Consider the following 55,942-nt stretch of genomic DNA (forward strand, 5'->3'; position numbering starts at 1 on the left):
GATCGATGTCTCGAACCAGTGATAGCAGGCCGGTTTGATGATCAACCAGCAGAACAGCTGCGTTGTCTTTATCCAGACGAATATAGGGCTTGCTCATGATGTTCTCCTTTAGTTTGTAGTTGTAGTGTGCCGGCAGTGGGTTATTAGCATGTATGGAACAATTCAAGTCTAAATAAAGAATAAAAGTGCGCTAGACTGCAAAAATGTATTGCAGCGTTTCATATCTGGAACGATGGAGGGATGATGCAGGATTTAAATGATCTTTATTACTTTGTGCAGGTGGTTGAGCATCAGGGGTTTGCACCTGCAGGACGCGCTCTGGGCATTGCCAAGTCCAAGCTCAGTCGTCGTGTTGCACTTCTGGAAGAGCGCTTGGGTGTGCGGCTATTACAGCGCTCCAGTAGGCGTTTTCAAGTTACAGATGTAGGCCTGCATTATCTGGAGCATTGTCGAGCCATGATGGTTGAGGCTGAGGCTGCTCAACTGGCAATTGATCAGGCCAGAGCTGAACCCTGTGGCAATATTCGGTTAACGTGTCCGGTTGGATTGCTGCACTTTCATGTGGCCGATATGTTGGCTGAGTTTATGTTGCTATACCCCAAAGTGACCGTACATCTGGAGGCGACGAATCGCCGTGTTGACTTGCTTGCCGAAGGTGTGGATTTAGCACTCAGGGTGAGGCCGTTACCATTAGAAAGTAGTGATTTGGTATTGAGGGTATTGTCGGACCGGGGACAGTGTCTGGTTGTGAGCCCTGAACTGCTTGAGCGACAGGGAGGGTTTCCGGTAAAGCCAGATGATCTGTGTATATGGCCCAGTATGAGTCGAGCAAATGCCGAAGAGCAGCATCAGTGGTATTTACAGCATAGTGATGGAAGGCTGTTAAAATTACCTTTCAGGCCACGTTATACCACTACGGATATGCTGGCGCTCAAGACCGCTGCTATGGCGGGTGTTGGTGTGGTTCAGCTGCCGTTATTGATGGTGCAGAAAGAGTTTGATGCTAAGCGCCTGATCCACTTGCTGCCTGAGTGGGAGCCTCGACGTGAAGTTATTCATCTGGTTTTTCCTTCTCGCCGGGGAATGTTGCCAGCAATCCGGGCACTGATCGACTTTCTGGTCGAGCGTTATGCTCGAATAATGGAACAGTAGCGCTGCAGATATATTATTCTATTTAATAGATCGTTTTGATTCTAAATATCCAATTTTTTGATTCATAGAGACGCTCTAAGCTTACCCTATCGATCACTGACTGAGGCTTGCTCAAGCAGGACGACATCATCCAAATAGATAGAGGGTAAAACCATGGCTAATGCAATGACATTGTTGAATAAAGTGACAGCTACCAATGCAGGTTGGGGAGCTTTGATGCTGCGGGTTCCGATCGGAATTATTTTTGCTGCGCATGGGGCGCAAAAACTGTTCGGCTGGTTTGGGGGTTACGGCTTGGCGGGAACGGGCGGCTGGATGGAAAGCATTGGGCTGGCTCCAGGGGTATTGATGGCCTTTTTAGCCGGAGCGGCAGAGTTTTTTGGTGGTATTGCACTGATTCTGGGAGTATTGACGCGTCCGGCCGCAGCGGTGTTGGCGATCACAATGCTGGTGGCAATTTTTGCGGTACATTTTGAGAACGGCCTTTTCATGAGTAACAATGGTTATGAGTTTGGTTTGGCACTGATGGCTGCCAGTGTGTCTCTGGCATTCAGTGGTGCCGGCAGGGCGTCTGTTGATGCGGTGCTGGCCCGGATGCATTAAACCGACTTGTGTATCGACCCGGCTCAGGCCGGGTTTTATTCTGTGTTGAGTTCAGGAGAAAAGCATGGCGCGTTCAACGCTGGAGCAGTGGCGAATGTTTAAGGCCGTAGCCGAGCATGGTGGTTTTCATCAGGCCGCTGAGGCTGTTTTCAAGAGTCAGTCCAGTATTCATCATGCTGTGCATAAGCTTGAAGATGTGTTGGGCGTTCAGTTGTTTCAGGTCGAAGGACGTAAAACCCATTTGAGTGCCGCCGGTCAGCAACTGCTGAGGCGTATCAATTTCTTGCTGGCAGAAGCTGAGCGAATGGAGCAGGTGGCTCTGAATCTGCAGGCAGGAGTGGAGTCAACACTGAGCATTGCTGTAGATGATGCATTTCCTCGGGATATTTTGTATCAGACGCTGAGCGCTGTATCGCATGAGTATCCGTTGATTCGGATTGACCTGATGGAGACGGTACTCTCCGGTGCAAATGAATTGTTGGCGCAGGGAAAGGTTGAAATTGCGGTTTCGCCTTTTACCTTGGCAGATAATCTCAGTGAGGATATTTGCCAGGTTGAGTTTATCGCTGTGGCAGGGAGTGAGCATCCGTTGAATCAATTGGGGCGTGAGCTGACGCTGGAGGATTTGAAAAGCTGCCGTCAGATTGTGTTGCGCGATTCAGGAAAAGCACGTGATAAAGAGCATGGCTGGCTGGGATCTGAACAGCGTTGGACTGTGAGTCATGTGGGGACTTCTATCGAGTTGTTGTTGAAGCAGCTTGGTTTTGCCTGGTTGCCACACCATGCCGTGAAACCCTATCTGGACAAGGGACAGCTAAAAGCGCTGGTGTTGCCACGGGGGAATTGTCGCAGCTCGACTTTTTATCTGAATTTTAATGATGCGGATACTCTGGGACCGGTAGCCCGTACATTCCTCGGGCATTTGCGTTATTTAACGCAGGATTAGGTGATTGGGAATGCTTTTTCGATTTGGCTGTTCCCGGTCCATTTGCCATACAGACAGAACGTGACGATACTGCTGATTGATAACTTTCAGGCCACCGGTTTAAGTTAACTGAGCAGGAAGAGCGAATTTGAACAGCTCAAGCAGACTGTTTAGCTATATGCGTCGACAATTCACAACCACGCAAAGTATGTTTATGCGTGGTGCGAGTGTAGCCTGCTTTCTCCTGTTGGTTCAGTTAGGCGGATTGGGTGAACGCCTTGGCTTTAGTGAATATGACGTTTTGAGTGTTTTGACTGCAGTACCGCCACCTTCACAAGGCGTGGTCATCATTGGCATTGATGATCCCTCTTTTCTCGAGCTCGATCTGTCTCCTCCTTTACCTCGCCGTTTGTATGCTCAACTGATTGAGGCGGTAGTAGAGGCTGATGCAAAGAGCCTGGGGATCGATCTGCTGTTTTCCGAGCCTCAAGGTCCGGATGACGACCTCCGGATGGAGCAGGCGTTATTTGCTGCAGATAAACAAGGGATAGCGGTTGTATTGGCTGGTGCCAGGGTTGAGGTGACTTCAACACAGGTGCAGTCTTACACACAGCACCTTTTGCCCATTTATGCAGATGTTCCGGTTGGTTATGTGAATCACCTGGCGGATGTGGACAGGGTGGTGCGGCGTATTTCCACTGATACACACAGCTTTTGGCATCAGGTCACTGAGTTATCCGGAGTGGAGTATTGGCCACCGCCACCCGGAGCTCGGCTTCGCTATTATGCTCCAGAGGTTGACCTGGACTATGTGCAGTTTACCCAGGCATTGTTCCCTGATAAAAATCTGCCGCCGAATGCCTTCCGGGACAGGCTGCTGTTACTGGGTGTTAATACTCCGGTTTCAGGAGTAGACCGTTTTCCAACCCCCTTTGGTGACCATGAAATTGCCGGTGTGGCGCTACATGCGACAGCCATAAACAATGCGTTATTCAATGACTGGATTGCAACACAACCACTTTGGGTGACGCTGGTCTCCACCACTCTTGTGTTGCTGGCCCTGATGATCGCTACCCGGCAGTGGAAGCCGGGACATGCTGCATGGGTGTTGCTCTGTAGTCTTGTTCTGCTCTGTGCTGGTGTCATTTGGCAGTTTTATCTGGGCTGGTGGTGGTTGCTTTGGCCATCCGTATTGGGAGCCATTTTTCTGTATAACTATGATGCAGCCACAAATTACTGGGTTGAGTGGCGGCGTAAGGAGCAGCTGCGCGAGCTTTTTTCAAGCTATGTTCCCTCTGCAATTGTAGACCAGTTGACTCAGCAACACATGGCACCGGTTACCAGTGGAGAGAAACGCGAGTTGACTATTTTGTTTGCAGATTTGGCTGGGTTCACCGCTGCGAATGAAGTCATGAGTCCAGATGAAGTGGCGACTGCATTGAATGAATATTTTTCAGTGATGACACAGGTAATACATGGGCAGGGTGGAACGCTGGACAAATTTATTGGTGATGCTGTGATGGCGTTCTGGAACGCGCCTTTGGATCAGCCGGATCATGCTAACAGGGCTTTGGCGAGTGCTTGCGACATGCAGCGTGCCATGGATGAGTTAAGAAAGCATTGGTATGGTACGCCTTTTGAAAACATTAAGTTACGTGTTGGTTTGCATACAGGAGAAGCCTCTGTCGGCAATATGGGCTCCAAGGCACGCTTCACCTATACGGCTGTAGGGGATAGTGTGAATACCGCTGCGCGGCTGGAAGGGGCCAATAAGGTGATGGGCAGTGATATTTTGCTGTCGAAATCCACTGTAGAGCAGCTGAGAGGTGATAATCTGCCACCCCTTGCCTGGTTAGACCGCTTGCGGGTTGCAGGGAAACATGACGCTATCGATGTGTTTACGCCTGTTCAAGATCCACTTCTGGCAGAGACTTCCAGGGCAGTATTAGACTATTTGATACGGGGTGAACTAGATCCCGCACTAAAAGCCTGCCAATTCTTGTGTATACTCATGGAACAGCAACAATCAGCTTTACTACCTCAAACTGAACGAATATTTGCACGTCTTCAGGGATTACAGGGGAGTATAAATACCGGCAGGGGTGCCTCCAGGCAGACGATTGACTTTAGTTTTAGCATCGGTAAATGAGCAGTAACACCGATAAGTCCTTCGGAGGTGTTCTATGCAGTTTAAACCAGTGGCTTCAGCACTGTCCTTCTATAGTTTACTGCTGTTGTTTAGCCCATCTCTGAGTGCTGACCCTGCTGCTGAAATTATCAGCCTGTCTGGTCAGGGCGAAACACGCTCATCAGAGTCACTCGCTTGGTCTGCTGCCGTTATTTCACAGCAGCTAAATGCAGGTGCTGATGTGCGTACACTCAGTTATTCGTCTGCGGCACTACTTCTGGCAGATCAGACACAGCTACGTATGAATGCTAATGCTCAGATCCGACTGCAGGAAACAGGCACGGAAAAAACCCGGCTACAACTGGTTGTTGGTCGATTATGGTCACGAACCAAAAGGGCTTCTGGAGCTCTGGAGCTGGAAACACCTGCAGCTTTGGCTGTGGTGCGTGGTACGGATTGGGATGTTCAGGTGGATGCTGAAGGGCGCACGACCCTCTCGGTACTCACAGGCCTGATAGAGGTGTCTAATGATTATGGTCGTGTTGAGGTAGGACCCTCTGAAGAAGCCTATGTGGAGCCGGGCCAGGCCCCGGTAAAACGTTTGCTTATCAATCCCCAGGAACGTGTGCAGTGGGTGATGGCTAATCCCATTGATCCCGAGAGATACCGGGAGTTTTCGGTATCATCCAGTGATCAGCCTTTGCTGCAGATACGTGAGCTGATTGGTGATCATGCGCTTGAGCAGGCTCATGTGCTCCTGGAGGGCTTGGCCGAGCAGGAGATGTATAGTGTGCCTGTTGGGTTGATGCTGGCTGATTTTGAGCTCTATTCAGGTGAGTTCGAACAGGCCCAGAATCGTCTGTATCACCTGTGGAATACCTATCAGGACCCCCGCGTGGCAGCTCGACGGGCTGATGTCTTGATCGCTCAGGATCGTATGGTTGTGGCACGTGACTTTCTGGATCAGGCTTTATCCGTGATGCCTGACTCAGCCGAGTTACGCTTGGCCAGTGCCAACTGGTGGCGGTTGCAGGGAGATGTAGCTCAGGCACTGGCCGGTTATCGATCGGCCATTGAGTTGGCCGTCTCGCCCTCTACACAAGCGGCTGCATATCATGGTCTGGGGCGCGCTGAGATGGAGCGAGGCGATTTGAGACAGGCGCGTGAAGCGCTGGCTACCTCAGTTGAGCTTGCTCCGGAAAATGCGGAATATATCGGGGAGTTGGCATTAGAGTCCACCTTGTCTTACCGGCTGTCGGAAGCAGACCGTCACTATGCATCTGCTTTGACACTGGCGGAGGATGATTATGTCAGCCTTGCGGGTAGTGGTTTGCTGGCATTGCAGCGTGGCGATACAGGCGTTGCTCAGGCGCAATTATTAAAAGCGGTCACTATTGAGCCACGTTTTGCACGCGGGCAAGTCTGGCTCGCCGTAGCCGAGTTTCAGTTAGGTAATCGGGCGGCTGCACTGGATTCTCTGAACCGGGCGATTCAGGCGGACCCCAATGACCCGCTTCCCTGGCAAATCCGTTCAGTAATAGAGAATGATATGGGAAGACCGGTGGATGCCATCAACTCTGCCAGAGAGTCCCTGATCCGCTTGCCTTACCTTAAATCACTCAATCAACTGGCCAACGATAGTCAGGGCTCTGCCAACCTGGGAAAGGCATTTGGTGATTTTGGTCTGGAACATTGGGCAAGAGCCTATGCAGAGGCGTCGAGTCATCCCTTGTGGGCGGGCAGTCATTTTTTTATGGCAAACCGTCTCGACAGTGACTTTGGCCGGCGTTCAGAGCTTTTTAAGGGTTATCTGGCAGATCCTATGGTGTTTGGTGCAGGCTCAGCAACGCCTACGCTCTTTGCTCGCCCCGGGCGTCATGTTGAGCTTGAATCGTTGTTCTGGCGCTCGGAGGCACGTGATGATGTGAGTGTTAGCGGAACTGTTCGCGGTTTAAACGCAGAACCTTTCAGGTCGGCCTGGTTGCTTCAGGCCCAAGGGCTGTATATGGACCCCAGGGAAAGCGATACCCTTGACGGGTATGAGTTACGTGAAGGTGGACTGGTCGCAGCGCTCGGGTTGAAGCCGACGGAAGAGCTGGGCGTGTTCTTGTTGCACAATGAAAGTAAATCGCGCCTGCGCTTTCCTGAACCGGTTTATCTGGGTGGTTTTTCGTTCTTTTATAAGCCGGAATATTACCATTTGCGCAGAACTGATGCGGGCGCTAGTTACCGTTGGAGCCCCGATTCTCAGACATCGCTGAAAATCAGCCATGCTGACTTTGATGTGGATACAGAGTTGTTTGATTTTCTATATGGTCCGCAGGATCGGCGCTACCAGGCGACTGAAACAGGTGCGCATGTGCAACATACCCATTTAATCAATGAGCATCGTTTAAATCTGGGTATCGAAAGTATCACCGCGAAAGGAGATGCCTCACTGGGTGACAGCCTGTTCCGCAATGATCAGCTGGCACGACAAGAGTATCGTATGGCGTGGCTGGCGGGTGAGTGGCGTTATGATGACTGGAGTGTGTATACCGAAGGTTACTGGCCCCGGTTTAAATTTGAGTTTTCCGATCGTGCCGTTGATCCCACCACGGGTAATCAGTTTGCGCCAGCTATCGAGTTTGATGACCGCTCATCGCCGGACTTTCTGCCACGCGTGGGAGTGACCCGGCGCTTTGGTGCAGGGAATGCATTGCATCTCGGTTACCTGGAAACGCTACAGGCTCCCGGAAACCATACGTTATCACCGGTCATGATGGGTGGAATACCCATAGATCATCAGTTTTTGTTACCGGGTAGTCATGCACGTAAAACGGCGGTTCGGCTGAATATGGAGTTGAATCCCCGTATGTTTCTGTCACTGGAAGCACAGCAACAGAAAATTTCCAATCCAAGGGATGCTACAGGTCGACTGTTTGCGCAGCGCCTGAATCCGATCCCGGATACGATCACCCGTATCGGGCCCAGAGAGTTTGTGGGTGGTGCACGCATACTCAGTTACGATACCCGTCCACTTTTCGGAAGAGGAGAGATACAGCGCATCAGTATGGGGTTAGATACTATTCTGACCGATAACCTGGCATTAATGACCCACTATGCGCATACCGAAAGTAAAAATGAGGAGGCTGCTTTTTACGGTAATCGCCTGCCCGGTTTTGCCCGGCATGATGTGGCGACGCTGGCGACGTATCATCATGGTGAGCGTAACTACACGATCGTGGGCGCGCGCTATCTGGGTGGGCATTTTCTGGATGAAGCCAATCAGTCCTGGCGAAAGGGGAGTGGCTCTTTCTCCATTGGACACAGTCGTGAAAACTTTCACAGAGACTGGCGTTTTGATATTGGTGCTGTGGGTCTGGCTCAGCGTGATCAGGACCCTGAGTATTTTGTCAAACTCTTTAAACGCTGGTAACGCGGTATAACTTGTCGTGGTATCCAGCAGTCTGAATCATGCGTTTGACATGACTCAGACTGCTTGGGCAGGAATGGCTCAGCAGAGCTGGTCCAGCTTCTGCTTCAAGAGACCCTGGACCTGGCCTGGGTTGGCTTTGCCCTGTGTCAGTTTCATCACCTGGCCCATAAAGAAGCCCAGCATTTTGCCACGTTTATCAGGCTCTGCCGCGATATACTGGTCAACCTGAGGCGTGCATTGGGCAATCACTTGATCAATTGCCGCTTCGATGGCGCCTGAGTCATTGACCTGTTTGAGGCCTTTGGCTTCTATGATGCTGTCGGCTGTGCCGCCTTCGTTCCAGAGCAGTTCAAAGACATTTTTACCGATTTTGCCGGTAATGGTGTCATCCTGGATTCGTTGAATCAGCCCTGCAAGCTGTTGAGCACTGACGGGTGATGCACTGATACTGAGGTCTGCCTGATTGAGGAAGCGTGCCAGTTCGCCGGTAATCCAGTTGGCCGACAGTTTGGCATCTCCTGTCAGGGTGACAACCTCTTCAAAGTAATCCGCCTGAGCGCGCTCGGATGCCAGTACGCCTGCATCGTAGTCAGACAGGCTGTATTGGTCGATAAAGCGCTGGCGGCGTGCATCTGGCAGCTCGGGCAGCTGTTCACGGATCGTTTCAATATAGGCATCATCAATGATTACCGGCAGAAGGTCCGGGCAAGGGAAGTAGCGGTAGTCATTGGCTTCTTCCTTGGACCGCATGCTGCGGGTTTCATTACGGTCCGGATCATAGAGGCGGGTTTCCTGTACCACTCTGCCACCGTCTTCGATCAAGTCGATCTGGCGGGCTACTTCAGTCTCAATCGCCCGTTCGATAAAGCGGAAAGAGTTGATGTTTTTCAGTTCAGTACGGGTGCCCAGTGCCTCCTGGCCTTTGGGGCGAATCGAGACGTTACAGTCGCAGCGCATGGAGCCTTCGGCCATATTGCCATCACAAATGCCCAGCGTGGTGACTATGGCGTGAATTTTCCGGGCATAGGCCGCGGCTTCCTTGGCGCTGCGCATATCCGGTTCAGACACGATTTCGACCAGTGGTGTGCCAGCGCGGTTCAGGTCGATACCGCTCATGCCATGAAAGTCTTCATGCAGGGACTTGCCTGCATCTTCTTCCAGGTGGGCATGATGGATGCGTACCCGTCGGCTGCTGCCATCTTCCAGTTGGATATCCACATGGCCCGTTCCAACTATGGGTTCAGCCAGCTGTGTGGTTTGATAGCCTTTGGGCAGGTCGGGGTAAAAATAGTTTTTGCGTTCAAAAACAGAGCGTTTACCTATCTCTGCATCAATCGCCAGGCCAAACATGATGGCCATGCGCAGGGCGTTCTCATTGAAAACCGGCAGCGTGCCCGGCAGTGCCAGATCGACAGCGCAGGCCTGGGTGTTGGGTTCAGCGCCAAAGGCGGTGCTGGCACCAGAGAAAATTTTTGTCTGGGTGGCGAGCTGGACATGGATTTCCAGCCCGATAACAACTTCCCATTCCATCTTGATTAGTCCTCGCTCAGGTTGGCTGGGGTGTGTTGATGCCAGTCCGTGACCTGCTGGTATTGGTGTGCAATGTTCAGTAACCGGGCTTCATCAAAGTAGTTGCCGATCAACTGCAGGCCAACGGGCAAGTGGCCCGAGAAGCCGCAGGGGATCGACATGCCAGGCAGTCCTGCCAGGTTGAGTGACAGGGTAAAGACGTCTTCCATGTACATGGACACCGGGTCGCTGTTTTTCTCGCCCAGGGGGAAGGCTGCGCAAGGAGTGACGGGTGCCATAATGACATCGACATCCTGCAATACTCGTACAAAGTCCTGCTGAATCAGGCGACGGATCTGCTGTGCTTTGCGATAGTAGGCATCGTAAAAGCCTTCAGACAGGGCATAGGTACCGACCATGATGCGGCGTTTGACTTCAGTACCAAAGCCTTCTTCGCGGGTGCGCTTGTAGAGGTCTTCAAGGTCCTTCGGTGCAGCGCAGCGATGGCCGTAGCGCACACCATCAAAGCGTGACAGGTTGGATGAGGCCTCAGCCGGTGCCAGAATGTAGTAGGCCGGGATGCTTAGCTGGGTATTGGGTAGGCTGACTTCTTTGACCTGGGCACCCATTTTTTCAAATTCGGCAACAGCTTCACGTACGCGTTGCAGAATTTCCGGGTCGGTGCCTTCAGCGAAGTACTCTTTTGGCAAGCCGATACGCAAGCCCGAAAGGCTGTTGTTCAGGCTGGCACGGTAGTCAGGTACTGGGTGCACTGCGCAGGTTGAATCCAGCGGGTCTTCGCCCGCCATGGCTTGCAGCAGCAGTGCTGCATCCTCAGCGCTGCGTGTCATGGGACCTGCCTGATCGAAGGAAGAGGCGTAGGCGATCATGCCATAGCGTGAAATGCGGCCATAGGTGGGTTTGAGCCCGGTAATGCCACACAGTGCGGCAGGCTGGCGGATTGAGCCACCGGTATCTGAGCCTGTGGCTGCAGGTACCAGTCGTGCGGCAACAGCAGCGGCAGAGCCACCGGATGAGCCGCCGGGCACACGCTGTGAATCCCAGGGATTGCGCGCCGGGCCATAGTAACTGGATTCATTGGATGAGCCCATGGCGAACTCGTCCATATTGGTCTTGCCCAGCGTTACCATGCCTGCCTGATTCAGACGTTCAACCAGAGTGGCGTTGTAGGGTGATACAAAGTTGTCCAGCATGCGGGAACCACAGCTGGTACGAATGCCTTGGGTACAAAACAGATCTTTATGTGCAACAGGCAGACCGGTTAAGGGCGTTGCATGTCCCGCGGCACGGCTGGCATCTGCGGCTTTTGCCTGCAGCAGGGCCTGCTCCTCTGACAGGGTAATAAAACTGTTGTACTGGCTATCCAGGCGCTTGATGCGCTCAAGGAGCGCTTGTGTCAGCTCCAGGCTGCTGAATTGGCCTTGGCTCAGAGCCTGTGATAGCTCGCTGAGAGTCAGGTTAAACATCAGTGGTTTCCTTGGGGTAGAGGGGCATCAATCATTCAATGACTTTGGGGACCAGAAACAGTCCATCTTCGACAGCGGGCGCACAGGCCTGCAAGCTGTCACGCTGATTGGCTTCGGTCACGACATCGCTGCGCAGGCGTTGTACCGCATCCAGCGGATGGGCCAGCGGTTCGATTCCGTCCGTTGGGGTGGCCTGCATCTGGTCAATCAGACTGAGAATGCTGTTCAGACTCTCGGTATACTCCGGAATTTCCGGTTCATGAATGGCCAGGCGGGCCAGATGTGCGATGCGTTCCACATCAGATCGGTCCAGAGACATAAAGCAATTTCTCACATTCGGCTTGAAAAAATAGTCTATCCTGCATAAGTTAACACATTTGTTCCTTGCTCAAAATCCCTGCCATTGTTAGAGTTACAGCCTTTCAGGATTATCGGCCAAACGGGCAAATCTCAGGTACTCATTCACATGTTTAAGAAATTCAGAGGGCTTTTTTCAAGCGACCTTTCCATCGACCTCGGTACGGCGAATACACTGATTTACGTCCGGGATCGCGATATTGTTCTTAATGAACCATCGGTCGTAGCCATCCGAACGGTAGGGAACCAGAAAACAGTGGCGGCTGTTGGTACCGAAGCCAAGCGTATGCTGGGACGTACACCAGGTAATATTACTGCGATCCGTCCGATGAAGGACGGTGTGATCGCAGATTTTCACGTTACTGAAAAAATGTTGCAGTATTTTATCAGCAAGGTACACGACAACAGCTTTATGACGCCCAGTCCCCGTGTGCTGGTCTGCGTACCCTGTAAATCCACCCAGGTTGAGCGGCGTGCGATTCGTGAGTCGGCTATCGGTGCCGGTGCGCGTGAGGTGTATCTGATCGAAGAGCCGATGGCCGCGGCGATTGGTGCCGGACTGCCTGTGGATGAAGCGACAGGCTCCATGGTGGTGGATATTGGTGGTGGTACAACTGAAATTGCGGTTATCTCGCTGAACGGTATTGTCTACGCAGAATCTGTTCGGGTTGGTGGCGATCGCTTTGATGAATCCATCGTGACCTATGTACGCCGTAACTACGGTAGCTTGATTGGTGATGCTACGGCTGAACGTATCAAGCAGGAAGTCGGAACAGCCTATCCCAGTAATGAAGTGCTGGAAATCGATGTGCGTGGTCGTAACCTGGCTGAGGGGATTCCACGTAGCTTTACCCTCAACTCGAATGAAATTCTGGAAGCCCTGCAAGAACCTTTGTCTGCGATTATTCAGGCAGTCAAAAGTGCTCTGGAAGGCTGTCCGCCGGAGTTGGCATCTGATATTGCCGAGCATGGCATCGTACTGACCGGTGGTGGTGCATTGCTGCGTAATATTGATCGCCTGATCAGTGAAGAGACTGGCCTGCCAGTGATTATGGCAGAAGATCCGTTGACCTGTGTGGCGCGTGGCGGTGGTCGGGCACTGGAAATGCTGGACAAGCATTCCTTCGAGATTCTGACAAACGAGTAATTCATGCCCAGCTGGCCCTTGCTGTTATTGAATCGGATGTCTCTGCTATTGCAGCAGCGGGAGGTGTCCGATTAATCCTATTTTTAAGGGGCGTAATCCCCGGTTTCTGTTTGTTTTCCTGTTGGTGCTGACCCTGGGGCTGATCACGGCTGATTTGAATTGGCCGAAGATGAAAGAAGGGCGGATGTATCTGTCGTTGCTGGTAACACCGTTGCAATGGCTGGTGGATATTCCCTCGCGTGCCGCTGATAGCCTGTCTGATCTGTTTGTCGATCGTGCTGCCTTGATTCGTGATAATGAACAGCTGCGCGCAGAGGCGCTGGAGCTGCACCGCAAGTCTTTGCGTATGGAGTCGCTGGCAGAGGAAAACCGACAGCTGCGCGAGCTGTTGAATGCCCAGCAGCGTCTGGAACCTGAGGTCAGAGCGGTCGAGTTGATTGGTATCAACCCGGATCCGTTTTTACATGAAGTGATTCTGAATCGGGGTTCAGAGGATGGCTTGAAAATAGGCCAGCCTGTCATTGATGCCGGCGGTATTATGGGGCAAGTGCTTTCACTGGCCCATTATACCAGTCGTGTGATGCTGATTACGGACGCCCGTACCGCTATTCCGGTTGAGGTCAATCGCAGCGGTTTTCGTAGTATTGCGCTGGGTAAGGGGGTGTTGAATGAGCTGGAACTCAGTCATGTGCCCAGTACCGCCGATATTGAAGAAGGTGACCTGCTGGTGACGTCCGGATTGGGTGGCCGCTTCCCACGAGGCTATCCAGTGGCAGTGGTTGAAGAGATTATTCGTGATCCGGGCCGTCCTTTCCTGTTGGTAAAAGCACGTCCCTCGGCACGACTGGATCGCAGTCGACAACTGTTGCTGATTGACTACTCGGAGGCTCATACGACTCAGTCCATGGCATCTGAAACAGATGCTGTAGTTGAGGAGCCTTAAGCAGCATGCGGCATGATGCAACTCAGGGTGGCTCCCTGATCATCTTTGCGACCTTTTTGCTGGGACTGGTACTTAGCCAGATACCACTGCCTGATTTTTTGCTTTGGTATCGTCCCGAGTGGGTGGCGCTGGTGTTAATCTACTGGGTATTGATGTTGCCGCATCGTGTGGGCCTGGTGAGCGCTTTCTCGATTGGCATCCTGCTGGATATTATCCGTGGCAGTGTGCTGGGATTGAATGCGCTTTCACTGACGCTAATCGCTTATCTGGTGTTGTTGCTGTACAAGCGCCTGCGCATGTTCCCTCTATGGCAACAGTCGATGATGGTGATGGTACTGGTGGGCGTGAATCAGCTGCTGTTCTTCTGGATGCAGGGCATTACCGGTACAACGGCAGGTGGGTTGCAATTTATGTTGCCTTCATTGATCAGTGCGTTACTCTGGCCCTGGGTCTATGTTGTCTTGCATGGTGTACGCAGAACCTTCCGAATAGAGTGAACCAACTATGAGCGAACTGATTCTGGCTTCAGCCTCCCCGCGGCGACGTGCGTTGCTGGAGCAGATCGGTGTGCCGCACCGTGTCGTGCCTGCCGATATATGCGAGGCAGTTATTCCCGGGGAGTCTCCCGAAGCCTATACACAGCGTCTGGCGCTGGAGAAGGCCAGGCAGGCGGCGGCTGGTCTGGCGGCTGATTCTGTTATTCTGGCTGCAGATACCACAGTGACCTTGGATGGCCTGCTGTTGGGCAAGCCTGACAATGAAGCCGAGGCAGTGGCTATGCTGATGGCACTCTCTGGACGTACCCATCAGGTGATGACTGGTGTTGCAGTCATCTCTTCTCAGGGAGAAGATGTGATCTGTGTTGCCAGCGATGTCAGTTTTGCGCCATTGGATGTTGCTCAGTGCCATACCTACTGGCAGACAGGCGAGCCCCGGGATAAAGCTGGCGCCTATGCCATTCAGGGGTTGGGTTCGGTGTTTGTAACGCGCCTGAATGGTAGCTATTCCAATGTCGTCGGCTTGCCGTTGCATGAGACGGCGGCCCTGCTGCAACGCCATGGTGTGCGGGTGTGGCAACTGGATGAGACAGAAAAGGAGCATTCCTGTGGCTGAAGAAATTCTGATTAACTTTACCCCGATGGAAACCCGTGTGGCGGTGGTCGAGAACGGCATGCCTCAGGAAATCTACGTCGAGCGTGCCAGTCGGCGTGGTATTGTCGGTAATATTTACAAAGGCAAGGTGGTGCGGGTATTGCCCGGTATGCAGGCTGCTTTTGTGGATATTGGCCTGGAGCGTGCAGCGTTTATCCCCGTTGATGAGCTGGTCGGCGCTGAAGCCCAGACTGCTCAGGGAAACCGAACCAGTGTGCCGATTGCCCAGGTGATTCGGGAAGGTGAAACCCTGCTGGTGCAGGTTACCAAGGACCCGATTGGCAGTAAGGGTGCGCGTTTAACCACGCATCTGTCGATCCCTTCACGTTACCTGGTACTGATGCCACACAATGATCATATCGGCGTGTCTCAGCGAATTGATGATGCGGATGAGCGCGAACGGCTGAAAACCTTAATGGAACAGCTGATGTCTGAGTCTGCATTGGCCGAGGGCAGTGGTGGTTTTATTCTGCGTACAGTGGCTGAGGGCGCCAGTGAGCTGGAGTTGCGCACCGATATCGATTTCTTGCGGCGCTTGTGGAAAAACCTGCAGCAGAAAATCACGACCGCCAGTGTGCCCTCCATTGTCTATGAAGATTTGCCGTTACATATGCGTGCGTTGCGCGATATGGCGCATGCGGATGTGGAGCGTATTCGTATTGATTCGCGTGAAACCTATCAGAGTGCGGTTGAGTTTGCTCAGATACTGGTCCCTGAGATCATTGAGAAAATCGAATATTATCCCGGTGAACGTCCCTTGTTTGACATGTTTAATGTCGAAGAAGAGATGCAGAAGGCTTTAGGGCGCAAGGTGGAACTCAAATCCGGTGGCTATCTGATTTTTGATCAGACCGAAGCCATGACCACGGTGGATATCAATACCGGTGGCTTTGTTGGGCACCGTAATCTGGAAGAAACCATTTTCAAGACCAATCTGGAAGCAGCGACTGCCATAGGTCGTCAATTGCGTCTGCGTAACCTGGGCGGCATTATCATTATCGATTTTATTGATATGACCGATCCTGATCATCAGCGTCAGGTACAGCGTACTCTGGACCGGGTGCTGGAAAAAGATCATGCCAAATGCAAGGTCACCGGCGTGTCCGAGCTGGGTCTGATCGAGATGACCCGAAAACGCACACGCGAGAGCCTGGAGCATGTTTTGTGCGAGCCCTGTCCTGTCTGTCAGGGTCGTGGCAGTGTTAAAACCCCGGAAACGGTTTCCTATGAAATTTTCAGGGAGATACTGCGTCAGCATCGGGCTTATGATACCGAGAGCTATCTGGTTCTGGCAGCCGTGAGTGTGGTGAATTACCTGCTCGACGAAGCATCTGACCATGTGGCAGAGCTGGAAGCCTTTATCGGCAAAACCATTCGTTTCCAGGCCGAGACGCTGTATTCCCCGGAACAGTTTGACGTTGTGTTGCGCTGAGTAGCCACCGATGAAACGCAAGCTTGCCAAGCTGTATCGGGTGTTGTTGGTGCTGGCACTGATTCCGGCACTGCTGATCCTGTCATTACGTCTGGGGTTGCCCCAGCTATCCCGTTTTTCGGATGAAATATCGGCCTATCTCAGTTCTACGCTGGGTGTTCAGCTGCGTATAGGGGCCTTGCATGCGTCTCTGGAGCAATTACAGATACGCCTGCACCTGGAGGATCTGACCCTGTTAAGTCAGGATGCATCTGCACCGATGGTTTCGGTAAAGGCAGAACGTCTGGATCTGACCCTGGATCTGCTGCGCAGTCTGCAATATCGGGTTCCCGTGTTTCGTATGGCGGAATTACAGCAGGCGGATGTGTTGTGGCAACAGCAGCAGGGGCGCTGGTTGCCCGATATGGGGGCGTCGTCGGGAGAGGGTGCACCGTCTCTGCTGGCGCTGCTGTCCTACCAGCCATCTCTGGTGTTGCGTAACGTTCACTTGGGGCTACAGCCCGAAGGCGGTGAGCTGCAGTTGATTTCACCGATCAACGCCATGTTTGAGGCGGCAGCAGGAGAGTATCAGATCAGTGGTTCTGCGCGTATGCCCAGAATAGGTGAGGATGCCTATGCTGTTTTCGCGTTGCATGCTTTGAGTCTGGATTTTGATGACCTGTTGGCTGGTCATTATCGTTTCTTCTTGCAGAGTGATGCGCTGGGTCCCGAGGTCTTGAATCTGGGGGTGTTGCCGCTGGAAATGGATGCTCTGAACCTGTCTGCCCATGTCTGGGGAGAGTGGCAGGCCTCCCGATTGACCGAGCTGCAGGGGGATTTTTCGATAACGCCTCTGGCATTATCCGGCGATCGCTGGCCTGAGATTGATCATCTGCGCAGTCGTTTTGTGCTGTTACCTGTGACCGATGGTCAGTATCAGTTGCAGTTGCGGGGAATTCAGGCTGCGACTCAAGGTGTGCTGCTGAGCTTGCCGGAATTAATCACCGAGTTTCATCTGGCTACCGGGCAGCAGTGGGTGATGCCTGAGTTTGTGCGTTTGTCTGAACTGGATCTGGCGGGTGTACACCACTGGGTTGATCAGCTGGATATTCTGCCTGAAGCGGCTGAATCTGTGTTGGCCCGTTTGGCTCCTGCCGGGCAGGTCAGTGATCTGTTGATCGCCTGGCAGCAGCCGGAAGACTGGTTAAGCTTCATACTTGAGGCACGACTGGATGAGGTGGCTGTATCTGCCTGGGAGGATGCACCTGAAGCATCCGGTATCAGTGGACAGCTGCAAGCGACCCTGACCGAGGGGACCATCCTGCTGGAAAGCGCAGCCTTTACCCTGAATTTCCCTGAGTTGTTTGGCAGTGGCTGGCAGTATTCAGAGGCCAGTGGTCAGGTCAGTTGGCAGGTGACCGGGGAGGCTTTACGACTGAACAGTGGTTTGCTGAGTCTGAGCAATGAAGCGATTCATGCCAAAGGCCGTTTTGGCCTTTACCGTCCTTTCGATCCGGAAGAGCAGATTGAATTCAGTCTGTTAATCGGGATTACCGACACTGATGCGTTGCAAACCGAGTTTTACACGCCGCCGCGTGAGCTGGGTGAAACGCTTTATGATTGGCTGAAGTCCGCCATCCGTGCCGGGCAGGTCAATCAGGCTGGATTGATGATTCATGCTGGTCTGCGCCCTCAAGCACACCATTTACCTGTGAGTGTGCAACTGTTTCTGGATGCTGAACAGGCTGAGTTTGCGTTCCATCCTGACTGGCCAGTGGTTCAGGATGGTCAGATTTTCCTGCACTTGAGAGATACCGAGCTGCGCATCGATATTGCTTCAGGCAGTATTCTGAATTCTGACATCAATAGTGGTTGGGTATATCTGCCGAGAGATAGCCAGCAGTTACATGTAGCGGCTGTGTTACAGGGAGATGCGTCGGACTTCAGCCTGTTGCTGCAGGAATCGGCATTAGGCGGTTATCTTGGCAGCGGTTTTGATGACTGGCAGTTACGGGGTGATACGCAGACCCGCCTGGGGCTGAGGGTGCCGGTGGATAATCCGGATGCCATCGATGTACAGGTATCCAGTCGTTTGCAAGGCAGTCAGTTGCATTTGCAGGATCGAGATCTGCGTTTTAATGATATCAGTGGGCAGGTGGTGTACACCACTCAGGCCGGGTTGCGATCCACCGGATTGCGTGGACGCCTGTATGGTGAAGCAATAGAGGCTGACATATCGACACAGGGTGAGCGCACCCGTGTGGCTCTTCAGGGGATGATTGCAACAGAGCATCTGGATCATTTGACCGGGTTGTCGCTGGGTGATCGCTTTGATGGCAAAAGTCAGGTGGATCTGGCATTGACGCTCTGCGCCGAGCAAGGCAGCTGTCCGCGTCTGGAGCTGAGCTCCAATCTGCTGGGAACTGCCATCGATTTACCTGCCGGATTGGGCAAATCGGCGGATCAGCAGCGCTTGCTCAATGTAGACCTGTATCCGGAGCAGCAGCGTCTGCATTTCAGTTATGACACCTTACTCCAGGGGGTGATGGATCTGTCACAGCCTCTGCGCGGGCAGCTGCTGTTTGGTTCAGGGGTTGCAGTTCTGCCGCAGTCCTCACATTTGGAGTTGCGAGGCAGTGTGCCGCAATTCAGTGTACAGGGCAGGGTGCTGCGTTTTGCAGATGACAGCTGGCAGGCGCATCTGGATCACCTGCATTGGCGTTCCAGTGAGGCTGAGGCATCCACTGTGCCGACACCGCCGGTCACAGAGTCTCCTGTCGATGTCAGTGGTTATCCACAGCTCAGCCTGAAAATAGATGATTTAAGAGTAGGAGAGCGGGCGCTGGGTCAGTGGTCGCTGGATATGAAGCCTCAACGCCAGCATGTCAGCTATGAGTCCATCAGTGGGCAGTTGCAGGGCTTCACGGTGACAGGGCATGCACATTGGCAGGCAGGACAGCACCCTAGCACCGACTTGACGTTAAACCTGAATGGCGCTGACTTGGCTGAAGTGCTGGAGCACTGGGGGCAGGGACGTCCGATAGAAACCCAGGCACTGAGTGCAACAGCACAGTTGACCTGGCGGGGAGCACCCTGGCAGTTTGGTGTGTCGTCACTGGACGGTGTATTCAGTTTTCAGGCGGATCAGGGGCGAATTATTGAGTCAGGCAGTGGTGCCAATCTGTTACGTGTGTTTGGTTTGCTTAATCTGAACACACTGTCACGCCGCTTGCGTCTGGATTTCAGTGATTTGCTGAAACGAGGGCTGGTTTTTGATCAGCTGAAAGCTGATTATGAATTGAATAAAGGAGTTGCCACCACACGTGATGCACTGATCATGACCGGGCCTTCTGCCAATATGGAGATTACCGGGCAGGTGGATCTGAATACACAACAGCTGGACAAAACCATTCAGGTCAGTGTGCCTTTGGGCAGTAACCTGACGTTAGGGGCTGTGTTGTTGGGCGCACCTCAAGTGGCGGGTGCCTTGTTTATTTTTGATCGGATTATGGGCGACCGGATCGAAAAAATGACCCGTATCGCCTACACCCTGAAAGGGGACTGGGACGACCCGCAGCTTAACCTGCTGAATCCTGCCGGGGGGCGTTAAATCAGTCCAGCTCAGCGGTTTCGCGCAGGAAGCGGAAAAGCTTGCGGAACTGTGTGGGTGGTTGTTGTTTCTCTTGCTCGCGACGTGTGTTGCGGATCAATTGACGCAGCTGCTGGATGTCGGTTTGGGGATATTCCTGAATAAAGGCTTCCAGTGCAGTTGTACCCGCCTCGCCCGGCTGCAGCAGACGCTCGCGCCACTGTTCCAGTGCGTGAAACTTCTGGTTGTGTGCCTGGCTGGCGGTATCAAAGGTGTCCAGTGCCGCTCGAATGGCTTCGATGTCTGCATGGCGCATCAATTTGCCGATATACTGCATGTGCCGCTTCAATGCGCCATTAGAGGTGATACGGCGTGTTTCCGCGATAGCTGCGCGCAGTGTCGCATCCATAGGGACCTTTTCCTGCTGATCGGCTCGCAGCTCTGTAATGCGTTTGCCCAGTTGTTTGAGGGCTTCCATCTGCCGTTTGATTTCTGAGCGGCTGATGATTTCATCATCCTCAAACACCTGTTTATCTGAATTCATATCGCTGTTATTCCGGTTCGTCGAAACGGTTGTTGATCAGTGTGGTGAGAGCGCTGTGCGCTTCAGTTTCATCATCACCTTCTATGTGCAGTATCAGTTCTGTGCCCTTGCTGGCAGCGAGCATCATGACGGCCATAATACTTTTGCAGTCCACACAACGGCCATTTTTCTCAACCTGAATCTGACTGGCGTAGTTTCCGGCCAGGGTGCTGAGTTTGGCCGCTGCTCTGGCATGCAGTCCGAGTTTGTTGATGATGGTAATAGGAGCTTTAATCATGCGGACTCTATCAGTTCAGTTCACGGTGACGGACGTGCACATTATCCATAGACTGGCGGAAATGACCAGCCAGGTTTTCAGCCAGGTAAACAGAGCGATGCTGTCCACCCGTGCAGCCAATGGCTACTGTCAGATAACTACGGTTATCCTGACGAATACGGGGTAACCAGCGTTCCAGGAACCGGGTGATATCCTGCTGCATTTCTGCTACATCAGGAGACTGTTGCAGAAAGGCCTGTACTGGTTGATCCAGGCCTGTTAATGGGCGTAACTCAGGAATCCAGTGTGGATTCGGCAGACTGCGAACATCAAATGTAAAATCTGTATCCAGTGGTGTGCCGTGCTTGAAACCAAATGACTCAAACAGCAGCGACAGGGATTGTTCGCGGCTTTGGGTAATACGCAGTTTTACCCGGTCACGCAGTTCGTAAAGTGTCATGCGTGTGGTATCGATACGCATGTCCGCCAGCGAGGCAATAGGCTCCAGCAAGACACGCTCCTGATCAATGGCGTCCCTGAGACCGGAGTACAGATCAGTTAACGGGTGCTTGCGACGCGTGGCACTGAAACGTTTAAGCAGTGTGGCTTCTGAGGCATCCAGATAGATGACTTCACAGACCAGGTCTGTGTATTGCTTCAGTTGCTCCAGTAATGTTGGAAAGCGCTCCAGATTACTGGTCAGGTTGCGTGCATCGATACTGACCGCAATTCGAGAGGGGCCCCCCTGGGTATCGGTCATTTGCCGGATCAGTTCCGGCAGCAGCATGGCCGGCAGGTTGTCGATGCAATAAAAGCCGGCATCCTCCAGTGCTTGCAGGGCCGTGGTTTTGCCTGAACCTGAGCGACCGCTCAACACGACCAGTTTCATGGGTCAGCCTTGCGAGCCTGAAAGTTCGACAAAGCGCTGGTAGAGAGCCTGGTCGTCAGTGCATTGGCGCAGTGACTCACGGATATCTGATTGACTGAACATCTCCGCCAGACCGGCCAGGGTTTGCAGATGTGCGGTAGCCGCATCCTCCGGTACCAGCAGGCAGCACAGCAGGTCGACCGGACGATTGTCTATGGCATCGAAGTCAACCGGCTCTTTCAGGGTAATCAGAAGTGCCAGTGCCCGGTCACAGCCAGCAAGGCGACAGTGGGGGATTGCCACACCGTCGCCAATGCCCGTGCTACCGAGACGTTCACGATTCAACAAGGCGCTGAAAACATCTTCTGCTTCCAGTGATTCGTTGTCAGAGGCCAGTAGTTCACTGGCCAGTTCCAAAACGCGTTTTTTGCTGACGGCATCCAGATGACAGCGTGTCATGGATGGTGTCAGCAGCTCGGATATAGGCATGAGAAAGTCTGTTTCCAGGGTTATTTATGAGACTTCATTTTTTCCTTGTGCTTAATGACCTGACGATCCAGTTTGTCGATCATGGCATCAATAGCTGCATACATATCTTCATGCTCAGACTGAGCGAAAATCTCACCTCCAGCAACATGCAGGTCTGCTTCGGCTTTCTGGCGTTGCTTCTCAACACTGAGGGTCACCTGTACATTGGTAATATTGTCGAAATGACGCTCCAGACGCTCGAACTTGCTACGAACATAGTCGTTGAGGGAATCAGTCAGTTCTACGTGATGACCTGTGATATTGATCTGCATGGTATATCTCCTTAGTGCCGGTACGATGAACGTCGTACTCTATATTAATTAAAGCAGACGCTTGCGCTCATTAGAAGGCGGAATCGCGAGAGCTTCACGATATTTCGCTACAGTGCGTCTGGCTACATTGATTCCCTGCTCTTTCAGCAGTTGGGCAATCTTGTTGTCACTGAGTGGCTTGGCAGTATTTTCTGCAGACACCAGTTTTTTGATCAGTGCACGTATGGCTGTTGATGATGCGCCTTCGCCATCTGCGGTATTCACCTGGCTTGAGAAGAAGTATTTCAGCTCATAAATGCCACGAGGGGTGTGAATATATTTTTGTGTGGTGACTCGGGAAATGGTGGATTCGTGCATGGATACCGCTTCGGCAATATCATGCAGCACCATGGGCTTCATGGCCTCATCACCTATCTCCAGAAAGTCACGCTGGCGCTCGACGATTTCGGTGGCCACTTTTAACAGCGTATCATTCCTACTGAGCAGGCTCTTCAGAAACCAGCGCGCTTCCTGCAGATGATTTTTCAGGTAGGTATTGTCTGCACTGCTATCAGCCCGGCGAATCAGGTCGGCATATTGTGTATTAATGCGCAGTTTTGGCGCTATATCCGGATTCAGAGAGACAACCCACTCATCCTGAATCTTGCGCACCATGACATCAGGAATCACATATTCAGACTGGGTTGAACTGATCATTGCGCCGGGTTTGGGATTCAGGGAACGAATCAGGTTAATGACACAATCCAGTTCGGTTTCTGACAGGCGCATTTTACGCATCAGCGTTTTGTAGTCATGGCTGCCCAGCAGTGGCAGAAACTCGCGACACAGGCGGATAGCTTCCTGACGCCAGTCCAGTTCTTCAGGCAGTTGCTGAATCTGAATGCAGAGGCATTCGCTCAGATCCCGTGCGGCGACACCCGGAGGATCAAACTGTTGTATGCGATGCAGTACGGCCAGAATTTCGGCTTCATCGGCATCGGCAAACAGTTCGGCTTCCTGTGTCTGAAACTGCTCCAGCAGCTCTGGCAAGTCACTACGCAGATAACCATCTGCATCAATGGCATCAATAATGGACTCGGCAACCAGTCGATCCTGTTCACTCATCGGTGTCAGGTTGAGCTGCCAGATCAGGTGGTCCTGCAGAGTGTCTTCGCGAGTATCATTTTCATTATCAGGCCAGTCACTATCACCAGCGCTACCGCTGCTCTGATGCTGAAAGGTATCTTCCCACTGGCTGTCGGTCGGCAGGTCGTCCGGTATGGACTCGTTCCATTCCTGATCAGCTGCCGGTTCGTCGGCAAAGCTATCGCTACTTTCAGTCTCATTGCTGCTAAGAGATGCAGCTTCCTTGACCTCGTAGGTATCCGCCATACGTTCATCGGGAAGATCGGCATCATCATCACTGATTTCCAGTAACGGATTGCTATCGAGTGCCTGCTGGATCTCCTGTTGCAGATCCAGAGTAGATAGTTGCAGCAGGCGTATGGCTTGCTGCAGTTGTGGCGTCATCGTGAGATGTTGGCCGATCTTTAGATGTAACGCTTGCTTCATATGCCGTTCAGATCACTTATTCAGAGGCAGGGATGGTGACTTAGAGTCGGAACTGATCACCCAGATAGGCGTTCCGGACCTGCTCGTTGTCCATTATGTCAGATGGGCTGCCATCTGCAAGGATTGTGCCTTCACTGACAATATAGGCTCGCTCACAAATGTCCAGTGTTTCCCTGACATTATGGTCGGTGATCAGAATACCGATATTGCGTGCTTGCAAGTGTCGAATGGTTTGCTTGATATCATTCACTGATATCGGATCAACACCGGCAAAGGGTTCGTCCAGCAAAATAAAGCGTGGTTCAGTTGCCAATGCACGTGCGATTTCCACGCGGCGCCTTTCACCGCCAGAGAGTGCCATGCCTGGGCTGTTGCGCAGGTGGGTGATATGAAATTCCTGCAGCAGTTCTTCTAAAGCGGTCTGACGTTGTGCCTTGGACAGGTCTGCCCGTGTTTCCAGAATGGCCATCAGGTTGTCGCTGACGCTCAATTTGCGAAATACCGAGGCTTCCTGTGGCAGATAGCCAATGCCTTGTTTGGCACGGCTGTGCATTGGCAGACGAGTGATGTCCTGTTGAGCCAGACGAATAGTACCCTTGTCTGCGGCAACCAGGCCAACGATCATGTAAAAACATGTCGTTTTACCTGCACCATTGGGGCCCAGCAGGCCGACAATTTCACCCTGTTCGATATGCAGTGACACATCACGTACTACATCGCGGCCCTTGTAAGATTTAGCCAGGTGCAAGGCTTCCAGTCGCGTTGTCATATCAGGGGTTAGCCTTAGGTTGAATCACCATTTGAACACGCTGACCGCCCTGGGCTTCGCTGCGGAAAGCATCGACTATGGAATTATCCATATCATATACGATGCGTTCGCCGGTAAATTCGTCAGCATCCTGTACCACGCGGGCATTTTCAGTGATGGTGACTGTTTGCGTGGGTACCTGGTAGTCCATGCGTAAACCATAGGCCTTGGTGACCGGCTGGTTTGGGCTGGCCTGCTGCTGAAACTCTGCCGGTGAGCCTGTGGTGATGATGCGCGAGATGCTCCCTTGACCATCACGGTGCATCTCGACACGAGAGCCTTGCAGGATCATGCTGCCCTGACGTATTTCGACGGCACCGGTATAGACGGCAACGCCGGTACGCTCATTCAGGGACGCCTGGTCGGCACTGACATAGATCGGCTGATCCTGGTCATCCGGCAAGGCAAATGTGTGCATGCTAAACAGCAGCAGGGAGGCCAGACTGATCAGGCGTATTTTAACGTGTAACATAATAACCTCTTACCTCAGACAGCAGGTCGACGCGATGTTCTTTAAGCCATGCGTGCATGCCAATGGCATCGGTGCGGTTCACGCCCTGTTGGATCTGAACCGGTGCATGGGTTTCGGCGTAGTGTTCCGGTGGCAATAACGTCAGAACTGATGTCGTCAGTACCCAGGGTGTTTCAGAAGCCGAATTATCAATAACCCTGACGTTTCCTGCAAGTTCAATCTGGCTTTCATCGTCAGGTATAGTGCCATAGTCGGATGAAATCTGCGTATCACCTGTATCACCCGGTAGCGTAACCAGTGGTGATTCCAGTCGAGTCATCTCAGTTGCCGGATAATGTTGCAGGCGTGGTGAAACCAGCAGGTACGCCAGTTCGCCCTGTTCATTAAAGCGGGTAATAAACGCATCCTGGATGAAAAAGTCCACCCGATCCGGATCATCCGGGTCGCCACTGAGAGTGTCAGTCGGGCTGCCAAAAAAGCCCCAGTAGAGTAACGTCACTGCCAGCAGTGTAACGCCTGTCAGCAGCCGCACCCGGGTCGAGCTGAACATTAGCGGAACGCTCCTATCAGATCATTCAGCTTGCCTTGCGAGGCCAGCAGCAACTCACAAAATTCACGTGCAGCGCCTTCACCCCCGCGCCGTGTGGTACACCAGTCAGCTTCTTTGCAGACCAGCGGGTGGCCATTGGGTACTGTGACACCAAAAGCGACCGTGGTGATGGCTGACAGGTCGGGTAAGTCGTCACCGATATAAGCGGTTGTGGCGGCGCTTTCACCACTTTCCTGCCAGATTTCTTCCAGTGCAACCAGTTTGTCTTCACGCCCCTGAATGCACCAGTGAATACCCAGCGCCTTGGCCCGCATGCTGACCTGCGATGAGCTGCGTCCGGTAATAATGGCTGTGCGAATACCCGCCTGATGCAACAGTTTAATGCCCAGTCCATCGAGGGTATGAAAGGTTTTAACTTCCTGCCCGTCAGGTAAAAAATTCAAGGCGCCAGTGGTGAGTACGCCGTCAACATCAAACACGGCCAGGCGTATGGCGTGCAAGCGTTGTTTGAGTGCGTCGGATAGGGCGTGTTCGGTCATGTCAGATGACTCCTGCTTTCAATAAGTCATGCATGTTCAGCGCGCCGGCAAGTTTACCGTCTGCGTCTGTAATCAGCAGTGCATTGATCTTGCGCTCCTGCATGATCTTCAGTGCTTCTGCTGCCAATGAACCGGTTTTTAGGGTCGTGCCACCGGGGGTCATAACCTCGGCTATCGGCGTGTTTTTCAGGTCAATCGACAGATCCAGGGTGCGTCGCAGGTCGCCATCAGTAAAGATCCCCAGTAGCTCTCCCTGATCATTGGTGACGGCAGTCATGCCCAGGCGCTTTTGAGTGACTTCCAGCAGTGCCTCATGGATGGGCGTATGCAGCGATACCTGTGGAATATCCTCGCCTGAGTGCATGATATCATCGACGCGTAACAGCAACTGGCGCCCGAGGCTGCCACCTGGGTGGGAAAACGCAAAGTCCTCCGGGCTGAAGCCGCGGGCTTCCAGCAGTGCAATCGCCAGCGCGTCCCCCATGACCAGTTGAGCGGTAGTGCTGGATGTTGGAGCCAGATTATGTGGGCACGCCTCGCGCTCTACAGGCAGATGCAGGTTGATATCGGCAAAGCGTGACAGGGTCGACTCCGGGTTGGACGTCATGCTGATCAGCGGAGCACCCATGCGTTTGATCAGAGGCAGAATGGTAATGACTTCAGCGGTTTCACCTGAGTTGGACAACGCCAGTACCACATCTTTGCCAGTAAACATGCCCAGATCACCGTGGCTGGCTTCGCCTGGATGGACAAAAAATGCGGGTGTTCCGGTGCTGGCCAGGGTAGCGGCAATCTTGTTGCCGATATGGCCAGACTTCCCCATGCCAGTGACAATGACACGACCCTCGCAGCTGAGCAGCAGTTGGCAGGCTTCACTGAAGCTGCTATTCAACTGGTTCAGTAAGGCGCTCAGGGTCGCTTGTTCAATTTCAATGGTACGTAAACCTGCGGCAAGGAAGTTAAAAGTGCTCATGCGAATTGGGATCAACCAGCTGTAGAGAATAAAAAATTCGTTCATTAATCAGCTAAGTTTAGCGCAGAATCTGCCGAGATCGTATCTCCTTTTGCAGCCGGATGATCTTATCCGTATCTGAGTACGTTTAAAGTCTGTGGCGGTAATGGTATATTTGCCGGTCTTGTCTGTTGTTACAGGGTAAAGGGATGGGTCTCGAGAAAACGGTTGTCGAGGGTGAAACACTGCCTTTGGACGATATTATCGTTGAAATACGCAATATGACTTTTTCGCGTGGGTCGCGACTGATTTTTGATGATGTCAGTCTGAAAATACCGCGTGGCAAAGTGACGGCGATCATGGGTCCATCGGGCACAGGTAAAACCACTCTGCTGAAATTGATAGGTGGGCAGTTGCTGCCGGACTCAGGCCAGATTTTACTGGAAGGGCAGAATATCCCCACGCTGAGTCGTCGTGATCTGTTTATCGTGCGTGAACGCATGGGCATGCTGTTTCAGAGCGGTGCGCTGTTTACGGATATGAATGTATTTGACAATGTGGCGTTTCCGATACGGGTGCATACTGAGCTGCCTGAAGAGATGATTCGCGACATCGTGTTGATGAAACTGCAGGCTGTGGGCTTGCGTGGTGCGGTATCTCTGATGCCCAGCGAACTGTCAGGTGGTATGGCCCGACGTGTAGCTCTGGCTCGCGCCATTTCCCTGGACCCGGATATTGTCATGTATGATGAACCCTTTACCGGGCAGGATCCGATAGCGATGGGCGTGCTGGTTAACTTGATTAAACGCCTGAATGAGGCGCTGGGGCATACCTCAATTATTGTGTCGCATGATATTCAGGAAACGCTGTCGATTGCGGATTACATCTATGTCCTGTCCGATGGAAAAATTATTGCACAGGGAACACCTGCTGCACTGAAACAGCAGGATTCGGCACAAGTCCGGCAGTTTGTTGAAGGGCTGCCGGATGGACCGGTACCGTTTCATTATCCGGCACCGGATCTGCACGAACAATTGATGGCAGGAGGGGTTTTCAGGTGATGCTGGACCGTATACAGCGACTGGGCCATAAAACACTGTCCAAATGTGCGGCAGTAGGGCGTTCCGGGCAAATTTTATTTCATTCCGTGGTTGCGCGACCTGCACCGGTGATGATGCTGCCACTGCTGGTGCGGCAGATTTATTTTATCGGTGTTCTGTCGCTGGTGATCATAGTGGTTTCGGGTGCGTTTATCGGCATGGTGCTGGGCCTGCAAGGCTATACCATTCTGGTGGACTATGGTTCCGAGCAGGCCGTGGGCCAGATGGTGGCATTAAGCCTGTTGCGTGAGTTAGCGCCAGTTGTGACGGCACTGTTGTTTGCAGGCCGGGCCGGTTCTGCCTTGACGGCTGAAATCGGACTGATGAAAGCGACTGAGCAGCTTGCAAGTCTTGAGATGATCGGGGTAGACCCCTATCGTCGCATTATTGCACCACGCCTCTATGCCGGATTTATCTGTATGCCGCTACTGTCAATGATCTTTGCAGTTGTCGGTATCTGGGGTGCTGCACTGGTCGCTGTTGACTGGCTGGGCATCTACAGTGGCGCCTATTGGGCCAATATGCAGCAGGCTGTGGACTTTCAGGGTGACGTCATGAATGGACTGATCAAGGCAGTCGTATTCGGGTTTGTTGTCACCTGGATAGCCGTGTATCAGGGATATGATTGTATTCCCACTTCCGAAGGGATCAGTCAGGCCACCACGCGCACCGTTGTGTATGCGTCTTTGGCTGTGCTGGGACTTGACTTTGTGCTTACCGCTTTGATGTTTGGAGACTTGTAAAATGCGTATCCGTACCGTTGAAATCAGCGTCGGTTTGTTCATGTTGTTGGGATTTGCGGCGTTGATCGTTCTGGCATTGAATGTCAGTGGCTTAAACCTGACGCCTAAATCGGGTGGTTATAAACTCTATGCCAGTTTCGAGAATATTGGTGGATTAACTCCCCGTGCCAAAGTGTCCATGTCAGGTGTACAGATTGGAGAAGTCCGCAGTATTCGCCTGGATCCACAAATGCTGATGGCTGAAGTCGAAATGGAAATTTTTGCCGATGTCGATTTTATCAGCACTGACAGCTCAGCGATGATTTTGACATCCGGGCTGTTGGGGCAGCAGTATATTGGTATCATCCCGGGCGGTGATATGGACGTACTCTCGGACGGCGATTTTATTTTTAATACCCAGTCAGCGCTTGTTCTAGAGGATCTGGTGGGTAAATTCCTTATGAATCAGGTTAGTGAGTAAATACGATGAAGAAGTTGCATACAGCCGGTTGGGTGTTCCTGCTTTCAATGCTGATGTCATTGAAAGCCTTGGCCGTTGAGCCTGAATGGGAAGCAGCCCGAAAAGTTGTGGAGGAAACCACGGAAAAAGTGATTGAGCTGATGGAAGATCGCTCTTTGCTTCAGGATGAGAACCGTGCAAGGCTGCAAGCTGAGGTGGAATCGCTGGTGTCTCCGGTCATCGATTTTTATGGTTTTGGTCGTGGTGTTATGGGACGCTTTGCCCGCTCTGCAACAGAAGAAGAGCTGCAACGCTTTGCTGATGTGCTGAAAACCACCTTGATTCGCACTTATTCTCTCGCCGTGAGTGAATTTGCTGTGCGCGAATACAACATTACTCCTCCACGGGCTCCTAGCCCTCAGCCGGATATGCAGGTTGTGAATGTTCAGCTGACCTCAACGGCAGGTAAAACCTATAATATTTTGTATTACATGCGCAATATCGATGGAAACTGGATGTTGGTGAACGTTGCGGTAGAAGGGATTAACCTGCGTCTGACGTTCCAGAACCAGTTTGCCGATATGTATCAGCGTTCGCGCAGTGTTTCAGCCGTTATTGATAACTGGGAAGAGCGCGTTGCCAGCACGATTGCTGAGGTAGTTGAAGATGTCGAAGGCTGAGGCCCCTGTGACTGAAATTGCAGTTGAAGGCGATCTGCTGTTCTCAACCGTAGTCGCGAAGCGCGATGCTTTGTTGAAGCAGCTTCAGTCACTCCAGGGTATCTGTCGATTGAATTTCGCAGCAGTGGATCGAGTGGATAGCTCAGCCCTGTCTTTGTGGTTGTGTTGCCTGCGCTACGCACAGAAGCGGGGGTTAACGCTCGAAATCATTAACCCGCCCGATGATCTGCGTTCCATTGCACAGTTGGTCGGCGTAGACGAACAACTGCACTGAATTTCCTGCACGAGCCTGCCTGAGAACATCCGGCAGGCTTGTTTCTGTAAATAGTCATGTTTTCCGGAGAACGTATGCAAGCTGAAGAAGTCAAACAGGTGATCGAGAAACAGCTCGAAGGCAGCCAGGTCATTACAGCTGGAGAGGGCTGCAACTTTGAAATTACTGTGATCAGCGATGCGTTTGCAGGTCTGATGCCGGTGAAAAAACAGCAGCTGGTATATGCCTGTCTGAATGAGCATATTGCCAGTGGTGCGATTCATGCTGTGACTTTGAAAACCTACACCCCGGAACAATGGGCCGCCCTGAACTGATAGCCCCCTCCTGATGGACAGATGAATGGATAAATTACTGATACAAGGTGGCGCTTGCCTGAATGGTGACGTGTGGATTTCCGGCGCCAAGAATGCAGCCCTGCCAATACTGGCCTCAACGCTGCTGGCTTCTGAGCCAGTGACCATCTCCAATTTGCCGCATTTGCATGATATTACCACCATGCTGGAGCTGATGCGCCGCCTGGGGGTTGAGCTGACATTGCATGAGTCCCTCTGTGTCGAGATCGACGCTACACAGATCAATTCGGTGGTGGCACCTTATGATCTGGTCAAGACCATGAGAGCGTCTATTCTGGTATTGGGGCCACTGCTGGCACGCTTTGGCAAGGCAGAAGTGTCGCTGCCAGGCGGTTGTGCAATTGGCAGTCGGCCCGTGGATCTGCACCTCAAAGGGTTAGAGGCGATGGGTGCGACGATCGAAGTGGATCAGGGTTATATCCGTGCAACCTGTGATGGGCGCCTGAAAGGGGGAACGGTGTTTTTTGATACCGTCACCGTGACGGGTACTGAAAACATCATGATGGCTGCAGCCCTGGCTGAGGGGGAAACCCTGATTGAGAATGCGGCGCGTGAGCCTGAAGTGGTGGATTTGGCTAACTGCCTGAACGCCATGGGAGCCGATATTCGTGGAGCCGGTACCGATATGATTACGGTTCGGGGAGTAGAGCGGTTACATGGCTGTCGTTATCCAGTGATGGCGGACCGTATTGAGACAGGTACGTTTCTGGTTGCTGCGGCAGCTACAGGTGGACGGGTCAGAACCCGCAATACCCGACCCGATACACTTGATTCCGTATTGAAAAAGCTGCGCGAAGCAGGTGCCGATATCACCACTGGTGAGGACTGGATAGAGCTGGACATGCAGGGGCGTCGACCCAAGGCGGTTGATCTGACAACGGCACCTTATCCCGCCTTTCCCACCGATATGCAGGCGCAGTTTGCGGCGATGAATGCCGTGGCGATAGGTGTTGGTATTATCAAGGAAACCATTTTTGAAAACCGTTTCATGCACATGCAGGAAATGCGTCGAATGGGAGCTGATATTACCATTGATGGCAACACGGCTGTGGTTGAAGGGGTTGCCCGACTGAAGGGTGCGCCGGTGATGGCGACTGACTTGCGTGCATCGGCCAGTCTGGTGATTGCTGCGCTGGTAGCAGATGGTGAAACCCTGATTGATCGTATTTACCACATAGATCGTGGTTATGAATGTATTGAAGAGAAATTCCAGGCGCTGGGTGCCACGATTCGCAGGGTAACAGGCAAGGAGGCCCGTGCATGACACAGCAATTGACAATTGCCTTGTCGAAAGGGCGTATCCTGACGGAAACGCTGCCGCTGCTGGCGGCCGCTGATATCCTGCCTGCCGAGGACATTTTCAGTAGCCGTAAGCTTATTTTTGATACCAACCATGACAATATCAAACTGCTGGTGATTCGTGCTACCGACGTACCAACCTATGTGGAATATGGTGGTGCGGACATGGGTGTGGCAGGCAAGGATGTACTGATGGAGCATGGGGGGCAGGGCTTGTATGAACCGCTCGACCTGGAAATATCTCGCTGTCGACTGATGGTGGCAGGCTTGAAAGGTGCTGCTCCGGTTGATGGGCGTCTGCGTGTTGCCAGCAAGTTTGTGAATATTACCCGTGAGTATTATGCCCGTCTTGGCGCCCAGGTTGATATCATCAAGCTGTATGGTGCGATGGAGTTGGCACCGATTATGGGATTAGCTGATCGTATCGTGGATATTGTCGATACAGGGAATACCCTGCGGGCTAATGGATTGGAGCCTCTGGAGCATATTGCCGATATCAGTTCACGGCTGGTGGTTGGCCAGCCCTCGATGAAAATGAAGTATGAGCTGATTCAGCCGATCCTTGAACAGATGCAGGCGGCTGTCATCGCTAAACGAGAGGTTTGATATGTCTATTGAAATCACCCGCCTGGTGGCGGGGCAGGCAGATTTTGATGCCCGGCTGGATGCTTTGTTGGCCTGGGAAAGTGTTTCCGATAAACAGGTCAATCAGATAGTTGATGAAGTTATCGCCAGAGTGCGTGCCGAGGGTGATGCAGCGCTGGTGGAATACACCAACCGCTTTGATCGTATGCGCGCGAGCCATATGACTGAGCTGGAAATGGGCCAGTCGCGCCTGTTGGCTGCACTGGAAAACCTGCCCGCTGATCAGCGTCTGGCGCTGGAAACGGCTGCAACACGTATTGCTGCCTATCATGAACGGCAGAAAAGTGAATCCTGGCGTTATACCGAAGCGGATGGCACTGTATTGGGCCAGCAGGTCACTCCCATGGATCGCGTGGGTATCTATGTGCCCGGTGGCAAGGCCGCTTATCCGTCGTCTGTACTGATGAATGCGATTCCGGCAAAGGTAGCGGGTGTACAAGAGATTATCATGGTTGTTCCCACACCGGATGGTGTGGTCAATGAACTGGTATTGGCCGCTGCCGCATTGGCCGGTGTTGATCGTGTCTTTACACTGGGTGGTGCTCAGGCCGTTGCCGCTTTGGCCTATGGCACTGAAACGGTTCCGCGAGTCGATAAGATTGTCGGTCCGGGTAATATTTTTGTGGCCACGGCCAAGCGCGCGGTATTTGGTGCGGTCGGCATCGATATGATTGCCGGACCATCCGAGATACTGATTATCTGCGATGGTCAGACGGATCCTGACTGGATTGCCATGGATCTGTTCTCTCAGGCTGAGCATGATGAAGATGCGCAGTCTATTCTGATCTGCCCCGATGCAGACTACATTGATCAGGTACAGGCCAGCATTGAAAAGCTGCTGCCGACCATGGAGCGTGAGACGATTATTCGTACTTCACTGAAGAATCGTGCCATTCTCATCGAAGTTGCCGATCTTCAGGCGGCAGCTGCCTTGAGTAACCGCATTGCACCCGAACATCTGGAGCTGTCTGTGGCTGATCCCGAAGCCTTGTTGCCGAGCATTCGTCATGCAGGTGCGATATTCATGGGGCGCTATACGGCAGAGTCCTTGGGTGACTATTGTGCAGGGCCAAATCATGTATTGCCAACCTCAGGTACAGCACGCTTTTCATCACCGCTGGGTGTGTACGACTTCCAGAAGCGTTCTTCGCTGATCATGTTCTCGGCTGAAGGGGCTTCGGAGATGGGCAAAGTCGCTTCTGTGCTGGCTCGGGGTGAAAGCCTGACTGCGCATGCACGTTCTGCTGAGTACCGTATCCTGCCTGACTGATCGGAGGAAGGTCCGGCCTGCCGCTGTATTCAGCGAGCAGGCTGGGCCCGCTCTGACATCTCGGCAAGCAGGGACAGCTTGCGATCATTACGTAACACCTCAAAACGCACGGTTTCACCCGGCTTGGTGCGGGCAATCCGTCGCATCAGATCGCGTCCGGTGGTAATCGTTTCTGAATTGATTGCCAGTAGAATGTCGCCGGGCTCCAGACCTGCTCTATGTGCCGGTCCGTTACGGACAATCCCTGAAACAATCACGCCATGGCTGGATTCGAGATTAAATGACTCGGCCAGTTGAGGCGTCAGCTCCTGAACCTCGATGCCCAGCCAGCCACGAATAACGCGTCCGTGTTCTATCAGATCCTGCATCACCTGACGGGCAGTGATGGCCGGAATGGCAAAGCCGATACCGTGTGAACCACCTGACTGGGAAAAAATGGCAGTGTTGATGCCGACAAGATGTCCATTCGGATCAATCAGTGCACCTCCGGAGTTACCCGGATTGATGGCTGCATCGGTTTGAATGAAATTTTCATAGGTGGTGAGGCCGATGCTGTTGCGCCCCGTCGCACTGACGATCCCCTGGGTGACTGTCTGGCCTACGCCGAAGGGGTTGCCGATAGCCAGTACCACATCTCCGACCCGTAGCACATCACTGGTGTTCAGAATGATACTGGGCAGGTTTGGCAAACCAATCTTGAGCAGTGCCAGGTCTGTTTCCGGGTCACTACCAATCACCTCGGCTAGAGCCTCGCGGCCATCCTGAAGTGATACAACAATGCTGTCTGCGCCGCTGATAACGTGATTATTGGTCACGACATAGCCTTGCGGGCTGAGAATGACACCTGAACCCAGACTTGACTGTATGCGCTCTTGTTGCGGCAGCCGGTCAATATTAAAGAACTGTTGGAACAGCGGATCACTCAACAAGGGATTAGCCGGCTGGCGCACGACGGTTTGCGTATAGATATTGACGACGGCGGGTGATGCCCGATCCACGGCATCAGCATACGACAGGCGCATAGGTACCGCCCGTTCCTGTTGAGCAGGTTGAGTCTGGGTTTCCAGTATTTCGACAGTAGTGATGCGTTGCATCGCCGAGGGATCGAAGAAAAACTGAATTATCAGTAAGGCTGCCAGAATACCGGTGGTGACCGGCCAGGACAGGAGTTTAAATTTACCCATACATCCGTTTCGTTTAGAGTGATGCGCTATTATACGTATCTGTGATGAAAATTGGGAATTGTGCCATGAACTATAATAGTGTCGAGTTAAAGGCGCTGGTGGAATACTGTGATCAAACGCTGAATTCAGCGGCTTTTCGGGATTATTGTCCAAACGGCCTGCAGGTACAGGGGCGACCACAGGTACAGAAAATCATGACCGGTGTGACGGCATGTCAGGCGTTGCTGGATGAAGCGGTAGCCTGGGGGGCTGATCTGGTTTTGGTACATCATGGCTATTTCTGGAAAGGGGAGTCGCCGGTGCTGACCGGTATCAAATATCGGCGAATCCGTACCCTGCTACTCAATGATATCAGCCTGCTGGCGTATCACTTGCCGCTCGATGCTCACCCGGTTCTGGGGAATAATGCCCGCCTGGGTATGCGTCTGGGCCTGGAAACTGAAGACAGTATGGAGCCAGGAAACCCTCAGGGGCTTGGAAATATTGGACGCCTGTCTGAGCCCTGTTCATTGAAGGCATTCAGCCAGCGCATTCAGCAGTTACTGGATCGTGAGCCTCAGGTCATTGCGGGTGGCTCGCATAAGGTCAGCAAGGTCGCCTGGTGTACAGGGGCAGCAGAGCGTTATATTGAAACGGCATTGGCCATGGGCGCGGATACCTATATCAGTGGTGAAATCTCTGAGCCTGTCGTACATATTGCGCGCGAGGCGGGTATTCACTATATCGGTGCGGGGCATCATGCGACTGAGCGTTATGGTGTGCAGGCTTTGGGTGAGCATCTGGCGCGCCACTTTGGACTGGAGCACCGTTTTGCAGAGATTGCCAATCCGGTTTGACCGGATTGGCAGAGGACGTTATTTCTGGCCGGGTTTCTCGGTTTCGTCGTCATTCAGGCCCGGGTCCGGTTGTGGTGGCTTATTCAGGTCGCTATCAGTGGACTTTTTCAAGCCGTAGCGATCTGACAGGGTGCCTTCATCATCCGGCTTTTTCGGTGCCCAGTCTTTCGGTGCTTCCGGTGTTGGCTCGGCTTCTTCCTTGGCCTTCACAGGTTGCGTCGCGCTGTTTTGTGTCGCTTCCAGTTTGGGTTGCAAGGACGACTGCAAGGCGCGACCGGGTGTCTGGTCCGGGCACAGATTTTGAGCGCCGGTTGCCAGGTGCTGGTGCACTTTGCGGTATTGCTCGGTCAGTTCGTTAACCAGGTTCGCTGTTTGTTCAAAGTGGCTGGTCACTTCCTGTTTGTAACGGTCCATTTCTGCTCGTGAACCCTTCAGTTCATCTTCGAGTATGCGGCGACGTGTTTCATTACCACCGGATTTACCCATCAGATAACCGATCAGTACACCGACTGCCAGTGCGACTACTGCAATAATCCAGATCGTTTCCTGTTCCACTTGAAGCGTCCTCTTTTCACCTGTTTTCGTTGAGAGTATCCCGTTTCGGTGTGTGCTGTAAAACCCACCCTTGGTCTTAGAGCGTTTCCTGCGGAGAAGGTTGCCAATGAATTTCCTGACCACCCTGCTCGCGAGCCAGTGTCCGGGCAACCACAAACAGCAGATCAGACAGGCGATTCAAATAACTGGCTCCCATTGGATTAATGGTTTCCTGTTCCAGTCCACCCAGTGAGACCATGCGCCGCTCCGCACGCCGACATACTGAACGCGCCAGATGTGCAGTAGCTGCTGCCTTGCTGCCGCCGGGCAGAATGAATTCCTTTAAGGGTGGCAGTGCGGTGTTCAACTCATCCAGGTGTTTTTCCAGTAGCGTCACTTTGTCGAGCGTGATGACCGTGTACCCCGGATCGGCAATAGCCAGCTCGCCTCCCAGGTCAAACAGATCGTTCTGCAAGCGCGACAGGAGTGCTGTTAGCGGATGTGGCGGATCGAGTTCGGCGATCAGCAGCCCAATCAGACTGTTCAGCTCGTCTACATCCCCAAGGGTTTCAATGCGTGGGTGAGATTTTGGGATACGCTTGCCGTTGGCAAGCCCTGTCGTTCCTTTATCTCCACTGCGAGTGTAGATACGATCAAGTCTGTCTGACATCTGAGTTCGCCTTTTAAAACATTTGATTTTATTGAAGCATAGTGGGTGGTGTTAGGCAATCAGCTTGCTTAACGGAACGTGCCTGTCAGGTCGATCGAGGTTCCCCTTGCCTCTGACACGCCATAAGCACATCCCTGTGGGCTTTGCAGAGGTCAGAGGCAAGTCAAACCACTATCGCCTTTTAAAAGCGATAAGTCAGGCTGGTTTCGAAGTAGCGTCCCGGGGTGTTGTAGCCAATCGCCTGCTCATAATCCTTATCGAACAGGTTGTCGATTTTGGCACGTAATGTCCAGTCAGGCGACAGGTGCCAGTGGGCGCGTGTATGTGCTAACACATAACCACCCATTTCAAGAGAATCCCAGGCTGAGTTAGCCCTTTTGCCCTGTCCTTCCACTGTAAAACCGGCTCCCCAGTGGGTGACCTGATAATCCAGATCAATACGTCCGGACTCTCTGGCTCTGCGAGGGAGCAGCTCATTGTTGCTTCTGTCTTTAGGATTCTGCAGGGTGAGAGAGGTGGACAGGTGCCAGTTCAGATAGGTATAGCGAGCGGATAGCTCCGCACCTCGGATACGCGCTTCATCCAGATTGTAATTTACCCAGAAGTCATCCAGCACGATCAGGTTATCAATTTCATTCTGGAACAGGCGTACTTCTGTTTGGAGCGCTGTGCCAGGCTGGTAACGCCAGTAAAGCTCGTAGTTCGTCGATTTTTCAGGTTGAAGATTCGGGTTGGCTCCCCAACTGGCAGGGCCATAAAGCTCCATCAGGTTGGGCGCGCGGTAGCCTTGAGAGATGCTGGCACCCAGGTTGTGCTGATTGCTAACCTGCCAATCCAGTCCCAGATTTCCGGTGGTCTGGTTGCCGAAAAACTCATCATCATCGTGGCGTAAACCGGCTGACAGCGTCCAGTCATCAGTCAACTGATATTGGGTTTGCGCAAAGATGCCGAAAATATCTCGTCGATCCTGTGTGAAGCCTGTCCCTTTCAAAATCCGCTCTTTTTGCGCATCAAATCCGGAGACCAGATTGAAGGAGTCTGTGGTGAGTGTCGCCTTGATCCCGAGCTGATCACGCTGCGTTTGCGTTCGGCCATTGGCTTCACCTTCAAAAAAGTCTTTGCGGTCCTCATCCATCCTTTGTAACAGCGTATCAATCTGCCAGGCTTCGGTGAGCTGATGTGTCCATCCCAGGCTCAGTGTTTGCAGTGTGAACTCTTCCTTGCACGCGTCAGATGTATTCCATGAGGCGTCAGAGCAGTTGTCATACTGGTTATCACCCTGGCTACGCAAATAGCCTGCTGACAGGGTATTACGCTCGTTCAGGTCGTGCTCAAGCTGTAAGCGAAGACCGTAGTGCTCATAGCCGTCCTTTTCACCTGATGTATCAGCAGGTCTGGCATTGAAACCATCGGTTTCACGATAGTTCAGTGCTGAGGTAAAACGTGTTGCTTCACTGGCTGCTGCGTAACTGGCATCGATCAGACGGGTGTTCTGATTGCCGGCACCGACACGAATCTCTCCCTGGTTGGTAGATGCAGTCGCTTGACGGGTGATGATATTCACAACCCCGCCTATGGCATCGGCACCCCAGACACTGGATTGAGGACCACGTACAATTTCTATACGTTCAATTTGGCTAACCGGTAAAAACTGCCAGCTGGCGCGACCATCGGTTGGGCTGTTGATTTTCACTCCATCAATCAGTACCAGCGTGTGGTTGGAGTTGGTGCCGCGCATAAACAGGCTGGTGACTGAACCCGCGCCGCCATTGCTGGCAAATTCAACGCCAGCTGTGCCGCGCAGCAGTTGCGCTACTGAATCTGGTTGCAGGCGTTCGATATCGGCACGGGTGATCACTGTCGTGGCTGCCAGGGATTCAGCGAGTGGTTGTTCCATGCGTAAAGGGGTGGTCACAGTGACTTGCAAGGGATCCAGCTGTACCGGGTTGGCCAGCAGTGGTGTACTGATTGCGGTCAGTGCCGATATCAGCAGGGGGTATTTAAATCGGGAGTGTTTCAAGGTTGTATCCTCATACGCTAATTCAGGGCGTGATGAGGGAGGGAAAGCCAAAGGAACAGGACTGTCTGAACAGCAGACAGGTCTGTATGTTTGACCGGGTGAAGCCCTCCGCAACACCAACAGTGATCCCACTCAGGCCGGTATCCGGGCTTGATGCGGCGCATTGCGCGATTCACCGCGCCTTCCCGTACTTGAAAGTACAGTGGCATCAGCGGTGACAACATCTTACCGTTGCGGGGGCAGCACAGGTCTTTCACCTGTTTCCCGTTTAACCCTGTGCATGGCACAAGGCACCTGAGTGTAGAAGTTCGATAAAGCTGAAATTTTGGCTTTGTGTCTTCGTCACGAAGTTTGATGTAACGAAAACTCTAAGCACAAAACCCCAAGATTCTACCTGATTCTAACGAAAATCGTCATCTATTTTTAAAAAAGTCTGGATACACTTTGACAGAGAGAGTATCTGACTGATTGTTGACGATTAACTTTTGTTTCCTTTATGCTTCCAAAGCATTGTATTGGTAGCTCATGCAGGATTTTGAGCTTCGAAAATCGTCATAAGGAGTTTGACCCCCATGTCTTCAACATTTTCCTCTTGCACCCAATCACGCCAGCTTCATCGTTCTATTCAACAGCGCCTCGAAAATCAACTCATGGAAGAATTTCGCATCAACGCCAATACCTTGATTGTATTGGACCTCCCTCATCTGCTGTCCGTCTGGGTTGAATCCAAGCGTAGACAAGGTCTTAATAATGAAAAGATAGCTGAGGCCTTCACTCAATTAGAGCCCAACAGCCCGTCTTTGCCGCAACTGATCTTTGGCTCGTCAGGCTACAGGCTGGTTCAGGATCAGTCAGGTACATTCCTGAGTGCTACGATGGAAAGCCATGCATTGAAAGTGATGATGGACGATTTCAGACGTTCAGGTAATTTATGGGGAGACTACCGAATTACCCACGGGAATGGACGCTACCATGTCATATTTACAGGCAACCAGAGACTTCGAAATTTGGTAAAAGGAACACGTTATCTAGCCAGTAATCCTTTAATGATTCAACTGGGGATCGCCGTACCTGCTGAAATGTTAAAAATTGGTATTAAACAAAGTACTTTTATTACCTTGATTATTTCAGGCGGCACGCATGGTATCCGCTGGGTTTTTGATGATGCCTATATCTGGACGCACTTTGTTTCAAATATATCGATTGATTTGATGAAAGCGGCATTGGCTGCTTTGGCAGGTGTCGCGGCAATGTACATCGCTGGTAAACGAGCAACACAGGTCATTGTTGTAAAACTCTGGGGGTTATTTGTTGGATTTAGTGCAGGTTATGGAGCATCTCTAATTTCCAATGAAAGCATCCAAGATGCGACTACACAAATGGCACAGGATATAGCGCAAACCTATGTTCAGGTTTATGGTGCAATCTCAAATCCATCCGGTGTTATCATTGAGACAGGTGATCGAGCAAAAGATGTCTTGATCTGTTCCGCAGATGTGACTTTTGAGAGAGTCGAAACCATCATTCGAGACAACATAAATCGAGCGGTGCGCCCATTTATCAACCCAATACAGAGGTTCTATTAAAGATGAAAGAACCTCGATTAATTATGGGGCGATCAGTTTTAAGGTATGTTCTTGAAGGAATGGTTATTATTATTGGCTCTTCTTTGTTAGCTTTATGGAGTGTATTTTCTTCTCTAAAATTGGTTAACACATATTTTGAATCTGCAAGCTTATTAGAGCCATTATTTGTAATTAATACCATACATTATGGGGGCTTGTTTGTTGGGGTCGGACTATTTTTTTTAACACTACATACTATCAAAGAAACTCTTTTTAAAGCTCTTGAATGGGATGGGAAACCTGTTTCGGCTAAACTCAATAAATTATTGATAACTCCACTGATAGCCCTTGTCTTCCTAATACTTCCATTAACTTATGCAGGACACTTTCTGACCAAGTACCAAATCACACAAAAAGGCTTTTATTACTGTGATAGTCTAAGACACAAAGATCGTCTGCGTGGTTCTTTTGTGTTAGAAAAAGAAGACTGCTACGACAATAAATTACAGCAAATTATGCTTCAACAAGGCAAAAATAATCAACTGATTCTTGAAGAGGCTCGTCTTTACTTACTGAATAAACATCGGGATCAGAGAACTCAGGCTGAGCAGACAGTGGACTCTATGGATCCATGAGTGATGAAGTCATTGTGTGTTTCCGTTATCCTGCAAGCCCTTACGGATGACACGAAGAACAGTAGATGAAGCAAACAAACCCTCGGACACACTGGCGCTGGCTGTACTGCTGTCTGCTGTTGGTACAGGCTTTTACTGCCAGTGCAGAGGCACGTTTGCCGGTTGCTCAGCGAATTGTCTCTCTGGATCTGTGCATGGACTGGATGCTGGTGTACCACCTCAACAGTACATCTGTGGCCGCGTTATCGCCTCTGTATCAACGTTACCCCTTGCCGATCCAGCCTGTGGACTGGCCGGTGCATGACGGTTCGCTGGAACAGATTTTCAGTTTGCAGCCTGATCTGGTATTGGTGGGTGAGTACAACGCACCGATGCTGCGTAGCCGACTTCAGCGTCTGGGTCTGCCTGTTCAGGTGGTGCAATTGCCACGCTCACTGGCTGAAGTGGTGGATTATGAGCAGCAGTTGCTGGCTTTGCTTGGGCTGCCGAAGGCGCAGTCGAGTCTAACACCAGTTTTGCTGGCAGCTGAGCCGGGTGCACCCAGATTACTGTTGCTGGGTGCGAACGGTATAGGGACGGGGCGTGGAACTTTTGAAGATCAAATACTGGTGCAGGCGGGATGGCAGAACTATCTGACGGAGTCGGGGTATTTGCGTCTGGATCTTGAGCAGTTGGTTAACGATCCACCTGATGCGCTGCTGTGGGCTGCACCCGGCAGTGCTGCGTTGGCAAATCGTTTTGCTGAGCATCCGGCGTTGCTGCAGCGTATTCCGGTTGCGCGTTGGTTAACCACGGATTATTGGCGTTGGCAGTGTCCGGGTCCCTGGACCTGGGAACTGATTGAACAGCTAAAGCAGGCACGGGAGGCTCTCGATTGATTCATGTGGTTTTAGGGTTGATGTTACTAGGTACTGCTGTGATCTCCCTGCACACTGGATCGACTCAGGTCGCGGTACTGGCAGGCCTGGTTGAATGGCTGAGAGGACTGGAAACGGTTGATGCTATTGTCGTGGGCGATATACGTTTGCCACGTACATTGCTGGCGTTGACGGTCGGGGCTGCGTTGGGGTTAAGTGGTGCAGCATTGCAAGGACTGCTGCGCAACCCCCTGGCGGATCCAGGATTGACGGGGGCCAGTCAGGGTGCTGCGCTGGGTGCGGCAGCTGTGTTCTATTTAGGGCTGTTTCCAGTCGCAGGCGGGGCGGCACCTGCCATGGCAGGACTGTTGGGCGCAGGCCTGGCCATGCTGCTAATGTTGTTTTTGGCGGGCAGTGCACGCCAGAGTATGGTGATTATGGCCGGGTTGGCGATTTCCACACTGACCGGAGCGCTGCTGGCGGCTGTACTCAATTTTGCGCCGAATCCTTATGCCATGCAGGAACTGGTGTTCTGGCTCCTGGGCTCTGTATCTGAACGAGGCCTGGAGCATTTGCTGCTATTGTTGCCAGCCTTGCTGGTCGGAGGCGGTCTTATATTGAGCCAGCGGCGTTTGTTGCTGGGTTTAAGTTTAGGTGAGCAGGTGGCTGACAGCCTGGGGCTGTCCAGTCGTACGGGCAGCCGTCTGGTCGTGCTGGGAGCCGCGATTCTGGTTGGAACCGCTGTCTCGGTGGCAGGCGCTATCGGCTTCGTCGGATTGATTGTTCCTCATCTGGTACGTCCCTGGGTGGGGAATCGGCCTGATCGGGTACTGCTGCCATCAGCCCTGGCCGGTGCAACGCTGGTGTGTCTGGCGGATATACTCATTCGACTCTTGCCACCTGGTCCAGAGCTGAAGTTGGGTGTGCTGACGTCGTTGTTGGGAGCGCCGCTGTTTATCTGGCTGGTCTGGAAGGAGCGTCGTCGATGGCTGTGATTAAAATGACCGACGTGTCGCTGGCGCACCGCCTGGCGCGTGTGAACCTGGATCTGCAGCCTGGTGAGGTGTTGGGCTTGATTGGTCCCAATGGTGCCGGTAAGACTTCTCTGTTGCACTGTTTCGCAGGTGTGGAGTCTTATACTGGGGAGATTCGTTTACTGGATGCCGCTTTGTCAGACTATTCCGGTGAGCAGCGTGCGCGCTTGATGGGGCTGTTACCGCAGCGTTGCCAGAGCGCCTGGTCGTTGAGTGTTGGTGATATTATTCGTCTGGGTCGTTTGCCCTGGCGGGATGACTGCCCGGAAAAAGTGTCTCAGGCAGCGCGGATGACCGGCGTCAATCAATGGCTGGATCATCCGGTTGATCAGCTCTCCGGTGGTGAGCAGGCCAGAGTCTGGTTGGCGCGTGTACTGGCCGGTGAGCCCCGGGTGTTGTTGGCTGATGAACCACTGGCCAGCCTTGACCTGTATTATCAGTGCCATATCCTGACGTTGTTGCGTGATTATGCTCAGGGGGAACGTTCGGTTATGCTGTCCATGCATGATTTGTCGATGGCTGCACGCTATTGTGATCGTCTTTGCCTGCTGCATCAGGGTGAAGTCTTTGCACTGGGCTCGCCAGCAGAGGTGTTAACCCGGGAAAATCTGTTGGCTGTCTATCAGGTGCAGGTGCAGCTTGATCTGGCGGCTACGCCCCCGGTTGTTTCGGTAATAGGATAAACGCCATGCCTTTTAAGCCGTCGAAAGATCTGGATGAGCTTTGCTACCCGTTTATACATGAAAACTCACCACTGTGTGACTACGAAGTCTTGACCGATGAGCTGTGTACGCTGCTCGGTATGGCCTGTTCAGCGATGCCGGATCAGATGGCAGATATTGCCAAAGATCTGGCGGTATTACAGCCGCTGGCATTTCATGCCAACGGTTCTGTGCGAGGGCGTCTGGCGTTGACGGAAGCTGATCTGCAAGCGGTGAAGAGCTGTTTGCATCATTACAAGGCTGAGGTGGCAGAGCGGGTACAGGGATTTGTCTTGCCTCGTGGTACCTCTCCGGTCAATGAACTGCATCAGGCGCGTTCGGTCAGTAAAAAAGCGATTCGAGCGCTGGTGCGCCTGGATGACGCAGGCACATCGGTTCCGGAGATATTGCCCCGGTTTCTCAATCTGTGTTGCAACCTGTGCTTTGTGTTGACACAGGTTGTCAATCAGCGACGGGGTGTTGCAGAGCCAGCGTTTGTCAGTAAAAGTTATGCGTTGCCGCGTTCAACGTCACCTAAAGCGCCTTAATTGACCATCAGTTTACGTGCCGGTATGCAGATTTTCGGGTCAGGGGTAATGTCGGTATCCGGGTCCCGGTCCGGGTAGGGGAGTTGGCTTAAAATATGGCGCATGGCATTAAGCCTGGCTCGTTTTTTGTCATCTGACAGAATCACTGTCCAGGGTGCTTCCGGCGTGTCTGTGTGGCGGAACATGGCGTTTTTGGCATCCGTATAGGCATCCCATTTATCCAGTGATGCCAGGTCGATGGGTGACAGTTTCCACTGTTTGACCGGGTCCAGGCGGCGTGACTGGAAACGCCGGAACTGTTCGTCACGGCTGACCTCGAACCAGAGCTTGAATAAACGTATACCGCTGCGGACAAACATTTTCTCCAGCTCGGGGGTCTGACGCATGAACTCCAGATATTCTGATGGCGAGCAAAAGCCCATCACGCGCTCGACGCCTGCGCGGTTATACCAGGAGCGATCGAAAAGTGTCATTTCACCGGTGGTTGGGAGCTGTTTGACATAGCGTTGAAAATACCACTGTCCGCGCTCTACATCAGATGGTTTCTCCAGTGCAATTATGCGGGCATGCCGTGGGTTGAGGTGCTCCATAAAGCGCTTGATGGTGCCACCCTTGCCTGCAGCATCACGTCCTTCAAACACGATGACAATGCGTTGTCCGGTTTCACGCATCCAGCTTTGCACTTTCAGCAGTTCAATCTGTAAAGCGCGCTTCTCTTGCTCATAGGGCTTGCGCTTCAGTTTGTCATCGTAGGGATAGGTGATTTCATTCAGTGCATCGGTCATCTGTCAGGCCAGCCAGGTGTGTTTAAGTCAGTTCAGTTTTCCCCCAGTTTAGCACGATGAGTCTGAACTGAAAGCTGTTTGATTTCCGTCAGTAACTGTTCATTCAGGGGCAGGTGGATGTTGAGCTGCTGAGCCTGTTGGCACAGGTAGCCGGTAATATAATCGATTTCGGTCGGGCGCTGATTCAGCAGATCGGTCAGCATGGATGAGCGGTTTTGTGCAGTCTGTTCGGCGATGTGAACTACGCGATCTGCCAGTGACGTGTCGAAGAGTGACAGCCCCAGTGCCTGGGTGACCTGTTCGATTTCATGACACAACTGGAGCAGTACTGCCCGCCGTTGCGGATCAGAGACGAGTTCGCCATTGCGACACCGATAGCGTGCCGTCAGTGGATTGATCGCACAGTTGATTGCCAGTTTGCGCCACAGGCTGAGGTAAATATCGGCTGTTTCAGCAGGGGGCGGCGTCATTGTGTTCCAGCCCTTTGGCATGTTGGTCGGCGTATTTTGCAGTGGACCGATTTCAGTATGCCCTTCGGATACCTGAATCAAGGTGTTGGCATCGGGTCTCCAGACACCGGCGGTGGTCACGGCTGCCCAGATGCGCGCCTGGGGAAACGCCCGGCATACGGCTTCATGTTGACCCATGCCATTCTGGAGTAACACAATATCGGCATTGGGTTGAACGCGTGAAGCAAGGCTGTCCAGTGCTGTCAGGGTATCCGGTGCTTTGGTTGCTATCAGCAAGTGGCTGATAGCGGTTGCCTGCGTTACAGGTTGCCAGGGCAGCAGATATGCCTGTGTGTCTTTACCCTTGTGCAGATGCAGTTGATAATAGTCTTCAGTTTGTGGCTGGCGAAGTAAAAGTTGCACGGTTGAGCCTGCTTGCTGCAAGCGTATTGCGAACAGGCTGCCAATCGCGCCCGCGCCCAGAATGTGCCATATCATGTCAAGCCTTATCCGTTAAAAATCACAGGAGTTATAGTATGCCTTCATTTGACATCGTTTCCGAACTGGATTCGCATGAGGTGACCAATGCGGTCGATCAGGCGAACCGGGAGTTGCAGAGCCGTTATGACTTCAAGGGGGTTAAGGCAGAGTACGAACTCCAGGATGATACGGTCACCATGGTGGCAGAAGTGGACTTTCAGTTACAGCAAATGCTGGAGATTTTGCGTGGCAAGCTGACCGCTCGCAAGATTGATATTCGTTGTATGGAGGTCAAGAAGCCTGATCTGAGTGGTGTAAAAGCCAAACAGCAGGTGTTATTGCGTCAGGGGCTGGATCAGGTGCTGTGCAAGAAAATTACCAAGTTGATCAAAGACAGCAAGCTGAAAGTGCAGAGTCAGATTCAGGGTGAGAAAGTGCGCGTAACGGGTAAAAAGCGTGATGATTTGCAGGATGTGATGGCGCTGTTACGTGAGTCGGATGTTGAGTTGCCACTGCAATACAATAACTTTCGCGATTGAGTCTGATACTGGCCGGAGATGCAGACAGCTTCTGCACCCCGGCCTTCAAAGATCAGATGCGCAGACCGCCATCCACTTCGAAGCAACGACCATTCACATAGTCATTTTCCAGAATAAAGCTGACTGTTGATGCAATTTCTTCAGGCTTGCCCAAACGTTTGGCCGGGATGCCTGCTGCAATCTTCTCCAGTGCTTCCGGCTTCATGCTCATCACCATTTCGGTGCCAATGTAGCCCGGAGCGATAGAGGCAGCACGGATACCATAACGAGACAGCTCTTTCGCCCAGGTCACCGCCATGGCTTGTACACCTGCTTTGGTAGCGGTGTAGTTGGTCTGCCCCATATTGCCTGAACGTGAAACAGATGAAATGTTGATGATGCAGCCAGGTACGCCCAGCTCAATCATTTTGATGGCTGCTTCACGACCACACAGGAAAGTACCGGTCAGGTTGACATCCATCACCAGATTCCACTGATCCATGCTCATCTTGCTGACCACCTGGCCATCTTTGACTTTGATGAACAGGCCGTCACGGGTGATGCCGGCATTATTGACCAGACCATGAAGGCTTCCGAAGTCGGCAACAACATCATTAAAGAGTTTTTCAACATCTGCTTCAACGGCAACGTTGCAGATGTAACCACGGGCTTCCGTACCGAGTTCCTGACACAGTGCAATCGTGTCATCGAGATCCTGTTGATTCAAATCAGCCAGTGCCAGCTTGGCGCCTTTAGCCGCCAGTTCCAGTGCCATGGCACGACCCAGGCCGCGTCCGCCGCCAGTGACGACGACTACTTTATCCTTCAGATCCATACGTTAATACCTTGTTGTTTGTTGATCGTTTTCTATTGTGCGCTGCAATATACTGCAGTGCAACAAATATTCCGTTATAAAAAAATAAGCGTAACTGATGCATGTAGAATAAGGGAAAACCCTTATTATGAAAAGATGCAATTGAGCGATATCTTGCGTGTATTGTGCGAATGTGATCCCATGATCGGCTAATCAGAGAGGATTGTTATGCCAATTATCTTTTTACTCTTCATTATTGTGCCGATCATTGAAATCACCCTGTTGATCAATGTAGGTCAGTGGATCGGTGTCTGGTATACCGTTGGGTTGGTGCTTTTATCTGCATTTATTGGTGTCAATATGTTGCGGATACAGAGTCTGGGCACCCTGATGCGTGCCCGCCAGCGGATGGAGCAGGGTGAAATTCCGGGTCGCGAAATGGGCGAAGGTATTGTCCTGGCGGTTGGTGGTGCATTATTGGTAACCCCCGGGTTTGTGACCGATGTGATCGGGTTTTGTTGTCTGATTCCCTACACCCGTCGAGCGTTGGTCAGTATTCTCAGTCAGCGCTTTACGGTCATTGCCATGCGTCAGGGCGGCATGCCCGGCGGTGATCCTGCCGATGGTTTTCAGTCTCACCAGGATCATGTACATCGGCCGTCGCGAGAGGGTGATGTCATTGATGGTGAGTACACACGCAAAGATTGAATTTTTTTTCATGCCGGATGTTGAAATCCTGTTGTACCCACCCCACATACGGGACAGGCGTCGGAACCCGCTGATGGGGCCGATGTAATTAACTTGATCAATCTGTTCCTAGATACCAGGAGAAAAACCAGATGAATATTCGTCCACTTCACGACCGTGTCGTTGTACGTCGCAGCGAAGAGGAAAAAACCACTGCAGGCGGTATCGTTCTGCCGGGTTCCGCTGCTGAAAAACCTAACCGTGGTGAAGTTGTTGCTGTCGGCCCTGGCCGCACCTTGAATAGCGGTGAAGTTCAGGTACCTTCTGTCAAAGTGGGTGACAAGGTTCTGTTTGGTCAGTATGCCGGCTCCAATGTTGTCAAAGTGGATGGCGAAGAGCTGATGATCATGCAGGAAAGCGAAATTTTTGCGGTGATCGAAGGCTGAATCAGTCGCCTTTGCGATCAACGAATTTATCTGTAACAGACTAATTGAACAGGATTTATAAGAAATGGCTGCTAAAGACGTACGTTTTGGAAATGATGCCCGTCAGCGCATGCTGGCTGGTGTAAATATTCTGGCCGATGCTGTAAAAACCACCCTGGGACCTAAAGGCCGTAATGTGGTTCTGGAGAAGTCTTTCGGCGCACCTACCATCACCAAAGACGGTGTTTCCGTTGCGAAAGAGATCGAGCTGAAAGACAAGTTTGAAAACATGGGCGCTCAGATGGTCAAGGAAGTTGCTTCCAAGGCTAACGATGTTGCCGGTGACGGTACAACAACTGCAACTGTTCTGGCTCAGGCTATTGTCAATGAAGGTCTGAAGTCTGTTGCTGCTGGCATGAACCCGATGGACCTGAAGCGCGGTATCGACAAGGCTGCTGCTGCAGTTGTTGAAGAGCTGGCTAAAATGTCTGTACCTTGTACTGACTACAAAGCCATTGCTCAGGTAGGTACGATTTCTGCCAACTCTGATTCTGAAATCGGTCGCATCATCGCTGAAGCCATGGAAAAAGTTGGTAAAGAAGGCGTGATCACCGTTGAAGAAGGCTCCGGCTTTGAAAACGAGCTGGATGTGGTTGAGGGTATGCAGTTTGATCGTGGCTACCTGTCTCCATACTTCATCAACAACCAGGAAAACATGTCTGCTGAACTGGAAGATCCGTTCATCCTGCTGGTAGACAAAAAAGTATCCAACATCCGTGAGCTGCTGCCTGTTCTGGAACAGGTTGCCAAGTCTTCACGTCCGCTGCTGATCATCTCTGAAGATGTTGAGGGCGAAGCGCTGGCGACTCTGGTTGTGAACAATATGCGTGGTATCGTCAAGGTTGCTGCTGTTAAAGCACCTGGCTTTGGTGATCGTCGTAAGGCCATGCTGCAGGATATCGCTGTACTGACCGGTGGTCAGGTCATCTCTGAAGAGATCGGTCTGAGCCTGGAGCAGGCAGGTCTGGAACACCTGGGTCAGGCCAAGCGCGTGAACATCACTAAAGAAAACACCACTATCGTTGATGGTGCTGGTTCACAGGCTGAAATCGAAGCGCGTGTTCAGCAGATTCGTGTACAGATCGAAGAAACTTCTTCTGATTATGACCGCGAAAAACTGCAGGAGCGTGTTGCCAAGCTGGCTGGCGGTGTTGCTGTCATCAAAGTCGGTGGCGGTACCGAAGTTGAAATGAAAGAGAAGAAAGCCCGTGTCGACGATGCACTGCATGCAACACGTGCTGCTGTTGAAGAAGGTGTTGTACCGGGCGGCGGTGTTGCGCTGATCCGTGCACTGGACAACATTGGCAAGCTGGAAGGTGAAAACCACGACCAGACAATCGGTATTGAACTGGCTTTCCGTGCACTGGAAGCTCCGCTGCGCCAGATCGTTGCCAACGCCGGTGGTGAAGGTTCTGTTGTGGTATCCAAAATCCGTGAAGGCAACGGTTCATTCGGCTTCAACGCTGCCAATGATCAGTATGGCGACATGATGGAAATGGGTATCATCGATCCAGCTAAAGTAACTCGTTCTGCACTGCAGGCGGCGGCTTCTATTGCGGGTCTGATGATCACGACTGAAGCCATGGTTGCTGATCTGCCAGAAGACAAGCCAGCAATGCCGGATATGGGCGGCATGGGTGGTATGGGTGGCATGGGCGGCATGATGTAAGACATCATCCGGCCAGTCCCTGACTGACCTGAACCCCGTTGTTTGCCAGCCGTGCCCTGAGGTAAGCTGACAGACAACGGGGTTTTTGTGTTATATAGCCTATTGATTAACAGTGTTGGGTTAACAGACCATGAGTGACAAACTGGAGCCAAGATTCAATCCGGACAGCATACGGGAGAGTGTGCGTAATCCATTGCAGAATCAGGATGATGACCTGGATGATCATTATGAGGTTGTACAGGCCAGGCCAGCAGGCAGCGGCATTTTGCTGAATCTGGTGTTACTGATTCTGGTGCTGGCGCTGGGCGGAATGGGGTGGTTGCTGCTGGAGCAGCGTCAGGCACTGGCAACTGCGGAGCAGCGTCTGCAGCATCTGGAATCCGGGCTGAATATCGGCCTGGAAACACAGGCTGCATCAGAAACATCGCTTCAGGATGAGGTAAGTCGGGTACAGTCGGAGCAGCAGGCTGCACAACAGGCCTTGACTGCTGAGTTGGCTCAGTTGAAAACCCGCGTGGAAGAAGAATCGCGTCAACGTCAGGCGTTACAGCAACAGCTTGAGCAGCGTGCATCAACAACGGCGTTGCAGCAGTATCAGTCTGAGGTGGAAGCCCTGCAAGGCAGCGTTAAACAGTTGAGTGACCAGTTGGCCGCTGTGAAGCAGGAGCTGGCGCAGCGTGAGGCCAGTGTCAGTGGCGATGCGTTTACCGAACAGGTGGGTGGTTTGACACAGAGACTGGAACGCCTGCAGACACAGCAGCAGCAGCAGCAGCAGGCGGTAACGCAGCTGACTGAACGAGTGGCTCAGGCACAGCGTCAGTCACAGTCGCTGGAGTCAGCGTTGTCCAGTCAGGTGCAGCGATTGCAATCCGAGCTGGAAGCGCTTTCGCGTTCAGTACCGGAAGCCGGTGCCCCTGCCTCAGAGTTGGCCGTTATTGAGATAGGGATGGCTGAATTGCAGGAAGATATTCGTGCCATTAATAATGCCCGTCAGTTGATTAACCGGGATTTACTGCAACTTCGTGAACAAGTCAGTCGTTTACAGTTGATGCTTAACTGAGCAGTCGGATTGCCATTGTGGCGCAAAATCGGCACAATGGCGCGCTTGTTTTCGGAGTAGAGTGACCATGCGACAACCAGAATTATTGTCCCCGGCAGGGACGTTAAAGAACATGAAATATGCGTTTGCCTATGGTGCTGACGCTGTCTATGCAGGGCAGCCGCGTTACAGCCTGCGGGTGCGTAACAACGACTTTAACTACCAGAACCTGGCAGAAGGCATCGAAATTGCCCACCGTCTGGGTAAAAAGTTCTTTGTTGCCAGTAATATACTGCCGCATAACTCCAAACTCCGAACCTATATGGATGACATCGTTCCGGTCGTGGAGATGGGCCCGGATGCACTGATCATGTCGGATCCCGGGCTGATCATGATGGTGAAAGAGCGCTTTCCTGATCTGCCGATCCATCTGTCGGTACAATCCAATACCATGAACTGGGCCGCCGTGAAGTTCTGGCACCAGGCTGGAATCGAGCGAGTCATTCTGTCGCGTGAACTGTCGCTGGAAGAGGTGGAAGAGATTCGCCAGCGTTGTCCGGAAATGGAACTGGAAGTTTTTGTTCATGGTTCACTGTGCATTGCCTATTCCGGACGTTGCCTGTTGTCTGGCTATATCAATCATCGAGATCCGAATCAGGGTACCTGCACCAATGCTTGCCGCTGGAAGTATGATGCGCATGAGGCGGTACAGAATGAATCCGGTGATATTGTACCGGTACAGAGTTTCGATCCGGCACTGGGTACTGGCGAGCCAACGGATAAAATCGTGCTGTTGCAGGAAGCTTCGCGCCCGGATGATTACATGCCGGCGTTTGAGGATGAGCATGGCACTTACATCATGAACTCCAAGGACCTGCGCGCCATTCAGCACGTGCATCGCCTGGCGGCCATGGGTGTCGATTCGTTGAAAATTGAAGGGCGTACCAAGTCACATTACTATGTGGCGCGTACTGCTCAGGCCTATCGTCAGGCCATTGATGATGCCGTTGCCGGCAAGCCGTTCAATATGGAATTGATGGATGTGCTGGAGAATCTGGCGAACCGTGGTTACACCGAAGGTTTTTATCGTCGCCATGTTCATGATGAATACCAGAACTATGAAACCGGTAACTCGATCGGTGTGCATCAGCAGTTTGTGGGCGAAGTGCTGGAGCACAATGCTGATACAGGGATGCTGCAAATTGATGTCAAAAACCGTTTTGAAGCCGGTGATACTCTGGAGTTGATGACTCCAGCCGGAAATAAGCGTTTCCGTCTGGAAGAGTTGCTGGATCGTAAAGGGTCGCGTATTGAGGTAGCTCCCGGCTCCGGGCATCGTGTCAGTATTCCGCTGGATTTCGATACTGACATGACCTATGCCTTGCTGATGCGTGATCTGCCCAATGCCCCGCCACGGAGCTGACCCGGTTTGCTGAGCGCAACGTCTCTGGATAAATATCGTTTCTCTCGGGCCTTGCGCCCGTTCTCTTTTCCGGTGGCTGTTATTGCCTGCCTGGTAGGGGTGGTCGCTGCGTATGCAGAGGGATACTGGCAGCCGCTGAATGTGGCGTTGATTCTGATGGCGGGCGTATTGTTGCAGGCAGGCGTCAATCTGATCAATGATTATGCTGATCTGCCGCTGCTGACATCAACTGATGCTATGCAGGACCGGGCACGCCAGTCTATTCGTTTTAACTTCAGAGCCGGTCTGTTGTGCTTTATGCTGGCGGCAGTCATAGGTCTCTATCTGATCTCTGTGGCAGGGTTGGTGCTGTTATGGATCAGTCTGTTGGGGCTGCTGGGTGCGCTTGGCTATACGCTGGCACCGATACAGTATAAAAACCGAGGCCTGGGTGTACTGCTGGTGTTCTGGCTGATGGGTGTGCTGATGATCTGTGGCAGTTACCTGGCCGCCGGTGCGCCATTTGACTGGACTATTGTGTGGATCTCCTTGCCTGTCAGTTGTCTGGTGTCTCTGCTGTTGTTGAGTAATGAACTGCGTGATTATGAACGCGATTTGGCAGAGGGGATAGGTACACTCACTGTCCGTATCGGTTATCAACAGGCAGTGTATTTATATTGGGCCCTGTTAGGTGCTGCGCTGCTCTTGACCTTGCTGCTCAGAAGTCTGGGATATCTGAGTCTGATCTGGCCTTTGGCTGGTGTCTTGCTGCTGGCCATTAAGCCCTGCCGCTTGCTGCAGGTATCAGCTCCGGAGCGAGTGGCCCTGACGCCTGCTACCGCGCGACTATTGCTCGGGTTTGGCACACTTTTCTGCATTTTGTTAGTGCTTTAGTAAAAGGGTAGTCTCTCCCTTGGTTGACCTCTTTAGCTAAATTGGGTCAGATACTTTGCCAATATTTCCTCCAGCCTGAGTGTGACTTGCCCTTTACTTTCGTTACTGAAGTGGAAACTGCTGAAGGTTTGCCACAGTAATGCCTGGGCTGTCTTGAGCGGCTTGAGGTGTCCTGCTTGAATGGCCGGATCTGCAAGCGGCTGTGGCAGCCAGGCCCAGCCTGCATTCTTCATCACTGCGTCGCGAATCAGTTCATACTGTGTCAGTGCCAGATAATTACTGCTGTTCAGAATGTCCGGCACCAATTGTTCATCTGAATCCACAAATGCCAGTGTCACCTGGGTGTGGGTGATCAGGTCATCCGGCTTCACTTCAGGTAGCTTCGACAGTGGATGCTGTACACTGGCAACCATGATCATGCGCAGCCCTGACAGTGGTGTCATGGTGATCCGATGATCCGTGTGCTTGTTCAGGTCCAGGCCATAGGCAATATCCACTGTTTGGGAGGACACCAGTGCAGGCAGCTCCTGGGGTGGTGCCAGGTACACCGAAATGCCGGTGAGCGGAAAACGCTGCTTCAAGGCATGCATGGCTTCCAGCCAGACAGCTTCAGGTAATGCATCATCACGGGCCAGGCGCAATGTGGTTTCAATGCCGCCACGCTCCAGCTCGCAGCGTGCCTGGATTTGACGATAGGTTTGTATCAAGCGCATGCAGTCTGGCTGAATGGCCCAGGCCAGATCTGTTGCACGTACCGCCTTGCCGGAGCGCTCGAAAAGTTCGGCATTCAAGTCATCTTCCAGTGCGCTGATGGCGGCACTGATGGTGGTGCGGCTGCGATTCAAATGGCGTGCCGCATCGATAATCGAACCTGACTCCAGTACTGCCAGAAAGGCCTCAGCCTGTGAAGGTCGCATGGTAGGGTCCAGCCTCAAGTTATGTCTGCCAAGAGACGATATTTTTGTCGCTTAGCGACTCTGTCACTTTTATGTTAGTCGATAAAATTCTATTGGATCTGATCGTTTGGATCCATAAATAAACGGATTGACAGTTTTTGTAGAGGTTATCATGTTTTCCCTTAAGGTTGGCTCTGAAAGGTCAACGCTGATTTTTTCAGCAGGTGTCTCAGGTTTTTTTGCCGTTGCCGGCATTGGCTGGGGCGTTTGGACCGGTTCTATGGCCATTCTGTTTGACGGTGCCTATTCCTTTGTCAGCCTGGCGTTATCCTTGCTCTCTGTACAGGCGTTACGCTGGGCCGAGTCACCTGCGAACAATCATTTTAACTTTGGACGCATTCTGGCAGAGCCCCTGGCAATCGCAATAAAGGGGTTGGTGATTTTGCTGGTATGTCTGATTTCTCTGTTCAGTGCGCTGAATGCGCTGATGACCGGTGGTCGGGAAGTCATGGCAGATATGGCTCTCGGATTTGCCTTGTTCAGTGTGATCAGCTGTGTGCTGACCTGGCGTTATCTGCAGCACAGTAATCGTATCCATCAGTCTGCTCTGGTCGAAGCTGAAACCCGTCAGTGGTGCATGGATAGCCTGCTCAGTGGCGCTGTATTTATGGGTTTTCTGATTGCCTGGGGAGTATCCGGAACCGGGTATGCACACTGGGCGTTATATGCTGACCCGTTGCTGGTGGTCTTGGCATCTGTCTATTTTATGGCTGTCCCGGTCAGAATGACGTTACAGGGCGTGCGCGAGATTATGATGATTTCGCCTGAACCCGAGATGCGCAAACGCGTGTATCGGGCGCTTTCTGAACTGGGTATTCACGCATCACAATGCAAAATGGCCAAGGTTGGCAGCTACCTGATTCTGGAGGTGACGGTCGCAGTTGAGCGGGTGGAAGAGATGGACGGTTTGCAACATCAAGTAGACCTGCTTTTCAGAAATTTTCCACTGGAGGTCAAGGCACAGATTTTGTTTTATCCCAAGTGGGCTGTTTCAGTTAAGGTTTGATGTGTCGGTAGCATGACAATCTCTCTGGCGATATTAGGCAAATTGTCTATTATTCTTAACAACATGCTGGGTTATGCTAATATTCAGTCTGTCTAAGTTAGGGATATCCCTTAGGAGTGTTGTGTATGCGAAATTTGCAGTTGAAAGTATTGCTGTCAGGTGGATTTGCCGTTGTCGCCATCATTTTGTTGCTGGTAGGGCTGCTGAGCA

General features: G+C 52.3%; 59 protein-coding genes and 1 riboswitch (2 of these 60 cut by a window edge). Of the genes, 36 read left to right on the forward strand and 23 right to left on the reverse strand.

Going from position 1 to position 55,942, the window contains the following annotated elements; all coding sequences use genetic code 11:
- Window positions 1–97, reverse strand: partial view of an isochorismate family cysteine hydrolase YcaC gene (ycaC, locus tag ADINL_RS06755; protein WP_036545134.1) — the beginning only. The gene continues 530 nt to the left of window position 1, outside the view; the window shows 97 of its 627 coding nt (coding positions 1–97); it begins with the start codon at window positions 95–97; its stop codon lies beyond the left edge, outside the window.
- A 146-nt stretch (window positions 98–243) separates the two neighbouring features.
- Here ycaC and ADINL_RS06760 point away from each other — a divergent pair, with 146 nt between their 5' ends.
- The 5 genes from ADINL_RS06760 to ADINL_RS06780 all read left to right on the forward strand — a co-directional run bounded on the left by ADINL_RS06760 (window position 244) and on the right by ADINL_RS06780 (window position 8,226).
- Window positions 244–1,152: a LysR family transcriptional regulator gene (locus ADINL_RS06760; protein WP_036545137.1), complete on the forward strand. Its 909-nt coding sequence runs from the start codon at window positions 244–246 to the stop codon at window positions 1,150–1,152.
- 153 nt (window positions 1,153–1,305) lie between these two features.
- Complete coding sequence (locus ADINL_RS06765; protein ID WP_036545139.1) at window positions 1,306–1,755, forward strand: DoxX family protein; 450 nt, start codon at window positions 1,306–1,308, stop codon at window positions 1,753–1,755.
- A 64-nt stretch (window positions 1,756–1,819) separates the two neighbouring features.
- Window positions 1,820–2,701 carry a LysR family transcriptional regulator gene (locus ADINL_RS06770; RefSeq protein ID WP_036545141.1) on the forward strand — a complete coding sequence of 294 codons (882 nt, stop codon included), beginning with the start codon at window positions 1,820–1,822 and terminating at the stop codon, window positions 2,699–2,701.
- A gap of 157 nt (window positions 2,702–2,858) precedes the next feature.
- Complete coding sequence (locus ADINL_RS06775; RefSeq protein ID WP_152547622.1) at window positions 2,859–4,829, forward strand: adenylate/guanylate cyclase domain-containing protein; 1,971 nt, start codon at window positions 2,859–2,861, stop codon at window positions 4,827–4,829.
- A 34-nt stretch (window positions 4,830–4,863) separates the two neighbouring features.
- Complete coding sequence (locus ADINL_RS06780) at window positions 4,864–8,226, forward strand: FecR domain-containing protein (protein ID WP_036545147.1); 3,363 nt, start codon at window positions 4,864–4,866, stop codon at window positions 8,224–8,226.
- A 78-nt stretch (window positions 8,227–8,304) separates the two neighbouring features.
- On the opposite strand, the gene gatB is transcribed toward ADINL_RS06780, so the two are convergent.
- Genes gatB through gatC form a run of 3 tightly spaced genes read right to left on the reverse strand, consistent with a single transcriptional unit; the run spans window position 8,305 to window position 11,541 of the window.
- The gene (gene gatB / locus ADINL_RS06785) at window positions 8,305–9,756 is read right to left on the reverse strand and encodes an Asp-tRNA(Asn)/Glu-tRNA(Gln) amidotransferase subunit GatB (RefSeq protein ID WP_036545149.1); all 1,452 of its coding nucleotides are present in this window, start codon (window positions 9,754–9,756) and stop codon (window positions 8,305–8,307) included.
- A gap of 5 nt (window positions 9,757–9,761) precedes the next feature.
- A complete protein-coding gene (gatA, locus tag ADINL_RS06790; protein WP_036545152.1) occupies window positions 9,762–11,222 on the reverse strand; it encodes an Asp-tRNA(Asn)/Glu-tRNA(Gln) amidotransferase subunit GatA in 1,461 nt (486 codons plus the stop codon).
- 31 nt (window positions 11,223–11,253) lie between these two features.
- Window positions 11,254–11,541 (reverse strand): Asp-tRNA(Asn)/Glu-tRNA(Gln) amidotransferase subunit GatC, encoded by a 288-nt coding sequence (gene gatC / locus ADINL_RS06795; protein WP_036545155.1) that lies wholly within the window; start codon window positions 11,539–11,541, stop codon window positions 11,254–11,256.
- Between the two features lie 147 nt (window positions 11,542–11,688).
- On the opposite strand from gatC, the gene ADINL_RS06800 reads away from it, so the two are divergent.
- From ADINL_RS06800 to ADINL_RS06825, 6 genes are all read left to right on the forward strand, one after another.
- Window positions 11,689–12,726: a rod shape-determining protein gene (locus ADINL_RS06800; protein ID WP_036545157.1), complete on the forward strand. Its 1,038-nt coding sequence runs from the start codon at window positions 11,689–11,691 to the stop codon at window positions 12,724–12,726.
- A 121-nt stretch (window positions 12,727–12,847) separates the two neighbouring features.
- Window positions 12,848–13,669: a rod shape-determining protein MreC gene (gene mreC / locus ADINL_RS06805; RefSeq protein WP_275574402.1), complete on the forward strand. Its 822-nt coding sequence runs from the start codon at window positions 12,848–12,850 to the stop codon at window positions 13,667–13,669.
- A 5-nt stretch (window positions 13,670–13,674) separates the two neighbouring features.
- Window positions 13,675–14,166 (forward strand): rod shape-determining protein MreD, encoded by a 492-nt coding sequence (gene mreD, locus ADINL_RS06810; RefSeq protein ID WP_036545160.1) that lies wholly within the window; start codon window positions 13,675–13,677, stop codon window positions 14,164–14,166.
- A gap of 7 nt (window positions 14,167–14,173) precedes the next feature.
- Window positions 14,174–14,782: a Maf family protein gene (locus ADINL_RS06815; RefSeq protein ID WP_036545163.1), complete on the forward strand. Its 609-nt coding sequence runs from the start codon at window positions 14,174–14,176 to the stop codon at window positions 14,780–14,782.
- Window positions 14,775–16,253, forward strand: coding sequence for a ribonuclease G (rng, locus tag ADINL_RS06820; protein ID WP_036545165.1), 1,479 nt, complete (start codon window positions 14,775–14,777; stop codon window positions 16,251–16,253). The genes ADINL_RS06815 and rng overlap by 8 nt, the downstream gene beginning before the upstream one ends.
- A gap of 10 nt (window positions 16,254–16,263) precedes the next feature.
- Window positions 16,264–19,842: a YhdP family phospholipid transporter gene (locus tag ADINL_RS06825; protein WP_036545168.1), complete on the forward strand. Its 3,579-nt coding sequence runs from the start codon at window positions 16,264–16,266 to the stop codon at window positions 19,840–19,842.
- Between the two features lies 1 nt (window position 19,843).
- On the opposite strand, the gene yjgA is transcribed toward ADINL_RS06825, so the two are convergent.
- Genes yjgA through ADINL_RS06880 form a run of 11 tightly spaced genes read right to left on the reverse strand, consistent with a single transcriptional unit; the run spans window position 19,844 to window position 27,182 of the window.
- Window positions 19,844–20,365 carry a ribosome biogenesis factor YjgA gene (yjgA, locus tag ADINL_RS06830; RefSeq protein WP_036545171.1) on the reverse strand — a complete coding sequence of 174 codons (522 nt, stop codon included), beginning with the start codon at window positions 20,363–20,365 and terminating at the stop codon, window positions 19,844–19,846.
- Window positions 20,366–20,372: 7 nt separating this feature from the next.
- Window positions 20,373–20,642, reverse strand: coding sequence for an HPr family phosphocarrier protein (locus ADINL_RS06835; RefSeq protein ID WP_036545175.1), 270 nt, complete (start codon window positions 20,640–20,642; stop codon window positions 20,373–20,375).
- 10 nt (window positions 20,643–20,652) lie between these two features.
- A complete protein-coding gene (gene rapZ / locus ADINL_RS06840) occupies window positions 20,653–21,510 on the reverse strand; it encodes an RNase adapter RapZ (protein WP_036545178.1) in 858 nt (285 codons plus the stop codon).
- A 3-nt stretch (window positions 21,511–21,513) separates the two neighbouring features.
- Window positions 21,514–21,978 (reverse strand): PTS IIA-like nitrogen regulatory protein PtsN, encoded by a 465-nt coding sequence (gene ptsN, locus ADINL_RS06845; RefSeq protein WP_036545181.1) that lies wholly within the window; start codon window positions 21,976–21,978, stop codon window positions 21,514–21,516.
- A 20-nt stretch (window positions 21,979–21,998) separates the two neighbouring features.
- Complete coding sequence (gene hpf, locus ADINL_RS06850; protein ID WP_036545185.1) at window positions 21,999–22,289, reverse strand: ribosome hibernation promoting factor; 291 nt, start codon at window positions 22,287–22,289, stop codon at window positions 21,999–22,001.
- 48 nt (window positions 22,290–22,337) lie between these two features.
- Window positions 22,338–23,840, reverse strand: coding sequence for an RNA polymerase factor sigma-54 (locus tag ADINL_RS06855; protein WP_036545188.1), 1,503 nt, complete (start codon window positions 23,838–23,840; stop codon window positions 22,338–22,340).
- A gap of 40 nt (window positions 23,841–23,880) precedes the next feature.
- On the reverse strand, window positions 23,881–24,609 hold the full coding sequence (lptB, locus tag ADINL_RS06860; RefSeq protein ID WP_036545191.1) for an LPS export ABC transporter ATP-binding protein: 729 nt from the start codon (window positions 24,607–24,609) through the stop codon (window positions 23,881–23,883).
- Window position 24,610: 1 nt separating this feature from the next.
- Window positions 24,611–25,120, reverse strand: coding sequence for a lipopolysaccharide transport periplasmic protein LptA (lptA, locus tag ADINL_RS06865; RefSeq protein ID WP_051632613.1), 510 nt, complete (start codon window positions 25,118–25,120; stop codon window positions 24,611–24,613).
- On the reverse strand, window positions 25,107–25,670 hold the full coding sequence (lptC, locus tag ADINL_RS15930) for an LPS export ABC transporter periplasmic protein LptC (RefSeq protein WP_051632614.1): 564 nt from the start codon (window positions 25,668–25,670) through the stop codon (window positions 25,107–25,109). The genes lptA and lptC overlap by 14 nt, the downstream gene beginning before the upstream one ends.
- Complete coding sequence (locus ADINL_RS06875; RefSeq protein ID WP_036545194.1) at window positions 25,670–26,209, reverse strand: KdsC family phosphatase; 540 nt, start codon at window positions 26,207–26,209, stop codon at window positions 25,670–25,672. The genes lptC and ADINL_RS06875 overlap by 1 nt, the downstream gene beginning before the upstream one ends.
- Window position 26,210: 1 nt before the next feature.
- A complete protein-coding gene (locus tag ADINL_RS06880) occupies window positions 26,211–27,182 on the reverse strand; it encodes a KpsF/GutQ family sugar-phosphate isomerase (protein ID WP_036545629.1) in 972 nt (323 codons plus the stop codon).
- Window positions 27,183–27,370: 188 nt separating this feature from the next.
- Between ADINL_RS06880 and ADINL_RS06885 the strand changes: the two genes are divergently transcribed.
- From ADINL_RS06885 to hisD, 9 genes are all read left to right on the forward strand, one after another.
- The gene (locus tag ADINL_RS06885) at window positions 27,371–28,222 is read left to right on the forward strand and encodes an ATP-binding cassette domain-containing protein (RefSeq protein WP_051632615.1); all 852 of its coding nucleotides are present in this window, start codon (window positions 27,371–27,373) and stop codon (window positions 28,220–28,222) included.
- On the forward strand, window positions 28,222–29,004 hold the full coding sequence (mlaE, locus tag ADINL_RS06890) for a lipid asymmetry maintenance ABC transporter permease subunit MlaE (protein WP_036545198.1): 783 nt from the start codon (window positions 28,222–28,224) through the stop codon (window positions 29,002–29,004). Before ADINL_RS06885 ends, mlaE begins: the two co-directional genes overlap by 1 nt.
- A gap of 1 nt (window position 29,005) precedes the next feature.
- Entirely contained in the window at window positions 29,006–29,464 is a 459-nt protein-coding gene (gene mlaD, locus ADINL_RS06895; RefSeq protein WP_036545200.1) for an outer membrane lipid asymmetry maintenance protein MlaD, read from the forward strand.
- Between the two features lie 5 nt (window positions 29,465–29,469).
- Window positions 29,470–30,123, forward strand: coding sequence for an MlaC/ttg2D family ABC transporter substrate-binding protein (locus tag ADINL_RS06900; protein ID WP_051632616.1), 654 nt, complete (start codon window positions 29,470–29,472; stop codon window positions 30,121–30,123).
- Entirely contained in the window at window positions 30,110–30,397 is a 288-nt protein-coding gene (locus tag ADINL_RS06905; protein WP_036545202.1) for an STAS domain-containing protein, read from the forward strand. The genes ADINL_RS06900 and ADINL_RS06905 overlap by 14 nt, the downstream gene beginning before the upstream one ends.
- A gap of 74 nt (window positions 30,398–30,471) precedes the next feature.
- Window positions 30,472–30,711, forward strand: a complete 240-nt coding sequence (locus tag ADINL_RS06910) for a BolA family protein (protein WP_036545204.1) — start codon at window positions 30,472–30,474, stop codon at window positions 30,709–30,711.
- Window positions 30,712–30,736: 25 nt separating this feature from the next.
- The gene (murA, locus tag ADINL_RS06915; protein WP_036545206.1) at window positions 30,737–32,014 is read left to right on the forward strand and encodes a UDP-N-acetylglucosamine 1-carboxyvinyltransferase; all 1,278 of its coding nucleotides are present in this window, start codon (window positions 30,737–30,739) and stop codon (window positions 32,012–32,014) included.
- A complete protein-coding gene (hisG, locus tag ADINL_RS06920) occupies window positions 32,011–32,655 on the forward strand; it encodes an ATP phosphoribosyltransferase (RefSeq protein ID WP_036545208.1) in 645 nt (214 codons plus the stop codon). The genes murA and hisG overlap by 4 nt, the downstream gene beginning before the upstream one ends.
- A gap of 1 nt (window position 32,656) precedes the next feature.
- On the forward strand, window positions 32,657–33,964 hold the full coding sequence (hisD, locus tag ADINL_RS06925) for a histidinol dehydrogenase (protein ID WP_036545210.1): 1,308 nt from the start codon (window positions 32,657–32,659) through the stop codon (window positions 33,962–33,964).
- Window positions 33,965–33,993: 29 nt separating this feature from the next.
- Here hisD and ADINL_RS06930 read toward each other — a convergent pair whose 3' ends face one another.
- Window positions 33,994–35,148: a trypsin-like peptidase domain-containing protein gene (locus ADINL_RS06930; protein ID WP_036545213.1), complete on the reverse strand. Its 1,155-nt coding sequence runs from the start codon at window positions 35,146–35,148 to the stop codon at window positions 33,994–33,996.
- A 65-nt stretch (window positions 35,149–35,213) separates the two neighbouring features.
- Here ADINL_RS06930 and ADINL_RS06935 point away from each other — a divergent pair, with 65 nt between their 5' ends.
- Window positions 35,214–35,984 carry a Nif3-like dinuclear metal center hexameric protein gene (locus ADINL_RS06935; protein ID WP_036545215.1) on the forward strand — a complete coding sequence of 257 codons (771 nt, stop codon included), beginning with the start codon at window positions 35,214–35,216 and terminating at the stop codon, window positions 35,982–35,984.
- Between the two features lie 18 nt (window positions 35,985–36,002).
- On the opposite strand, the gene ADINL_RS06940 is transcribed toward ADINL_RS06935, so the two are convergent.
- The 3 genes from ADINL_RS06940 to ADINL_RS06950 all read right to left on the reverse strand — a co-directional run bounded on the left by ADINL_RS06940 (window position 36,003) and on the right by ADINL_RS06950 (window position 39,208).
- Window positions 36,003–36,539, reverse strand: a complete 537-nt coding sequence (locus tag ADINL_RS06940; protein WP_036545217.1) for a Z-ring associated ZapG family protein — start codon at window positions 36,537–36,539, stop codon at window positions 36,003–36,005.
- Between the two features lie 76 nt (window positions 36,540–36,615).
- A complete protein-coding gene (locus ADINL_RS06945; RefSeq protein WP_036545221.1) occupies window positions 36,616–37,188 on the reverse strand; it encodes a cob(I)yrinic acid a,c-diamide adenosyltransferase in 573 nt (190 codons plus the stop codon).
- A gap of 181 nt (window positions 37,189–37,369) precedes the next feature.
- Window positions 37,370–39,208: a TonB-dependent receptor domain-containing protein gene (locus ADINL_RS06950; RefSeq protein ID WP_036545223.1), complete on the reverse strand. Its 1,839-nt coding sequence runs from the start codon at window positions 39,206–39,208 to the stop codon at window positions 37,370–37,372.
- A 118-nt stretch (window positions 39,209–39,326) separates the two neighbouring features.
- Window positions 39,327–39,521, reverse strand: a riboswitch (cobalamin riboswitch).
- A 259-nt stretch (window positions 39,522–39,780) separates the two neighbouring features.
- On the opposite strand from ADINL_RS06950, the gene ADINL_RS06955 reads away from it, so the two are divergent.
- From ADINL_RS06955 to ADINL_RS06980, 6 genes are all read left to right on the forward strand, one after another.
- Entirely contained in the window at window positions 39,781–40,794 is a 1,014-nt protein-coding gene (locus ADINL_RS06955) for a hypothetical protein (RefSeq protein WP_036545225.1), read from the forward strand.
- A gap of 2 nt (window positions 40,795–40,796) precedes the next feature.
- Complete coding sequence (locus ADINL_RS06960; RefSeq protein WP_036545228.1) at window positions 40,797–41,408, forward strand: hypothetical protein; 612 nt, start codon at window positions 40,797–40,799, stop codon at window positions 41,406–41,408.
- Between the two features lie 65 nt (window positions 41,409–41,473).
- Window positions 41,474–42,286 (forward strand): ABC transporter substrate-binding protein, encoded by an 813-nt coding sequence (locus ADINL_RS06965; protein ID WP_051632617.1) that lies wholly within the window; start codon window positions 41,474–41,476, stop codon window positions 42,284–42,286.
- A 20-nt stretch (window positions 42,287–42,306) separates the two neighbouring features.
- Complete coding sequence (locus ADINL_RS06970; RefSeq protein ID WP_051632629.1) at window positions 42,307–43,260, forward strand: FecCD family ABC transporter permease; 954 nt, start codon at window positions 42,307–42,309, stop codon at window positions 43,258–43,260.
- Window positions 43,251–43,982, forward strand: a complete 732-nt coding sequence (locus tag ADINL_RS06975) for an ABC transporter ATP-binding protein (RefSeq protein WP_036545234.1) — start codon at window positions 43,251–43,253, stop codon at window positions 43,980–43,982. The genes ADINL_RS06970 and ADINL_RS06975 overlap by 10 nt, the downstream gene beginning before the upstream one ends.
- 5 nt (window positions 43,983–43,987) lie before the next feature.
- The gene (locus ADINL_RS06980) at window positions 43,988–44,548 is read left to right on the forward strand and encodes a hypothetical protein (protein ID WP_036545237.1); all 561 of its coding nucleotides are present in this window, start codon (window positions 43,988–43,990) and stop codon (window positions 44,546–44,548) included.
- Here ADINL_RS06980 and ppk2 read toward each other — a convergent pair.
- Window positions 44,545–45,333: a polyphosphate kinase 2 gene (gene ppk2, locus ADINL_RS06985; RefSeq protein WP_036545240.1), complete on the reverse strand. Its 789-nt coding sequence runs from the start codon at window positions 45,331–45,333 to the stop codon at window positions 44,545–44,547. The two genes, ADINL_RS06980 and ppk2, sit on opposite strands and share 4 nt — an antisense overlap.
- Before the next feature lie 32 nt (window positions 45,334–45,365).
- On the reverse strand, window positions 45,366–46,280 hold the full coding sequence (locus tag ADINL_RS06990; protein ID WP_036545243.1) for a ketopantoate reductase family protein: 915 nt from the start codon (window positions 46,278–46,280) through the stop codon (window positions 45,366–45,368).
- 38 nt (window positions 46,281–46,318) lie between these two features.
- Here ADINL_RS06990 and ADINL_RS06995 point away from each other — a divergent pair, with 38 nt between their 5' ends.
- Window positions 46,319–46,801 carry a YajQ family cyclic di-GMP-binding protein gene (locus ADINL_RS06995; RefSeq protein WP_036545246.1) on the forward strand — a complete coding sequence of 161 codons (483 nt, stop codon included), beginning with the start codon at window positions 46,319–46,321 and terminating at the stop codon, window positions 46,799–46,801.
- 52 nt (window positions 46,802–46,853) lie between these two features.
- On the opposite strand, the gene ADINL_RS07000 is transcribed toward ADINL_RS06995, so the two are convergent.
- Window positions 46,854–47,615: an SDR family oxidoreductase gene (locus ADINL_RS07000; RefSeq protein ID WP_036545249.1), complete on the reverse strand. Its 762-nt coding sequence runs from the start codon at window positions 47,613–47,615 to the stop codon at window positions 46,854–46,856.
- Window positions 47,616–47,822: 207 nt separating this feature from the next.
- Between ADINL_RS07000 and ADINL_RS07005 the strand changes: the two genes are divergently transcribed.
- The 6 genes from ADINL_RS07005 (at window position 47,823) to ADINL_RS07030 (ending at window position 53,770) form a co-directional block, all read left to right on the forward strand.
- Window positions 47,823–48,302: an FxsA family protein gene (locus ADINL_RS07005; RefSeq protein WP_036545252.1), complete on the forward strand. Its 480-nt coding sequence runs from the start codon at window positions 47,823–47,825 to the stop codon at window positions 48,300–48,302.
- Between the two features lie 131 nt (window positions 48,303–48,433).
- Complete coding sequence (locus tag ADINL_RS07010; protein WP_036545255.1) at window positions 48,434–48,727, forward strand: co-chaperone GroES; 294 nt, start codon at window positions 48,434–48,436, stop codon at window positions 48,725–48,727.
- 64 nt (window positions 48,728–48,791) lie between these two features.
- Window positions 48,792–50,435 (forward strand): chaperonin GroEL, encoded by a 1,644-nt coding sequence (gene groL, locus ADINL_RS07015; RefSeq protein ID WP_036545257.1) that lies wholly within the window; start codon window positions 48,792–48,794, stop codon window positions 50,433–50,435.
- Window positions 50,436–50,565: 130 nt separating this feature from the next.
- Entirely contained in the window at window positions 50,566–51,495 is a 930-nt protein-coding gene (locus tag ADINL_RS07020; RefSeq protein WP_152547624.1) for a coiled-coil domain-containing protein, read from the forward strand.
- Window positions 51,496–51,562: 67 nt separating this feature from the next.
- The gene (trhP, locus tag ADINL_RS07025; protein ID WP_036545264.1) at window positions 51,563–52,897 is read left to right on the forward strand and encodes a prephenate-dependent tRNA uridine(34) hydroxylase TrhP; all 1,335 of its coding nucleotides are present in this window, start codon (window positions 51,563–51,565) and stop codon (window positions 52,895–52,897) included.
- Between the two features lie 6 nt (window positions 52,898–52,903).
- Entirely contained in the window at window positions 52,904–53,770 is an 867-nt protein-coding gene (locus tag ADINL_RS07030) for a prenyltransferase (protein ID WP_036545267.1), read from the forward strand.
- Window positions 53,771–53,802: 32 nt separating this feature from the next.
- Here the strand turns inward: ADINL_RS07030 and ADINL_RS07035 are convergent, their stop codons facing one another.
- Complete coding sequence (locus tag ADINL_RS07035) at window positions 53,803–54,687, reverse strand: LysR family transcriptional regulator (protein ID WP_036545270.1); 885 nt, start codon at window positions 54,685–54,687, stop codon at window positions 53,803–53,805.
- Window positions 54,688–54,838: 151 nt separating this feature from the next.
- Between ADINL_RS07035 and ADINL_RS07040 the strand changes: the two genes are divergently transcribed.
- Window positions 54,839–55,732: a cation diffusion facilitator family transporter gene (locus ADINL_RS07040; RefSeq protein WP_036545273.1), complete on the forward strand. Its 894-nt coding sequence runs from the start codon at window positions 54,839–54,841 to the stop codon at window positions 55,730–55,732.
- Between the two features lie 125 nt (window positions 55,733–55,857).
- Window positions 55,858–55,942, forward strand: partial view of a methyl-accepting chemotaxis protein gene (locus ADINL_RS07045; protein WP_036545276.1) — the 5' end (the start) only. 1,592 nt of this gene lie beyond the right edge of the window; 85 of the gene's 1,677 nt are visible here — the first part of the coding sequence; the start codon lies at window positions 55,858–55,860; the stop codon falls past the right edge of the window.

Origin of the sequence: Nitrincola lacisaponensis, assembly GCF_000691225.1 — a bacterium.
GTDB classification, from domain to species: Bacteria; Pseudomonadota; Gammaproteobacteria; order Pseudomonadales; family Balneatricaceae; genus Nitrincola; species Nitrincola lacisaponensis.

Excerpts from the sequence above, each read along its gene's own strand:
- ADINL_RS06760 (WP_036545137.1), top strand. The coding sequence starts at position 244 with ATGCAGGATTTAAATGATCTTTATTACTTTGTGCAGGTGGTTGAGCAT.
- ADINL_RS06765 (WP_036545139.1), top strand. The coding sequence starts at position 1,306 with ATGGCTAATGCAATGACATTGTTGAATAAAGTGACAGCTACCAATGCA.
- ADINL_RS06770 (WP_036545141.1), top strand. The coding sequence starts at position 1,820 with ATGGCGCGTTCAACGCTGGAGCAGTGGCGAATGTTTAAGGCCGTAGCC.
- ADINL_RS06775 (WP_152547622.1), top strand. The coding sequence starts at position 2,859 with ATGCGTCGACAATTCACAACCACGCAAAGTATGTTTATGCGTGGTGCG.
- ADINL_RS06780 (WP_036545147.1), top strand. The coding sequence starts at position 4,864 with ATGCAGTTTAAACCAGTGGCTTCAGCACTGTCCTTCTATAGTTTACTG.
- gatB (WP_036545149.1), bottom strand. The coding sequence starts at position 9,756 with ATGGAATGGGAAGTTGTTATCGGGCTGGAAATCCATGTCCAGCTCGCC.
- gatA (WP_036545152.1), bottom strand. The coding sequence starts at position 11,222 with ATGTTTAACCTGACTCTCAGCGAGCTATCACAGGCTCTGAGCCAAGGC.
- gatC (WP_036545155.1), bottom strand. The coding sequence starts at position 11,541 with ATGTCTCTGGACCGATCTGATGTGGAACGCATCGCACATCTGGCCCGC.
- ADINL_RS06800 (WP_036545157.1), top strand. The coding sequence starts at position 11,689 with ATGTTTAAGAAATTCAGAGGGCTTTTTTCAAGCGACCTTTCCATCGAC.
- mreD (WP_036545160.1), top strand. The coding sequence starts at position 13,675 with ATGCGGCATGATGCAACTCAGGGTGGCTCCCTGATCATCTTTGCGACC.
- ADINL_RS06815 (WP_036545163.1), top strand. The coding sequence starts at position 14,174 with ATGAGCGAACTGATTCTGGCTTCAGCCTCCCCGCGGCGACGTGCGTTG.
- ADINL_RS06825 (WP_036545168.1), top strand. The coding sequence starts at position 16,264 with ATGAAACGCAAGCTTGCCAAGCTGTATCGGGTGTTGTTGGTGCTGGCA.
- yjgA (WP_036545171.1), bottom strand. The coding sequence starts at position 20,365 with ATGAATTCAGATAAACAGGTGTTTGAGGATGATGAAATCATCAGCCGC.
- ADINL_RS06835 (WP_036545175.1), bottom strand. The coding sequence starts at position 20,642 with ATGATTAAAGCTCCTATTACCATCATCAACAAACTCGGACTGCATGCC.
- rapZ (WP_036545178.1), bottom strand. The coding sequence starts at position 21,510 with ATGAAACTGGTCGTGTTGAGCGGTCGCTCAGGTTCAGGCAAAACCACG.
- ptsN (WP_036545181.1), bottom strand. The coding sequence starts at position 21,978 with ATGCCTATATCCGAGCTGCTGACACCATCCATGACACGCTGTCATCTG.
- hpf (WP_036545185.1), bottom strand. The coding sequence starts at position 22,289 with ATGCAGATCAATATCACAGGTCATCACGTAGAACTGACTGATTCCCTC.
- ADINL_RS06855 (WP_036545188.1), bottom strand. The coding sequence starts at position 23,840 with ATGAAGCAAGCGTTACATCTAAAGATCGGCCAACATCTCACGATGACG.
- lptB (WP_036545191.1), bottom strand. The coding sequence starts at position 24,609 with ATGACAACGCGACTGGAAGCCTTGCACCTGGCTAAATCTTACAAGGGC.
- lptA (WP_051632613.1), bottom strand. The coding sequence starts at position 25,120 with ATGTTACACGTTAAAATACGCCTGATCAGTCTGGCCTCCCTGCTGCTG.
- lptC (WP_051632614.1), bottom strand. The coding sequence starts at position 25,670 with ATGTTCAGCTCGACCCGGGTGCGGCTGCTGACAGGCGTTACACTGCTG.
- ADINL_RS06875 (WP_036545194.1), bottom strand. The coding sequence starts at position 26,209 with ATGACCGAACACGCCCTATCCGACGCACTCAAACAACGCTTGCACGCC.
- ADINL_RS06880 (WP_036545629.1), bottom strand. The coding sequence starts at position 27,182 with ATGAGCACTTTTAACTTCCTTGCCGCAGGTTTACGTACCATTGAAATT.
- ADINL_RS06885 (WP_051632615.1), top strand. The coding sequence starts at position 27,371 with ATGGGTCTCGAGAAAACGGTTGTCGAGGGTGAAACACTGCCTTTGGAC.
- mlaE (WP_036545198.1), top strand. The coding sequence starts at position 28,222 with ATGCTGGACCGTATACAGCGACTGGGCCATAAAACACTGTCCAAATGT.
- mlaD (WP_036545200.1), top strand. The coding sequence starts at position 29,006 with ATGCGTATCCGTACCGTTGAAATCAGCGTCGGTTTGTTCATGTTGTTG.
- ADINL_RS06900 (WP_051632616.1), top strand. The coding sequence starts at position 29,470 with ATGAAGAAGTTGCATACAGCCGGTTGGGTGTTCCTGCTTTCAATGCTG.
- ADINL_RS06905 (WP_036545202.1), top strand. The coding sequence starts at position 30,110 with ATGTCGAAGGCTGAGGCCCCTGTGACTGAAATTGCAGTTGAAGGCGAT.
- ADINL_RS06910 (WP_036545204.1), top strand. The coding sequence starts at position 30,472 with ATGCAAGCTGAAGAAGTCAAACAGGTGATCGAGAAACAGCTCGAAGGC.
- murA (WP_036545206.1), top strand. The coding sequence starts at position 30,737 with ATGGATAAATTACTGATACAAGGTGGCGCTTGCCTGAATGGTGACGTG.
- hisG (WP_036545208.1), top strand. The coding sequence starts at position 32,011 with ATGACACAGCAATTGACAATTGCCTTGTCGAAAGGGCGTATCCTGACG.
- hisD (WP_036545210.1), top strand. The coding sequence starts at position 32,657 with ATGTCTATTGAAATCACCCGCCTGGTGGCGGGGCAGGCAGATTTTGAT.
- ADINL_RS06930 (WP_036545213.1), bottom strand. The coding sequence starts at position 35,148 with ATGGGTAAATTTAAACTCCTGTCCTGGCCGGTCACCACCGGTATTCTG.
- ADINL_RS06935 (WP_036545215.1), top strand. The coding sequence starts at position 35,214 with ATGAACTATAATAGTGTCGAGTTAAAGGCGCTGGTGGAATACTGTGAT.
- ADINL_RS06945 (WP_036545221.1), bottom strand. The coding sequence starts at position 37,188 with ATGTCAGACAGACTTGATCGTATCTACACTCGCAGTGGAGATAAAGGA.
- ADINL_RS06955 (WP_036545225.1), top strand. The coding sequence starts at position 39,781 with ATGTCTTCAACATTTTCCTCTTGCACCCAATCACGCCAGCTTCATCGT.
- ADINL_RS06960 (WP_036545228.1), top strand. The coding sequence starts at position 40,797 with ATGAAAGAACCTCGATTAATTATGGGGCGATCAGTTTTAAGGTATGTT.
- ADINL_RS06965 (WP_051632617.1), top strand. The coding sequence starts at position 41,474 with ATGAAGCAAACAAACCCTCGGACACACTGGCGCTGGCTGTACTGCTGT.
- ADINL_RS06970 (WP_051632629.1), top strand. The coding sequence starts at position 42,307 with ATGTTACTAGGTACTGCTGTGATCTCCCTGCACACTGGATCGACTCAG.
- ADINL_RS06975 (WP_036545234.1), top strand. The coding sequence starts at position 43,251 with ATGGCTGTGATTAAAATGACCGACGTGTCGCTGGCGCACCGCCTGGCG.
- ADINL_RS06980 (WP_036545237.1), top strand. The coding sequence starts at position 43,988 with ATGCCTTTTAAGCCGTCGAAAGATCTGGATGAGCTTTGCTACCCGTTT.
- ppk2 (WP_036545240.1), bottom strand. The coding sequence starts at position 45,333 with ATGACCGATGCACTGAATGAAATCACCTATCCCTACGATGACAAACTG.
- ADINL_RS06990 (WP_036545243.1), bottom strand. The coding sequence starts at position 46,280 with ATGATATGGCACATTCTGGGCGCGGGCGCGATTGGCAGCCTGTTCGCA.
- ADINL_RS06995 (WP_036545246.1), top strand. The coding sequence starts at position 46,319 with ATGCCTTCATTTGACATCGTTTCCGAACTGGATTCGCATGAGGTGACC.
- ADINL_RS07000 (WP_036545249.1), bottom strand. The coding sequence starts at position 47,615 with ATGGATCTGAAGGATAAAGTAGTCGTCGTCACTGGCGGCGGACGCGGC.
- ADINL_RS07005 (WP_036545252.1), top strand. The coding sequence starts at position 47,823 with ATGCCAATTATCTTTTTACTCTTCATTATTGTGCCGATCATTGAAATC.
- ADINL_RS07010 (WP_036545255.1), top strand. The coding sequence starts at position 48,434 with ATGAATATTCGTCCACTTCACGACCGTGTCGTTGTACGTCGCAGCGAA.
- groL (WP_036545257.1), top strand. The coding sequence starts at position 48,792 with ATGGCTGCTAAAGACGTACGTTTTGGAAATGATGCCCGTCAGCGCATG.
- ADINL_RS07020 (WP_152547624.1), top strand. The coding sequence starts at position 50,566 with ATGAGTGACAAACTGGAGCCAAGATTCAATCCGGACAGCATACGGGAG.
- trhP (WP_036545264.1), top strand. The coding sequence starts at position 51,563 with ATGCGACAACCAGAATTATTGTCCCCGGCAGGGACGTTAAAGAACATG.
- ADINL_RS07035 (WP_036545270.1), bottom strand. The coding sequence starts at position 54,687 with ATGCGACCTTCACAGGCTGAGGCCTTTCTGGCAGTACTGGAGTCAGGT.
- ADINL_RS07040 (WP_036545273.1), top strand. The coding sequence starts at position 54,839 with ATGTTTTCCCTTAAGGTTGGCTCTGAAAGGTCAACGCTGATTTTTTCA.